Source organism: Mycetocola sp. BIGb0189 (assembly GCF_024810155.1).
Classification (GTDB): domain Bacteria; phylum Actinomycetota; class Actinomycetes; order Actinomycetales; family Microbacteriaceae; genus Mycetocola; species Mycetocola lacteus.
On sequence record NZ_JANUED010000012.1, the window covers coordinates 1 to 47726 of the forward strand.

A 47726-nucleotide genomic window follows, 5' to 3' on the forward strand; every position below is an offset into this window, starting at 1 on the left:
AAGCGGATGAGTTTCAATCCTGCCACACAACCAAGCACAGAACAAGTCCGGCGTGTTGAAGTGTGGGGATGATCCCGCTTGAGGCCGGCCGCTTCTCGCTTGCCGCACCTTTGGGGTGATGAGTATTACTTTACGCAGGTTCCAGGGTTCCGGCAAATCGAGCCCGAATAGTGGCGTGTCGTGAAGGCACTCCCCCGGAAACATGCGGATCCCCTCGTGTCGCCCGCGCGCGGGGAAAACGAGGGGATCCGAAGATGGAGCGGACTAGTGCGTGAGCGTGACCTTGTTCAGGCCGGCCGGGGAATCCGGATCCAGTCGACGCTGGAGCGCAAGCTCGAGGGCGAGCGACTGCAGCGGAATGGTCTCCAGGATCGGGACGCCACCCATCGGAACCTGCGGCAGGGTGATGTGCGCATCGGCAAACTCGATGACGCCCGGGCCCACCTCCAGCACGTCGGCACCCAGCGCGTGAGCCTTCTCGGCAAACTCGATCACCGAGTCCCGTCCCAGTGCGGTCCCGGTCAGCACCACCGCAACCGTTCCCGGGGTCACCTGGCCGAGCGGTCCGTGGATCGCATCGGCGGCGCTCCATCCCGAGGCGGCGATCGCGTTGGTCTCCATGAGCTTGAGCGCGCCCTCCCGAGCCGAGGACATCGAGACCCCGCGGCCCACCACCACGATGCGCTCCCGCCCCGAGAGTAGGGCAAGCGCCTCGGCCGATGCCGAAGGGTCCGCTAGGAAGGCCTCGGCGCTATCGGCGAGCCGATCAACCCGCGGCAGGATCGCGTCCCACTCCTCCCCCGCCGCACGCAGCACCAGCAGCACGATGGCCAGCAGCGAGGCGGTGTAGGTCTTGGTCGCGGCCACCGAGAGCTCGGGGCCCGCGGACAGGTCCACCGCGACGTCCGCGAGGTCGGCCAGCGGGCTGTCAGCGTTATTGGTGAGGCTGAGCACCGGGGTACCGCCCGCGCGGATCGACTCCACGGTGGCGATCAGGTCCGGGGAGCGTCCCGACTGAGAGATCGCGATGGCCAGCGCATTGGGGTAGCGCAGCTGCGGGGCATTCGGGTGCACGCTGGCCGGGGTGGCCAGCGCAACCGGGATCCCCAGCACCGCGTGAATCAGATACTGCGCGTAGTTGGCGGCGTGATCGCTCGAGCCGCGGGCCACCATCACGATCAGCTCGGGCTTACCCTCGGTGATCAGCGCGGCCGCCGCATCAATCTGTGCGCGGGATTCGCGCACCAGCTCGCGCCAGCGCACGGGTTGTTCGGCGATCTCCGCACGCATCAGCGCACCGGGCACACGCACGTCTTTGTTCGGGGCATCCAGGTTGTTCTCGGTCGACATGGCTCCCAGGCTATAGTCTGCGCCGGGCTTCGTGGGGAATTCTTTTTCGCTCATGAGGTGAGCCCGGTGATCATCGCGATCAGCTCGTTGTGGGTGACCTCGTCGATGCGCTTGGTCGCCACCTGGGTCCCGCGGCGCAGGACCGTCACCCGATCGGCCACCCGGAAGACCTGTTCCATGTTGTGGCTGACGATCAGGACCCCGGCTCCACGCTCGCGCAGGCGCATGATGATCTGCTCCACCCGGGCGGTCTCGGCCACACCGAGGGCCGCGGTGGGCTCATCCATCAGCACCAGGCTGCTCGCCCAGTTAGTGGCCCGAGCGATGGCGATGCCCTGCCGCTGACCACCGGAGAGGTCGCTTAGCGGCGCCTTGGCCGAAGGGATGCGTACGTCCAGCTCGTCCACCAGCGCCTGGGTCTGCGCGGCCATCTCACGACGGTCCAGGGTCCCAAAGGGCTTCTTGCGCAGCTCGCGCCCCAGGAACATGTTCATGTAGACGGGCTGCAGGTCCACCAGGGCCAGGTCCTGATAGACCACCTCGACACCCTTGGTGCGGGCATCCGAGGGGTCGCGGAAGTTGGTGGGGGTGCCGTTCAACCGAATCTCGCCGGCGGTGGGCTGGTACATCCCCGAGATGATCTTGACCAGGGTGGATTTGCCCGCTCCGTTATCGCCGACCAGGGCGACGATCTCACCGGGTTTGATCTGCAGGTCGAAGTGCTTGATCGCGACGATGCCACCAAAGTGCTTGGTGATCCCGTCCAGCTGAAGGGCAAAGGTGTTGGTACTGGTGCTGGTGCTCATGAGTTGCTCCCGGCGTTGTGGGCTGCGGCGTGGGTACCCGACGTACCGGTGGCGAAACCATCGGCGGCGTGGGTGAGGGGTGCCGAACCATCGGCGGACCAGATGCCCGCGAGGACCGGGTTTCCGGTGGAGAGGCCGGAGATACCCGCGGTCAAACCGCGGGTGACAAACACCTGGGGGCGGAATCCGAAGATGACGGTATCCCCCGGGCAGGCCCGGTGCGCGCCCGCTCCCGGGATGGTGGCGTAGTAGTCGATGGCCGAAGCGTCGGGCATATCTACCTGCTGCGGGACCGCCGTAGCCGGGTCGTCCTGGGCACCGAGCACCAGCGCCTCGGTGCGTGCCGAACCCAGGACCGGGTCCACGTAGAGTCCGCCGCCAAACACATAGGCGCGGTCGTTCCACAGGTGCGAGACCTCGGAGACGTAGGCGATGGCGGGGTCCTCGGCGAGGTCCTGGACCGCGTGCAGCGGGGTGGTCCCGGTGAGCCCGTGTCCGGGCTCCACCTGGGTCGCCCCAGCTTCGGCGAGCGCGGGGAAGATCGCCGTCGAGGTGGTGCCGGGGGCATTCACCACGATGTTGTGCCGGCCCGCCCACTCCAGCTCGTGCAGCGCCTCGGTCAGGGTCCCCAGGTTCGGGGTGGGCTTAGCGGTGCCGGATTCGGGATCGAACAGGGTCGCCGGGAAGGTGGTAATCCCGGCGAAACGCACCCCGGGGATCGCGTCCAGGCGGTCGGCCACCCGGGCAATCTGGTCGGCCTCGAAGCCACCCTCGTGGCTCGGGTAGAAGCGGTCTCCGGGGGCGAAGATGCGGGCGAGCACGTCCTGCTCTCGCCCCAGCTCCAGCGCCGCGGCACCGGCCTCGCGGGCCTTCTGCTCGGAGAACACGGTCCAGTACAGCGGGTTCAGCGCGGCGGCGGTCGCCGCGCTGTGCCGCGGGATCTGGACCAGGTGTCCGAGGTGTCCGGTGGCCAGTCCGCCCGAGGCCGCGGCCACCGCACACTCGAGGTCCACCCCCACCGCGTGGGTGATTCCCCCGGCACGGATCGCGGCCGAGGCATCGGGGTTGCGGCCGATCTGCTTGGTCATCGCAAACGGGGTGAACCCAAAGCGGGCGGCCTCGGTCGCGATGTAACCGGCATTGCGGGTGACCGCATCCAGGTCGATTACATAGGTGTTCGGCGGGATCAATCCGTCGCGGTGGAACTGGGCGGCAACCCGCAGGAGTTCGGGGTTGCGGCGGCGCAGGAGATCAAGAAACATGACGGGTCCTAACTGCTCTTCTTGGCGCGGAGGGAGAGGGAGACGGCGATCAGGATGATCACGCCACGCACGATCATCTGCTGGGCCACGGTGAGGCCGCCGAGCAGCAGGCCGTAGTTGATCATGCTCATGAACAGACTGCCCACCAGGGCGCCGATCATCGAGGCCTTACCACCGGTGAGAGCGGTGCCGCCGACGATGACCGCCGCCAGCACACTCATCAGGTCCGATCCACCCAGGGTGTAGGTTGCACCGGCCAGACGGCCCGAGTAGAGCAGACCCGCGAGGCCCGCGGTCACCCCGCTCAGGGCAAACACGATGAGCTTGACCCGGTTCACCCGGATCCCGCTGACCGAGGCGGCGGCCGCGCGGTTACCCACCGCAAGCACGTGGGCACCGAAGCGGCGCTGACGCAGCACATGCCAGCCCAGGGCCACCACCACGATGCTCCAGACCACCAGGATCGGCATCCCGGCGATGTCTCCGGCACCGAAGATCCAGCTGAAGACCGGCTCGGTCACCGGAACCGACTGCAGGTTGGTGAGCTGCTGGGCGAGCCCGGCGACCAGCCCCATCGTGGCCAAGGTGACCAGGAAGGAGGGCAGGCGCACCAGGGTGACAAACAGTCCGTTGACCAGACCCACCACCGCGCCGATCGCCAATCCGGCGAGCGCCGCGAGCCACCACTGTCCGGTGGCCTGGAGGGAGACCGCGGCCACCAGGGCCGAGAGCGCAACCGTGGAGCCGATCGACAGGTCGATCTCGCCGAGGCTCAGCATGAACACCGTGCCCACCGCCATCACGGTGATCGGGGTCGCCTGAGTGATGATGGTCACCAGGGTGGTGGGGTTCACAAAGTTCGCCCCCTGGGTTGCGGCGAAGTAGATAAATACAACGATAAATCCGATGTAGACGACGTACTGCCGCCAGTTCACCCGGCGGAAACGACCGCCGACGGTGAGTGTTCCGTCTGCCTGGGTCACGGTCATGATGCTTCACTTTCTCTGGGGAGGGAGGAGGGGGTGATCGCCGCGGCGAGCGCGAGGTGGACGGCACCGTGCAGCGGGGCGTCATCGCCCAGTTCGCTGCTGCGGACACGCAGTCCCGGGCGTCCCAGACGCGCCAGCCAGCGATCAAGAGGGGCGAGGAGTTCGGGTCTGGACCCGATTCCCCCGCCGAGAATGTAGAGGCCCGGATCCACCACCGCGTCGATGGCGAGCAGGGTGTGGGCGAGCCAGCGCGCCTGGGTGTCCAGGGCCCGGATCGCGAGCGGATCCCCCGCCTCGGCCGCGGCGAAAACCTCCCGGGCGGTGAGCGGCGGTTCCCCGGCGGGCTGCGGGAGGCGCTGGGCCAGCACGTTGCCGGCCACAACCTCCTCGAGGGCACCGCGGCGCTGATTGCGGGGATCCAGGGGATCGCTGCCAAACGGAAGATATCCAACCTCCCCGGCGGCACCGCTGACCCCCGGCCAGATGGATCCCGCGAGCACCAGGCCCACGCCGATCCCGGTGCCCACCGAGACAAAGGCGAAGCTCTCGCTCTCGCGGCCGGCACCGGCGTGCAGCTCGCCGAGGGCGGCGATGTTGACGTCGTTCTCGATCACCACCGGGTGGCCCAGCCGGTGCCGCAGCTCGGCAACCAGTGAGACCTCACCCAACTCGCCGAGATTCGGTGCCTGGGTGAAGCCGCTCCCATCGGGCAGTGGAACCCCGGCACCGCCGATAGCCGTGCCCACCACCGGCGCATCCGGGGCCAGGGCCGAAAGCCGGGTGACGATATCGGTGAGCTGGGCGATCAGCGCGATTCCCGGACGGGTGGGCTCGGTGAGCCGGTGCAGGAGCCTGCCCCGGGTATCGGCCAGGGCCGCGCGCACCTTGGTGCCACCCAGGTCGATGCCCACCACCACGGCGGGGTGTGTGGCGGCGCTCACAGTCCCAACACCTCCCCGGGACCGGTGGCCAGCAGGAGTTCAAGATTGGCCTCGGAGACTCCGCGCTCGATCAACATCGGCACAAACACCTCACCCAGATAGGAGTAGCCGTACTGGCCGTGGGTGTCGGGGTTCAGCCACACCTCGGCACCGGTGAGATCCTGGGCCAGCAGGATGCGGCCGGCCAGACCCTCGGCGGCGAGCGCGGCCACCAGGTCGGCGCGGCCCCGATCGGAGCGGTGGAATGCGCGCTTGGGATATTCCCCCTCGCCGCGCTCCCCCGCGGGGGCCGGGCCCAAGAAGAAGTCCCAGTCCTGCTTGCCGATGGTGTCGATCGCGATTCGGGCACCGGTGTCGAGGATCCGGCGGGGCAGGTTGGGGTCGAGCTGGGTATCGAGGTGGCCGATGACCACCCGGTCCAGTTCCACCCCCTCCGCGCGCAGCAGGGCGATCTGCTCCAGCGCCATCGAACCGTGGGTTGTGTGGGTCATGATCGACAACCCGGTCTCCCGGTGTGCGCGGGCGATGGCCCGCAGACACTTCTCCTCATGGGCGGAGATCACATCCAGTCCGGTGGCCTGCTCGCCAAAGACGCCGGCGCGTACCCCGGAGGATCCGATCCCCTCGGTGGCGTCGCGCACCAGGCGAGTGACCGGCTCATCGAGGCTGGCCTCGCGGGCCCACCCGGGCGAATACGACTCCAGGTACAGTGCGGTGCCCGAGATGATGTGCAGTCCGCTGCGCCGGGAAATCTCGCGCAGCAGGGCCGCGTTGTCCCCCTGAGCATCGCGACCCACAACCCCGTAGGGGCTGAGATCCACCACGGTGAAGAAGCCGAGTTCGGGGAGCCGGGACAAGGCATCCACCGCGAGATCCACCGCGTTCGCGGCGGCCGCCTCGCTGCCGGGGCCACCCACCTGCCAGGGGCCGGGGGTGAGGGAGAGCAGGTGCTCGTGGGGCATGATCCGCCCCAGTTCCGAAACCGGAACCGGACCGAGAACGGTCATTGCCTGGGTCATGATGTGCTCCTAGATCACACCCGACGGTGCGGGGAGAGGGGATGACGGGGAGGAAATGATGGGTGGCCGCGCGGGGGAACACGACCACCCATCGGTCTTTGGGGGCGTGTTACTTGCCCACGCTCGCGGGGAGGTCGGAGCCGTAGTCGGCCTTCCAGGCGTCCTTGAGGTTGTCGCCGGTGACCGAGGTCGGGTCCGAGGCCACCAGGGCCGGGGCCGGCTTGTTCAGGACACCGAAGGCACCGGCGAGGGCCAGGCCCTGCCCGATTCCCAGCGAGCCATTGCCCACCAGGCCGGCGACCGGACCGTTCCCCACCATGGCCGCGGCCAGGGTCGTGTCGAGGTCGTTGGTGACCACCTTGATGTCGGTGCGTCCGGCGGCCCGAATGGCGGCCACCACACCCTGAGCCGCGGTGGCCCAGGAGACGTAGATCGCCTTCATGTTCGGGTGCTTGGCGATCATCGCGGCGGCGATGGTCTGGGTCGCGGTCTCGTCGGCGAAACCCTCGCTGTCGACGATCTGCATCTTCGGGTAGGAGTAGCCCAGCCAGTCCTTGAAGGCCTGGTCGCGCTGGTTGGTGAACCAGAAGTTGGCGTTGTAGGAGAGGTAGCCAACCTCACCCTCACCCTTCATCTCCTTGCCGATGATGTCAGCGTTGGCCTTGCCGGCCTTGCTGAGGTCCTCGGTGACGATCGAGACGAAGTCCTTGCCCGCCTTATATCCGGCCGGCGGGGTGGTCATGATCACGAGCTTGGTGCCCGAGTCCACCACCGGCTGGAACGCCTTGGCGGCGGAGGTGGGGTCCACGGCGATACCCACCACGATCGAGGGGTGCAGGGCGAGCACGGTCTGGACGTTATTGGCCTGGGTGGCCGCGTTGAAGCCGGCCTGGGTGCTGGCAACCACCTTGATGCCGAGTTTTTCGAACTCCTCGCGGGCACCCTTTTCTACGGCGGTCACGAAGTCGGAGGAGGTGTGCCAGACGAAGGCGGCGGTGAAGTTACCGGCCTTAACCTTGGCGATCTCGTCGGCGGTGAGCGAGAGCGCGCTGAGGGCGTCGGGCTTTTCGCCGTTGGGGCCGGCGAAGGTCAGGGTGGGCTGGGTGGCACTGCTGGTCGGCGTGGAGGCCGGACCGGAGGTGGCGGCACAGCCGCTGAGGGTGAGCGAGAGCGCGATGGCTCCGGCAATGGCGATGCGGGCGCCGAAGCGTCGGCCGGGGCGGGTGATGTGCATGGGGTGACCTTCCAGGTGCGACTGCTGATTGAGAGGGATATCGCGATCGGTTTTGCCCCCGAATTACCTGCCCACCATCGCGAACTCGATTCTGGTTTTATTTTCATCGAGCAATCAAATCTAAACTCGCGAATATGTCGGGCGTGTTTCCAGGCCGTAAAAACCGCGATACGCCCGCCGAGAACCCGAACATGCGGTACTTTTAGATTCAGGCTGAGCACAAAAGGGAGCACCATGGTCCAGGACACTCGAGAACTCAATCGCAGCGCCGTGCTCACCACCCTGCTGCTGGAGCGACCGGCCAGCCGCAAAAAACTCGCCACCGCCGCCGGGATCTCCGCCGCCACCGTGACCCGCACCGTGGAACAGCTGATCGGCGAGGATCTGATTACCGAGACCCAGGAGATCGTCTCCGAGCAGCGCGGACGCCGGGCGGTGCAGCTCGACCTACGTGCAGACCTGGGCATCGTGGCCGGGGTGGATCTGGGTGCCAGCAAAACCCGGATCGTGATCGGCCATATCCACGGAACCCCGCTGGCCGTGCGCGAGCTGGCCACCCCCGGCACACTTGACCTCCCGGCGCTGATCGACTGGCTCGCCGGGGTCATCCTCGACCTCTCGGCCGGATTCGCCGCCCCCCTGCGCCAGGTCGCCCTCGGGGTCCCCGGCTCGCTGGAGATCCCCGAGCAGCGCATTTCCCACGCCCCCAACCTGCCGCAGATCGAGGGCACCGAATTCCTCGCCGCCCTGCGCACGGCACTGCCCTGCGCGGTCGTCTGCGATAACGACGCCAACTTTGCCCTGCTGGGCGAGCTGCACTTTGGTGCCGCCGCCCACTCCCCCAATGCCGCCCTGCTCAGCCTCGGGTTTGGACTGGGAAGCGCGCTGGCGATGGACGGTAGGGTTTTGCGTGGAACCCGCGGCCTGGTGGGTGAGTTCGGCCAGCTTCCGATCGGTCCGATGGGTGCCCGGCTTGAACACCTGGTCACCGGCGGCGGAATCCTGCGCCAGGCGGAGCTCGCGGGGATTGCCCTGGAGAGCCCGGCCGATCTCTTCGTGAGCGATCCGGCCCCGCGCATCGCCGCACTCCGTCAGCAGTTTGAACAGGGACTGATGGTGGCCCTCACCGCGGTGTCGGTGTCCTGCGACCCGGATACGGTGGTGCTCAGCGGCGGCCTCTCCCGCGCCCTCGCCCCCGAGCTGGCGCGCTATCAGGAGCTCCTTGGTGGCCACCTCCGGCTCGCACCGCGCCTGGAGCTGGCAACCCTGGACGACTTCTCCGGCGCCGTGGGGGCGATGGTGTCGGCCCTGCAGCACTGCTACCGCGAGCTGGGCGCACTCCCCGAGGCGCTCCCTCGACTGCCCCGCGGAGTGCACGTCGATCGTGCACGCCTGGCAGCCCTGAAATCGGTTGAGCCGGTGGTGCCGGTCGGATAAGCGATTCGGTGTGGTGGGAATAGATTCACCCGGATCCGGTTATTGTATGCAAATGCATCGAAATCGGTCGACCCTAGGAGAGCCATCATGACCAGACCCCTCGAGCTTGGACTCGACACCTTCGGCGATGCCACCGTCGACGCCACCGGCACGCGTCTGAGCGACGCCGAGGTTATCCGCAACGTGGTTGCCCAGGGCGTCCTGGCCGACCGGGTGGGCGTGGACTTCTTTGGCATCGGCGAGCACCACCGCGACGACTTCTCGGTTAGCGCCCCCGACATGATCCTGGCCTCGCTGGCCGGTCAGACCTCGCGGATCAAGCTCGGCACCGCGGTGACCGTGCTCAGCAGCGACGACCCGATCCGCGTCTATGAGCGCTTCGCAACCCTCGACGCCCTCTCCAACGGGCGCGCCGAGGTCATCCTCGGCCGCGGCTCCTTCACCGAGTCTTTCCCGCTGTTCGGCTACGACCTCGCCGACTATGAGACCCTCTTCAGCGAGAAGCTGGACCTGTTTGCCACCCTGCGCAGCGAGGGTCCGGTGACCTGGTCGGGCACCATTCGCCCGCCGCTGAAGGACCAGCGTGTGTACCCGCGCACCGAGAAGGGCGCGGTGACCGCCTGGATCGGCGTGGGCGGTTCCCCCGAATCCGTGGTGCGCTCGGTCGAGTACGGCATCCCGATGACCCTGGCGATCATCGGCGGCGACCCCGCACGCTTTGTGCCCTACGTGGACCTCTACCGCCGCGCGCAGGAGCAGGTCGGGTCCACCGGCATGCCGCTCGGCGTGCACTCCCCCGGACACATCGCCGCCACCGACGCCCAGGCCCGCGAGGAGCTGTGGCCGCACCAGCTGGTGATGCGCAACCGCATCGGTGCCGAGCGCGGCTGGCCGGCGATGACCGAGCAGGAGTACGTGGACGAGATCGAGCACGGCTCGCTGTACGTGGGTTCCCCGGACACCGTGGCCACCAAGATCGCCCGGACCGTGAAGCTGCTGGGAACCGACCGGTTCGACCTCAAGTACGCCACCGGAACCATGCCGCATGATCAGCTGCTCTCGAGCATCGAGCTGTATGGGACCGAGGTGATCCCGCGGGTGCGGGCGATCCTGGAACGCGACTAGCCTTACGCAGAGCGGCCCCGGCCGGGAGAGATCCCGGTCGGGGCCGTTGCCGTGTGTGGAGCTAGAGCTCGGTTTCGGATTCCTCGAGGCGACGACGACGCAGGACAAACCATCCCACGGCGAGCGCGCCGAGGAGCAGGGCGCTGCTGGCCAACAGGGCAAGCGGCATCAGGTTTTCGGCCTCGAGACCGGTGGACGCCAGCGCCCCCGCGGCCGCCGGGCGGGCCGAAGGCTTCGCGGAGGACGGACCGGTAGCTGCCGGATCAGTGGACGCCGTGTTGGTCGGTGCCGCGCTGGTCGGTGCCGGAGACGCCGTCGGAACCGCGGTCGGGTCCGGAGCCGAGGTCGGGTCCGGGCTCGCGGTCGGGTCCACGGGCGCGGCGGCGATCCGCGGATCCTCGATCCGCTCGGCTCCGTTCAGGCAGTGCTTGAGCTCCGAGACCTTGTACCAGGTCGAGCCGGCGGCCACCGGAACACACGCATCGGTGAAGCCGATCTCCCGCTCGTTGTAGAGCATCCGCACCAGCGGAGTAAACGCCCGGCCGGTGGCCGGATCGGTGCCCACCCGGCCGGATACGTCCCACTGCACGTTGGCGGCCATCGGGGTCACGGACTCCCCGCGCCACGGGTTGTTGGTGTAGTCAAACACGTCGTTCAGCGACTGCGGATGCGCGTTATCCGGGGCCTGCCGAGTGGATCCCGGGAGCTTGAGCAGCGCGGCAAACGGGATGATCGTCTCGGCGTGGGCGAAGCGGAAGGTTGCGGCCACGTTATCCCCGGCCATCCGGTCATCGATGGTTGCGAAGAAGTCATCCAGCAGCGGCTGAGCCACCCGATAGGTATCGTCGTGCCCCGCGAGCCCCGGACCCTTCTCGTAGAAGTCCTCGGCGTCCAGCAGCGAGGCGAACCACTCCAGGTCGGCATCACGCCCGTTGAGATAGGAACCGAAATCGAAGGTGTGGTCACCGGTGTTCTCGGCGGTCATGTCCGCACCGATGATGTAGAGGTTGTAGAGCGTCATGGCCGCATCCACCGGGGTCGCGATGACCTTCTTGGGGCTCCCGCAGGCCGACTTATCCTTGGCCGGATCGGCGCCGGGCGCACAACTCACAGCGCCCTTCTTGGTGCCATCCACGGTGTTGTACCAGACGTGACCAGGAGTCCCGATCTTGGCGATGAAGTCCGGAGTGAAGATGCCCGAGAGCACATCGTCGGCGGCGCTTACCGAGCGTGGCAGCGCGTTGATGTAGTCGAGGGCCGCGGAAATGGTCCCGCCCGGGGCCGTCTGCGCGGCCACATAGGCCTCATAGGCCTGGGCACGCGCAAGCTCCGGTGAGCCGGCGGGCTTGGTGGTGCCGTCGGGGTTTTGTGATTTATGGAAGTAGAGCAGATCGGGGCGCGGTTCCGGGGTGATCCCCCGGGTCAGCGCGCCGGCACCGGCCTTCGTCACCCCGGCCAGAAAGTTGGTGCCCGACTCGGTGGCGCGGGCTTCCCCCGAGGTTTCGGCGATGATCCGGTCGCCGTCCTTTTCGGCCTGGGCAAACAGGGCCGCGTTGCGGGCGACCGCCCGCTCCCCGAGACCCTGGTGCTGGGTGGCGCCCTGACCGGTCAGCTGGCCATAGCCGTTCTGCACGTTGGCGGCGGTGATCCCGCGCAGGTCGGCCAGGAACCGCTGCCCGATCTCGGGACTCACAAACCCGTTTTCGGCGAGCGCGGTCTCGGACAGTCGGGTCAGCAGCGCATCGTACTTATACTCGGACAGCCCCCGCGATCCGTGGCGGGCCACGGATTCGGTGAGCAGCGGGGTGTAACCATCCGGCGCGTGGGTGTATCCGGCCAGGGTCGCCGCGTCGGGCTCCCGATAGGGCTGCTTGGAGCTCAGGTGAGCGCCGGTCTCGGCACCGGCACCGGCGGCGACCGCGAGGGTCAGGGCAAATACTCCCGCGCCAAGCACGAGGCGTGCGGGGGTGGAACGAAGGGAAATCACGGATGTCCTAGACGGTGAGGTGTGCACGCCCGCGACATCACTCGCGGCGTGAGGGCCGCCTGCGACGCTATGTGTCGCGAATGAATGCCCGGTGTCTAGGCGGTAACATCCCCCGGACGGGGGTGCCGCTTACCGGCCCGCACCATCCGAATTTCCCGCGTATCGTACTCCCACGCCTGGGCGGCCCCATCGGGTACAAAGCCGTGCTTGCGATAGAAGCGTTGGGCACGCGGGTTGGGGTCGAGCACCCATAAGACCGCGAGGGAGTCCGGGTCAAGGACGGAATTCAGGAGGCGCGCGCCGAGACCCGTGCCGTGTTGTTCAGCAAGGACATAGAGGACTTTGAGCTCGCTCGCTCCCGGGACATCCGGCTCCTCGGCGGGCCCGGACATCGCGATGCCCACCACGGTTCCCTCGATCTCGGCCACGTTCAAGAAACGATCGGATCCGATCGGCCTCGACAGCATGTTTCCCCACATATCCGCGCGACGCCGAGGCTCCTCGGGATCATCCAGTACCGCATCCGGCACATCCCCCCGATACGTTTCCTGCCAGGCACGAGCGTGCACGGCACCGATGTCGGCGGCGTCCGAGGCCCGAGCGGGACGAATGAGGGCGATGGGGATCATCCCAGGAATCTAGCACCACGGGTGGGGAAACCGGGACGATCCGTGCCCGCACTCACCCACGAGCCCCCGTCACCCGGCCGGGTGACGGGGGCTCGGAAAAACCTAGCAGCCGACGCGGGTGATACTTGCGCTGGTGTTGACCTGCGAGCCGGCCGGAACCACCAGCACCGGGGACGAACCGTTGTATCCGAAGGCGGTTCCCGAGGAGCGGGCATTCGCCACCGACCGAACGGCGGAACCCAGCGGGGCCACCGAGTTCGCGGCGGTGCAGCTGGTGAAGGAGATCTTTGATCCGGCCCCGCCCGTGGACGTGTAGGCGCACATGCTGCCCGTGGCACAGTTACCAACGGCGAAGTTCGAGAGACTCCCCTCCAGCACAATATTCAGGATGGTCTCACCGCCATTCCAGGTGACCTCACCCGGTCCGGTCTGCACACCACCGGGGAACTCAACCAAAACCTGGTTGACCCGGTCTTGAACCTGGTCGGAACGGCTCGGGGTGGCCGCCTGGGCGGCGGTGGCGCCACCGATCAGCAGCGTGGCCAGGAGTGCGGCGGCGGGGAGGACGCGGGCGCTCAGTTTCATGTGATGTTTCCCTTTCTAGAACCAGGCGTTGTAGTCAATTACTGCGGGTGCCTGGAGATCAGATCGGTCGGTGCCCGTATACACGTTTTCGTATGCGATTACACCGCGTGTGGGGGTCACCACCAAAACATCGAGGGTGCGTCCCGGGTCGCGGGATTCGGTGCTGATGCTGACACCGGTACGTCCGAGCCGGTCGGTCACGGTGCCGTCCACCCGAATATCCGGCAGAGTCGCGAGGAACGCCAGCATTTCTGCCTGCTGCAGGGAGGTCAGGGCCCGCTCCACCAGGAGGTTTTTGACCGCGGTGAAGTAGTCGCCCGTGCTCGGGCTTGCCCCCAGTCCCCCGCCGGAGCGCAGGTAGGCGCCCCAGTCGGTGACCCCGTCGGGGCTGCTAAACAGATAGCCGTACTGGCCGGGCTGGTAGGTGTGTCGATCCAACAGGGTTCCGGGTGCGGGCTCGTCGGATCCGGAAAGCTGGTGTCCGGCGGAATCAAAGTTGCCCGCCGCACGGCGCTCGGACACCGTGGATCCATCGGGCAGGCTGATGATGTCAAAGCGCTGCGGCACGATCGACCGGGGTGGATCATCGGGGGTAAAAGCCAGCGCCCAGTTTTGGAAGCGCACGCGTTGGGCCGCGGGCTGATGAGCCCCCCGCAGCGACTCGCTCATCGACAGCAGCAGGGTTTCGGGCTGCTGGTTGTCTAGGGGAACCGCAACCAGCGGCTGGGGGGTCACCGCGCGGGCCAGCGGGGTCTGCCCGGGCCAGAGCGACATCGACGTGGCCGCCACCACAAGGATGGCGATGAGGGACGCAACAACCGCGAACGTGGGCACCCGGAACCGGCGAATGCGTGCAGCGCGGCCGTGGTTGGTGCCCCGGGATCGAAGACCCATGTGGCTGTGAATGTGTGCGCTCGTGCTCTGAACACGCTCAAGGAGCGCAAGTTCGCGTTCACCGAGTGCGGAGCCGAGAGGAGTCGTGGCCGGATCGATGCCGGACATGAGCCTCGCGAGCGCGTCATTCCCCGTATTCATTTGCGTCCCCCATCGGTCATTCCAGCAACAAACGGCTCGCCCATCAGGACACGGAGTTTCTTCCGTGCCCGGCTGAGAATCGCCCAGGCCGACGCCACGGAACAGGAGAGAGCCACCGCAACTTCTGCGGCCCCAAGGCCCTCCCAATAGGTCAGCAGGATTGCTTCCCGTTCCCTGTCCGTGAGCTTCAACAGCGAGCGGCCGAGTGCGATCTTCTCCAGCGTGTCCGCGCCCTCCTCCTGCTCCGACAGCACGCGTTCGAGGGTCTCTTCGACGGCTCGTTTACGTTCTGCGGATCGGAAGTGGTCGTTGATCTTGTTGGATGCGACCCGATACAGCCAGGGCAACTCGATCGAGTCTCCCTGTTGGTATCGGACCCAGGCGGCCGTAAACGTCTCGGCCGCGATGTCTTCGGCGAGCGCCGCGCTTGGTACGCGCCGCTCCGCATAGCGTCGAACAAGTACGTAGTTCGCATGGAACACGTGCTCGAACACCGCCGATTGCTGCCTAGTCATCCACTCAGTTTTCTTGCTTGCGTTGTTGCCTCCCACCCTGTCTATCGACGCAGCGGAGGATTCCTGACATTCAACCCGAAAAAATCTTTGAACGGTTAATATGTCTCGACTGTTTCGTCCCGGATCATCAGGTGCTGGGTGGCGAGCTCCTGGACGTCGGTCAGGGACTGGGTGGCCACCACAATCGTGGTCCCCGCCGCATGCAGGTCGCGCAGGATCCGGATGACACGCTCTCGGTTGTCTGGATCCAGGTCCGAGAAGGGCTCATCCAAAATCAGGACCCGCGGATCCTCCATCAGGGCCTGAGCCAGTGCGAGCTGCTGAACCATGGCGGGTGAGTATCCGCGAACCCGGTGTGGGTTATCGGGCTCAAGGCCCACCCGGCGCATGGTGGCAACGATGTGTTCCTCGCTCACCACCCCGGCGATGGCCGCCAGTGTGCGCAGGTTTTCCAGGCCGGTGCGTCCGGGGATAAACCGCGGACGATCGATGGTGATCCCAAAGCGTTCGGGGAAGGTCCGCCCGTAGGGAAGGTAGGCCGGGTCGATGCGCACGCTCCCGCTATCGGGGGTGGTGAACCCGCACAGCATTCGCAGCAGCATCGATTTTCCGGTGCAGTGCGAACCGGTGATCACGGTGAAAGATCCCTCGAGGATGTCAAAACTCACGTCGCGATAGAGCGTGTTTCCGCGCACACACTTCCCCACCGCGGACACCGCAATCACCGGCACGGCCGGTGTTCCCGGGCGCTGCCGGGGCACCGAGTTGAGGGTGAACACTAGAGCAGACCGTCGGCGTTCTTGGCGGAGGAGCGCCACAGGGCCGCGGCGGTGAAGATGCTGGCGGCCACCAGGGCTCCGGCCGGGGCAAAGATCGGGGCGCCCACGCTGGCGCCGTCGTGCAGGGCGCTGTACGGGGCCACAATGTTGAGCCAGCCGATATCGGCGGGGATCAGGTAGCCGAGCACGGCAGCTACCAGCATCGTGATACCCCAGGCGAGGACAACCTTCCGGGTGGACCAGACCAGCAGGGTTGCCAGCGCACAAAAGACCAGCAGTGAGGCAAAGAGCCCCAGCAATCCCAGGTGGAACACCGCGGATTCGGCGACAAACATCGGCATCTGGTGTTCGAGCATCGCGGATCCGGTGACCAGCACGACCCCCACGCCGATCGTGAATGCGGCGGCGTGCGGAATCTCACGCATCAGGATCGCCGCGCTCCAGCGTCGATAGCTCCCGTGACGCAGGGCGGCATAGAGTCTCAGGCCCCCATCGGCATCCTCGCTGCGCGCCAAAAACGCGCTGGCGTATCCGAGGGTGAGCAGGAGGGTCATGATGTAGTTCGGAATGTCTCCGTAGGCACCGGCAAAAAAGGCTTCGGTGATCCCGATTCCTCGGGCATCGGCCCCGAGGTGCGCGGTGGCCACCGAGAGCGCGGCAATCCCCAGCAGGATGACGGTGGATCCCAGCCGACTGCTCAGCATCGAGAACAGGGCGTGACGAATGGCGGCGCCGTTCAGGCGCCGCGTCACCCCCGGAACACCGGCATCGGGTACCCCGACTCCGAGGATTGATCCCACACTCTCTGCCACCGCTGATTCCCCTGTCCGCCGGTTTCGCCCCCTGGCAAAACCTCAGGTCCACAGACCCGCATCTACCTACTTAACGTCCCAGCGGGGAAATCCTGACAAAAGATTTTTAACGTTAGTTATGTGACAACGATGGGGTCCTCGATAACGATGCTCGAGCGGGGTGCCCACGCACAAAGTATCCGGAAACGACGAAAGGCTCCCCAGCTGGGGAGCCTTTCGATCAATTGTGCGCGAGGGGGGACTTGAACCCCCACGCCCTTACGGGCACTGGCACCTGAAGCCAGCGCGTCTGCCATTCCGCCACTCGCGCAATTGACACACTTTCGTGTATTCGTTCCTCACTTCCGTGCGGACTTCATGAGATTATCACAGCCCTCATTTGGATCCCTAATCGAGGGGCATTCTTCGGCACCGATGGGCGTGTCGCCCCGGTATTGCCCGGATTTTTTCGGCGCGAGTCCCGCCCGAAAACCTCCGGGAACCGGAAAAGATTTGAACAAATTCCAGGACCGAGCGCGCGTTCTGAGATGCCAGGTTCAGCCTCGCCGACTAACATGGGCCTAGCCGATCGGCACCTCAACCAACACCCCGGGGAGATCTGTGGGCATTCTGGACAGTTTCGAGAAGGGTCTCGAGCGCGCCGTTAATGGTGCGTTCGCGAAGACCTTCCGCTCGGGATTGCAGCCGGTGGAAATCTCCTCGGCTCTTAAGCGTGAACTGGACACCACGGCCGCCGTGGTGAGCCGAGATCGCATCCTGGCCGCCAACAGCTTTGCCGTGTACCTGGCCCCCACCGACTTCGAACGCATGTCGAAGATGGGCAGTGCTCTGGTGGATGAGCTGGTGGCGATCGTCAAGAAGTATGGTCGAGCCCAGGGATACACCTTCGCCGGCGCCGTGAGCGTCTCGCTGCGCCCGGATCAGGGACTCAGCGAGGGCATCATGCGGGTCGACACCGAGGACCCGCAGACCGACGTGGTGTGGCTTCCCGCGCTGGATATTGCCGGCCAGCGTTATCCGCTGGCCCGAGCCCGCACCGTGATCGGACGCGGATCCGACGCCGATATCACCATTGCCGACCCCGGAACCTCCCGGAAACACGTGGAGATCCTCTGGGATGGCAAGCGCGCCCAGGTCCACGACCTCGGTTCCACCAACGGCTCCGAGCTCAACGGACAACGCGTCACCCAGGCCCTGCTTGAGGACGGTTCGGTCATCCAGATCGGCCGCACCCAGATCACCTATCGCCTCCTGGCTCAGTCGGCACCCAAACCCGCAGAGAAAAACAACGACGGATTCTGGGGGAACCCCGTATGAGTGATCTCACCCTCCTCGTGCTTCGACTCGGATTCCTGATCCTGCTCTGGCTCTTTGTTTTTGGCGTGGTCTATTCGCTGCGAGCCGACCTGTTTGGTCGCTCAGCCCGCAAGGTCAAACCCCGGGTGGCCGCCGCGGCTCCCGCACCCAAACCGGTGCCGGTCGCGGTTCCGCCCGCACCGGCGCCGCGTCCGGCGGCCCCGGCCCCGGTCTCCTCGGCTACCAGCCGCACCCGCGCCAACACTCACACCTGCGACCGTCTGGTGATCCTCTCCGGCCCGCGCGCCGGTCAGGACCGTCCGCTCGGCACCGGCCCGATCAGCATCGGCCGCTCCTCGGATTCCAATGTGATCCTCAAGGATGACTACACCTCGACCCACCACGCACGTCTGCTGCTCTGGGGTGAGGACTGGATGCTCCAGGATCTCGACTCCACCAACGGCACGTTCCTGGATGGCAAGCGAATTTCGGCTCCCACCCCGATCCATCTGGGTGACGTGATCAAGGTGGGGGCAACCACCTTCGAGCTGCGGTGATCGCATGACCGTCGGCGGTAAGAGCGCGGCACTCTCCCATGTGGGACGGGTGCGCAGCAACAATCAGGATTCCGGGTACGCCGGGAACTCGCTCTTTGTTGTCGCCGACGGCATGGGAGGGCACGCGGGTGGCGATGTGGCCAGCGCCGTGGCCCTGCGCCGCATCATCGAGGCGGATATCGACTATCCCACCGCTCAGGATGCTGCCGCCGCCCTGCAAACCGCGATTATCGCGGCCAACGGCCAGCTGACCGAGGCCGTCTTTGAACACCCGGAGCTTACCGGTATGGGCACCACGGTGGACGCCCTGGTCCGCGTGGGTGATGAGGTCGCGATCGCCCATATTGGCGACTCACGCATCTACCTGCTGCGCGATGGCGAGCTCAGCCAGATCACCACCGATCACACCTTCGTCCAGCGTCTGGTGGATGCCGGCCGGATCACCGAGGAGGAGGCCCTGGTACACCCGCGGCGCTCGGTGCTGATGCGCGTTCTGGGTGATGTGGATCAGTCCCCCGAGGTGGATACCATCGTCCTGGGAACCCAGCCCGGGGATCGCTGGCTGCTGTGCTCGGATGGCCTCTCCGGTGTGGTGGATCGCGAACTACTGCGGGCCACGCTGATGGCCGACCTCTCCCCTGCCGAGGTGGCCGACCGCCTGGTGCGCTACACCCTGGATCGTGGCGCCCCGGACAATGTCACCGTGGTGATCTACGACGTTTCCACCGAGAGCGTGGAGGGCGACGTACAGACCGTTGGTTCCGCCGCGAAGCCCCTGGCCTTTGAGATCTCGGCGCCGCGCCGTACCAGCATCCTGCCGGCCCTGCGTCTGCCCGGAACCCGCGCTACCGCCGCAGCCACCCAGCTTCCGCCGGTTCCGGCCGGTGTGGAATCCGACGAGTTCTATGGCGAGCTTCTGGAGGAGGACGCCCGTCGTATCCGGCGCCGCCGCCTCACCTGGGGTGTGGGAGCAATGGTTGTGCTGCTCGCGCTGCTGCTGGCAGCGGTCATCGGCTACTCCTGGACCCAGTCGCGCTACTTTGTGGGCCAGAGCCCCGACCGCAGCACGGTCACCATCTATCAGGGTGTGCCGCAGGATCTCGGTTTCATCTCGCTCTCGCACGAGTACCGCGATACCGATATCAAGCTCAGCAAGCTCCCGGAGTATGACCGTAACCTGGTCCGACAGAACGTCCCGGCCGACTCCCTCGATGATGCCGACGCGATCGTGAACCGACTCCGTCAGCTCAGCAAGGAGGGCGACCAGTGAGCACCGATGCGCTGAACACGCGTGCGCCCGCGGCCGGTGGTGACGCCCTGCAGGCCGACACCGGCGTGATCCGGACGATGCGAAAACTACGGATGCCCAAGACGCACCGTAACCGCGAGCTCGCGCTGCTGATTTTTGCCTGCGTGGTCAACGCCGGTGCCCTGGTTGGTGTGCAACTGGGTGCGCTGGGGCAGATCGAACCCGAGATTCTGGCGCTGTGTGGTGCCCTGGCCTCGCTGGTATTCGGCCTGCACATCTGCCTGCGCTTTGTCGCCCGCGATGCCGACCCGATCATCCTGCCGGTGGCCACGGTGCTCAACGGCCTGGGCCTGGCGATGATCTACCGGATCGATTTGGCTCGCAATGTGTCGGGCTGGTCGGCCGCCTCGACCCGGCAGATCGTATGGAGTTCGATCGCAATCATCGCGGCGATCATCGTGATCCTTCTGATCCGCAACCACCGCGTGCTCTTCCGCTACACCTACCTCTTTGGGCTCGGCGCCTTCATCCTGCTCCTTCTTCCCCTGGTTCCCGGCCTCGGCCGTACCGTGGGTGGCGCGACCGTGTGGATCGGCATCGGCGACGTGGTCAACTTCCAGCCCGGTGAGATCGCCAAGATTTTCCTGGCGATCTTCTTCGCCGGTTATCTGGTGCGCACCCGCGACACCCTGGCCCTGGTGGGCAAGAAGTTCCTGGGCATCCGGTTCCCCCGGCTGCGAGACCTCGGGCCGATCTTTGTGGTCTGGCTGATGTCGATGGGCATCATCGTGTTCCAGCACGATATGGGTACCGCACTGCTGTACTTCGGCATGTTCACGATCATGATCTACGTGGCCACCGGACGCCTGAGCTGGGTGCTGCTGGGCATGGCCCTGTTCCTCGGGGGCGCGTACTTTGCCAGTCAGCGACTCTCCTATGTGAGTGGCCGGTTTGATGCCTGGCTGGATCCGTTCTCGCAGGCAAACTACGACAAGGTTGGCGGCAGCTGGCAGCTCGTGCAGGGCATCTTCGGCCTCGCCCACGGTGGATTCACCGGGACCGGGCTGGGCCAGGGACGCCCGAACCTCACCCCGCTGGCCGAGAGTGACTTCATCGTGACCAGCCTCGGCGAAGAGCTGGGGCTCGCCGGCCTGTTCGCGATCCTCGCGCTGTTCCTGATCCTGGTCGCCCGCGGCCTGCGGATCGGTTTCAGCACGCGTGATGATTTTGGCAAGCTCCTGGCCATCGGCCTGGCGTTCACGATCGCCCTGCAGGTGTTCATCATGGTGGGCGGGGTGACCCGGGTGATCCCGCTGACAGGTTTGGCGACGCCATTCCTGGCCGCCGGCGGTTCGGCCCTGGTGGCCAACTGGATCATCGTGGCGCTGCTGCTCAAGCTCAGCGACGGTGCCAAGCCCGAACTCGAGGAGTCCCGCGATGCATAAGGAACTCCGCCGGGTCGGCGCGGTTGTGGTGCTGATGTTTGCCGCGCTGTTTGTGTCCTCCACCGTGATTCAGGGTGTGCAGAGCGACGCGCTGGGCAAGGACCCCCGCAACACGCGAACCCGCTATGACAGTTACCAGGTGGAGCGCGGCCCGATCGTGCTCGCCGACGGCACGATCATTGCGCAGTCGGTGCCCTCCAACGACGAGTTCCGCTACCAGCGCGAGTACCCGCAGGGGCCGCTCTACGCGGGCGTAACCGGCTACTTCAACCCGATTCAGGGTGCCACCGGTATTGAGCAGTCCATGAACGACTACCTCACCGGCACCTCGAGCGATCAGTTCCTCGCGGACCTGGCCCGGATCGTCAACGGCCAGCCCGCTCGCGGCGCCCGGGTTGAGCTTTCGATCGAGTCCAAGGTGCAGCAGGCGGCCTCCGAAGCCCTCGGCAATCGTCGCGGCGCCGTGGTGGCCATCGAGCCCAAAACCGGCAAGATCCTGGCGATGGTGACCAACCCCACCTTCGATCCCAACGGCATGGCCTCGCATAACTCCGATGCCGTGACCGCGCTCTATAAGGATCTGCTGGCCAACCCGTTGGATCCGCTGATCAACCGGGCGATCGGTGGAAACCTCAACCCGCCGGGATCAAGCTTCAAGGTGGTTGTGGCCGCCGCAGCCCTGGCCTCGGGCGAGTACACCGCCGAGAGCGAGTTCCCCAACCCGCAGTTCATCGAGCTGCCCGGGACCAGCACCAAGGTGTACAACTTCACCCGTGAGGCCTGTGGCCCGGGCGAGACCGTCACCCTGGCCGAGGCGATCCGGCAGAGCTGTAACGTGCCGATGGCCGAGCTGGGTATTCGTCTGGGGGCGGACAAGATCCGCGAGCAGGCCGAGAAGTTTGGGTTCAATACCCCGCTGGATGTGCCGCTGCGGGTCGAGCCGAGCGTTTACCCCAAGGGGGGCGACGTGCCCAGCACCGCGCTCTCGGCATTTGGCCAGTGGGATGTACGCGCCTCGCCGATGCAGATGGCGATGGTTTCGGCCGGAATCGCCAACGGGGGCGTCATGATGAAACCCAACATGGTCAATCGGGTGATCGCTCCGAACCTGGATGTGGTCAAATCGTTCGACCCGGAGAAACTCCGCACCGTGGTCACGCCCGATCAGGCGTCGGAGCTCACCAAAATGATGATCGCCGCGGTCGCTACCGGGCAGTCCAATAATGCAAGAATAGAGGGGGTCGACGTGGCCGGAAAAACGGGCACCGCTCAAAACGGTGTCGATGATCCGTATACGCTCTGGTTTACCGGGTTTGCGCCCGCGCAAAACCCCGAAGTTGCGGTAGCGGTCGTGGTGGAAAACGACGGTGACCTGGGACACCATTCCTCGGGAAATATTGTTTCTTCTCCGATTGCAAAGAAAGTTATAGAGGCGGTGCTGAATAAATGAGACCCACGGCAGGACTGACCTTCGGGGGACGCTACGAGCTGGTTTCGCGAATCGCTATCGGCGGTATGGGCGAGGTCTGGCAGGCGACCGACTCGGTGATCGGACGTACCGTCGCGATCAAGATCCTCAAGGATGAGTACCTCGGCGACCCGAGCTTCCTCGAGCGGTTCCGCTCTGAGGCACGCCACGCGGCCCTGGTCAACCATGAGGGCATCGCCAACGTCTATGACTACGGTGAGGAGGAGGGCAGCGCGTTCCTCGTCATGGAGCTGGTGCCCGGTGAGGCACTCTCCACCGTGCTTGAGCGCGAGCGTGTGCTCCCCTCGGATCGTGTGCTCGACATCGTCGCGCAGACCGCCCTGGCCCTCCAGGCCGCCCACTCGGCCGGCCTGGTCCACCGCGACATCAAGCCCGGCAACCTGCTGATCACCCCGGACCACCGGGTCAAGATCACCGATTTCGGTATCGCCCGGATCGCCGACCAGGTGCCGCTGACGGCCACCGGTCAGGTCATGGGGACCGTGCAGTACCTCTCCCCGGAGCAGGCGTCCGGTCACCCGGCATCGCCGTCCACCGACATCTACTCGCTGGGCATCGTTGCCTACGAGGCTCTCGCCGGGAAGCGTCCGTTCACCGGTGAGTCCCAGGTGGCCATCGCCATGGCGCAGATTAACGAGGCGCCGCCGGAGCTTCCGGCGACCGTCGCCGAACCCGTGCGCAACCTGGTCTTCTCGATGCTCGCGAAGAACCCGGCCGACCGCCCGGCTTCCTCGGTACATGTGGCCCGTGCCGCCCAGGCACTGCGCCGCGGAGACGTGGCCGCGGCCACCGCCGCGGTACCCTCGATCGCCGATGGTGTCGCGATCACCGGTGCCACCCAGCTGATCGGTTCCTCCGAGGCCGCCACGACCCTGCTCAACACCTCGGCTACCCAGCGCCAGCAGCTTTTCGGGCTGGAGCCCGAGGCTGCAGACGCCGCCGACGGTGCCGCAGACGAGGAAAAGAAGAAGCGGAGCCCGTGGACCTGGCCGCTGATCGCGCTGATCACGATCCTGGCCATCGTGCTGGGCTTCACGATCTTTGCACTGGTCAAGCCCGGTGACGGTGGAGACGGGGCCACCAGCACCCCGTCCAATACCGTGAGTTCCGACCCGTCGGATACCCCGTCCACGACGCCCTCACCCACCGAAACCACGGTGCTGGTGGACCCCAATGCGTATGTGGGAAAGAACGGCGATGAGGTTGTCAGCGCCCTGTCGGGACTGGGCCTAAAGCCCACCCTCTCGACCGGGAATGCCGCCACCTCCTCCGCACAGGTCAACACCGTGAGCAAGCTCTCCAAGAGTGGCAACATTCCGGTGGGGAGCGACATCGTGGTGACCGTCTACGGTCCGATGGCCACGATTCCCGCCCCGGGCAGCGCGCCCGCCGTGGCCTGTGGGCCCAACGGCTGCGTGGAAAACTCCAAGGCCACCGTGACCTGGGCTCGCTATGACCAGTGCCCGGCCGGCCTGCAGCTTGAGGGCTACCGCATCACCGTGAACGGTGCCACGCTCTCGGGTTCGGGTACCGTGCCGCGCGACCAGACCTCGGTGGAGATCACCCTGGGCGGGTTCCCCGGACCGGCAACCATCTCGTATGTGGCCCTGTGTGGGGAAAACAACGAGTCGCCCGCATCGCCCACCACCTCGGTGCCGATCATTCAGGTGAGTGTTCCTACCAGTTCCCCGACCGCAACCACGGGCGGCAACTAGTACCAGCGGGTGGCGTAAATCGTCGCCCACAGCACGGCCCCCGGCGCAAATGTCGGGGGCCGTGTCATGATAGAAGCGATAGTGTCGCACGGGGAATCTGGAGAATGTGGTGGCTGAGCAAGAGCGTCGGTTAGCGGACCGATACATCGTCGGAGCGCTGATTGGACGCGGCGGCATGGCCGACGTTTACCAGGCCACCGACACCAAGCTCGGCCGCACGGTCGCGCTCAAGATTCTCAAGGCCGATCTGGCGAGCGATCCGGCATTCCGACTGCGGTTCCGCCAGGAGGCACAGGCCGCCTCGCGGATGGCCGATCCCACCATCGTTCGCGTGTATGACGCCGGCGAAGACGAGAGCCTCGACGCCTCGGGACACCGTATCCTGCAGCCCTTCATCGTCATGGAGTATGTCCCCGGGCGCACGCTGCGCCAGGTGATCGCCGACCAGGGGGCGCTGTCCCCCGAGCGCGCCGTCCACATTGCCAGCAAGATTCTGACGGCCCTGGAGTATTCGCACCGGGCCGGAGTGGTTCACCGCGATATTAAGCCCGGCAACATCATGCTGGGGGCCGATGACGCGGTCAAGGTCATGGACTTTGGTATCGCCCGAGCGGTCTCGGACACCTCGGCTACCGTCGCGCAGACCACCGCGATCCTCGGCACCGCGTCCTATTTCTCCCCGGAGCAGGCCAAGGGCGAGACCGTGGATGCCCGCACCGACCTGTATTCGACCGGCGTGGTCCTGTTTGAAATGCTCACCGGTCGCGCCCCCTTCCGCGGGGAAACCGCGGTGGCGGTGGCCTACCAGCACGTGAGCGAGGCGCCGATGCGCCCCTCGGAGCTCAACCCCGGAGTCTCGACGGCCCTGGATATGGTGGTGGCCCGGGCACTCAGCAAGAACCGCGATGACCGCTATCAGTCGGCCGCCGAGTTCCGTGAGGAACTCATCGCCGCCGGCCAGGGTCAGGCACCCGCCGCGCGTCCCGAACCCGAATCGGCCACGATGCTGTTTGGCACGATGGGTGCCACAACCTCCAACGCCGAGCAGGCGCTGCGCCAGCTCACCGATGCCTCGGTGCAGACCAAGACCCAGCGTCGCCCCCCGGTGGTGTGGATCTGGGCCGGTGCCGCGGTGGTCGCGGTGATCCTGATCGCGATCCTGGTGTGGGTGCTCTCGCTCTCAAACACCGCGGACAACACGACCAAGCAGACCCTGCCGGATCTTGTCTCGATGAGTCAGCAGAACGCCGTGGACACCCTGCATGGGCTGAACCTGGTGGATAGCGTCTTCGAGGAAAACAGCGACACCGTCGCCGCGGGTACCGTGATTCGGACCGATCCCGAGTCCGGCAGCGAGGTGGCCCCGGGCAGCGTGGTGAAGCTCTACGTTTCGCTGGGTGCCAAGACCGTGGCCGTGCCCGAGGTGCAGAACCTGAGCCAGGCCGATGCGACCGCAAAGCTCGCCGAGGCGGGACTCGAGGTGGGCACGATCAACTCGCAGAGCTCGCCCTCGGTTGCCAAGGACACCGTCATCTCCAGCACCCCGGCCGCCGGCGCCGCGGTCTCACCCGGCTCGCGGATCGATCTGACCGTCTCGGATGGCACCGTTCAGGTGAGCGATGTCCGCGGCAACAAGCTGGATGTGGCCACCTCAATGCTCGAAGCACTGGGCCTGAACGTGGTACCGCGCCCGGACCCCACCTGCCCCGCGCAGCAGGACTCGATCGTGAACTCGCAGTCGGTAGCCCCGGGCTCGGCGCCGCAGGGCACCGAGGTTCAGCTGGGGTATTGCACCGGCACCACGGCGCCGCCGAGTACCGATCCCACGGATCCTCCGGCCGGCGGCTAGACGCCCCATAAAGAACCTCCCGCACACCGAGTGTGCGGGAGGTTTTTTGTGAATCGCCTAGCGGCCGCTCGGCGTTGTCGCCAGCAGCGGGCTCAGGGTGCGCGCACGCTCGGGCGCCTCGGCCAAACCGGCCACCTCGAGCCAGTTGGCAATCATCTGGTAGCCACCCTCGGTGAGCACGCTCTCCGGGTGGAACTGGACTCCAAAGATGGGTGAGCTCGCATGCCGCAGGCCCATGATGACGCCACCCGCGGTACGCGAGGTCACCACGAGTTCGTCGGGCACCGTGTCATCAACCACCGCGAGCGAGTGATAGCGGGTCGCGGTAAAGGGCTGCGGGACCCCACGGTAGAAGGTGCTCTCATCGTGGGTCACGGCGGAGGTCTTGCCGTGCATGAGCTCCTCGGCCACGGTCACCGTGGCACCGAAAGCCTCGGCGATGGCCTGGTGTCCCAGGCATACACCGATCAGGGGCACCTGGTGGGCGTGAGCGGCCCGAACCATGGCAATGGACGCTCCGGCGTCGCCGGGCGTTCCCGGGCCGGGAGAAACCAGAATAGCGTCGTACTCGTTTACCAGCCGGTCGGCCTCGGACGCGTCAAACGCATCGTTGCGAACAACCTCGGTCTCGGCGCCCAGCTGCTGCAGGTAGCCATTGAGGGTGTATACAAAGCTGTCGTAGTTATCAATGACTAAAACGCGGGTCATGGCCTTCACTTACTGTTCAATGGTGACTTCTTGATTATCTACGATCGACTGGACCCAGGGAAAGCCCCAGGTGACCAGCGCGTACACGGCGGCGCCGATCAGTACCAGGAGCAGGATCAGTCGGAGCCAGACCGGGCCGGGCAGGATGCGCCAGAGTGCTGCGTACATGTTAGCCCTCCACGGGGTTCAGCGATTTGGGCGCCCCATCGGCGCGCGGGGTAAAGGATTCAAACAGTCCGTAGGCGATGATTCGCTCGGCCGTCGACATGATCGGGTTACAGCTGGTGAGGGTGATCACCGACTGGGTGGCGGCCACCGAGTCCTCACGCGGAACCGCATTGAGCACATCCACCGCGGTGGGCGGCACGTACTCGGAGTTGCGGTAGCGGTAGGTGAACCAGCCCTCGGGTGTTTCGATCACGATCGCATCACCCACGCGAAGGTTAGCGACCTGGTTAAGCGGGGCGCCGTGGGTATTGCGGTGACCGGCCAGCGCGAAGTTTCCGGGCTGCCCGGGGAGCTGGGTGTCGGAGTAGTGACCGATACCCGCCTTATCGAGGGTCTTAGCCTTGGACACACCACCGGCCAGCGGAGCACCGTAGGACTCACCGAAGCGCGGAATACGCAGGTTCGCGAAGGTCTCCCCGTCTACCGGAGTGGGAATCACCGGTGCCGCACCGTCAAAGGCGGGGGCGGGGTTTTCCTTGGCATCCTTGTCCCACTGCTGGGAGAGCGAGGCCGCGGCACCGTCCTGCTGGCCGCGTTCAACCATGTCGTTGTACCAGAGCTGCCACACCAGATAGAGCAGCATCAGGACGCCGGCGGTGAGCAGAATCTCCCCGAACGCTCCGATCACGCTGAAGCCCTCGAACGGGCGCTTGCGGCGCCGCTTTCCCGATCCCGCACCGGCCGAGGCCACGGGTGCCGCGGGCATGGCGACGGTCTGCGACTCATCATGACGTGAGGTTTCGAGTGCATCCGACGCGGACTGCGCGGCGGCGGGATCGGTCAACCCAAACAGGGTCTCGATCGAGGGTGTGGTCTCGCCGTGCGCCGGGGTCGGGACTGCGGCTACTTCCGTCACGCTCTGGGGCACGGCGGGTTCCGGCACCGCGCCCGGTTCCTGTGCCACGACCGGCTCAGCCATCGCGGAAAACTCCGGCTGCTCGGGCACTCGGGCGGTGTCGCCGGCATCGAGAGGCACGGCTGTCGACTCCGGCTCGGCGGGCGTCGCGGAAGGCACGGCGGGCTGGCGGGCGGCGAGGGCGTCGCGCTCAGCCGACTGTTCGGCGGCCCGTTCGGCGGCGCGGCGCGCAGCGCGGGTGGGCGGAATCGAGCCGTCGGAATCGGAAGACATGGCCGTAATTCTATCCGCAGAGGGTGAAGTTTCGGCTGGCATTCGTCGCAGAGCCTGCGATCGCTGTCGCGGCTCGGCTACAATCGGGGACATGGCACGTGCAAAATCCAAGAAAACTCAGCCCGCGCAGGGCACCGAAACCAGCGGCGAGCCGGTACCCAACGCGGTCTGGTTCAAGCCGGTGATGTTCGGCTTCATGCTCCTCGGACTCGTCTGGATCATCGTCTTTTATGTGAGCCAGGGTGTGCTCCCGGTCCCGGCACTGGGCTCCTGGAACATTCTGGTCGGCTTCGGAATCGCGTTCATCGGATTCCTGATGACCACCCAGTGGCGATAATTACACTCACGTAATTCCATCCACAGCGTCCTCCACAGTGTGGACAATTACACCGATGTAACTATCCCCAGGCTGTGGATAACCCTGGGGGTAACCCTGTGAATCCGTGTGGACAAGCACGTGGATAACCCGCCACACGCCCACAATGCTCAAGAAAAACGCCGGCCCGGCATCCTCAAGGGGATGCCGGGCCGGCGTTTTTGCTTCCCGGAACGCTAGGCGTAGGTGGGCACAAACAGGCGGAATAGCGAGAGCAGAATCATCACCGCACCCAAGCCACCAACCAGGAGCCAGAACTTTCGGTTCTTTCCCTGGCCGCGGCACTCATAGCAGATCCATCCGAAGATGGCGCCGCCGACCAGGCCGCCCAGGTGCGCCTGCCAGGAGATCCCGGCGTTCGGCAAGAACCCGATCACCAGGTTGATTCCCACCAGAACCAGCAGGCTGCGCATCTCGTTACCGAGGCGCCGCTGGATCACGATAAAGGCACCCATCAGACCGAAGATGGCGCCGGATGCCCCGACCACCGCCTGGTTGATCGGAGCGAGGAACATCACACCGAGCGAGCCGGCAAACCCGGCCATCAGATACAGGGTGAGGAATCTTCCGCGGCCCAGCTGCTGCTCGAGGGCCCGGCCGAAGATCCACAGCGTGTACATGTTCAGCAGGATGTGCAGAATGAAGCCGGTGGAGTGCAGGAACACGGCCGTCAGCATCCGCCAGGGCTCAAAAGCCTGTGGCTCGGAGAACAACGGGGCGTACCAGAACGTCCGAGTGAAGCCGGGAATCACCCACTGCAGGATGAAGGCAACCACCGTGACCGCAATAATGACGTTGGTGACGCTGGCAAATCGCGGGGCGACTCCCCCGCGGGCACCCCAGCGCGATGCGCGCTTCTGAGCGGTAGACATTGCGCCGCGCTGCTCACGCAGACACTCGGGGCAAATCACCCCCACCGCGGCCGGCGTCTGGCATTCTCCACAGATCGTGCGGCCGCAACGCTGGCAGAGCACAAAGCTCTGCCGGTCGGGATGGCGATAGCAGACATCGCTGGCCCGGGCCCCAAAATTTGAACTCATATTGTGACCCGGGCGCGCAGACTAGACTGCGGCGATGTCGATGCCCTCGATGACCACGTCATCGATCGGACGGTCACGGGCGTCGGTCGGAACCGCTGCCAGCTTGTCAACGATTGCGCGGCTGGCCTCATCCTCGACGGCGCCGAAGATGGTGTGCTTGCCGTGCAGCCAGGTGGTGGGGGCGACGGTGATGAAGAACTGCGAACCGTTGGTACCACGGCCACCGATCTTGCCCGCGTTGGCCATGGCCAGGATGTAGGGCGAGTCGAAGGTCAGGTCATCAACGATCTCGTCGTCGAACTTGTAGCCGGGGCCGCCGGTTCCGTTACCGAGCGGGTCGCCGCCCTGGATCATGAAGCCGGGGATGATGCGGTGGAAAACGGTGCCCTTGTAGAGGGGGGTGTTGCGCTTTTCACCGGTGCGCTCATCGGCCCACTCCTGCTCGCCGGTGGCGAGACCTACGAAGTTGTTTACCGTCTTCGGCGCGTGGTTGCCGTAGAGGTTCACGATGATGTCACCGTAGTTGGTGTGGATGGTTGCGACAGCGGTGTGCTTTGACATGGGTCAATTCTCGCATACTTGTTTTGTCAATCACCGTCCCGTTCCAAGGATTCGGTGGCAAGATGGTTAACCGACACGTCCAAAACGAGCAATGGAGGTCCAGAGTGAATCTGTCGCGTCAGCGCAAGAAAGAAATCAAGCGCCTCAAGGGAGATGCCAGCGCCCTCTGGGCCGCCCAGCAGGAACTGCTGGAGCACGCAAACGGGGTAGCACGTGAGGCCGGCCGTCAGGTCGGTAATTATGGGCGCGAGCAGGTTGTGCCCTCCGTGGTGCAGTCCTATGAGAGCCACGTCCAGCCGGTGGTTGACCGTGGTGTTTCGATTACCCGTGACGTGGTGGATGCCGCCAAGCACGGCATCGATCACAAGGTAGTCCCCGCCCTCGGCGCCGCCGTCGGTACGGTTCTGTCCATCGGCGATGTGGCACGCGATAAGCGTGTGCAGAGCGCCCTGGCACGGGTCAACCCCAAGGCCGCCGCCAAGCGCGCCCTGGTTGTTGCCGCCCCGCAGAAGAAGAAGCGTGGCGTGGGCAGCGTCCTGGCCATCGGGGCCGGTGTACTGGCCGCCGCCGGGGTCGCCTACGCACTGTGGCAGACCTTCCGGGCCGATGACGAGCTCTGGGTCTCCGAAGACGAGCCGGCACAGTCCGACAGCTAATCGTCCCAGAGACGTCGAGGGGCCCCGAGCACACCGCTCGGGGCCCCTCGCTGTCTCCTAGGCCTCCTGGGACCGCCAGAGCGCCAGGGCGGCGGGGACCAGGCTCACCGTACCCAGGTTTTCGACCTCATCCAGTTCATGCCAGGCCGCCCAGTCGGTTGACCCGTTCTCCTCATAGCGCAGCTCTCCCCCGGTGATCTTCGCCCGATAGACGATACGCAGGTTGTGCAGCGGGACACGCCGGGTGGGATCCAGTCGCCGGTGTGCGGGGGTCACCAGCGAGTCGATGCCGATCAGTCCGGTGACCTCGGCCTGGAATCCGGTTTCCTCAAAGATCTCACGGATCACCGCATCGGCCGGATCCTCCCCCGGATCAATCCCGCCTCCGGGCAGCGTCCAGCCCGAATGCCCCCGCTCGTTCCAGTGCGCAAGCAGAATCTGGGAGCCATCGGTGATGATGCCGTACGCGGCGACGCGGATATCCATTCCCCCAAACTACAGCCGTGCGGTGCCAGGCAACAGCAAACCGAATGCACGTTCGTCGCAGATTCCGGGCAAAACAAAACCGCCCCGTCTTGCGACGAGGCGGTTTTTGTCCTGTGGAGCCTAGGAGAATCGAACTCCTGACCTCCTGCTTGCAAAGCAGGCGCTCTACCAATTGAGCTAAGGCCCCATTTTTTCGAAGGAAGTGAAACTTCCTCAGAGTGGGGCTACCAGGACTTGAACCTGGGACCTCTTCGTTATCAGCGAAGCGCTCTAACCGCCTGAGCTATAGCCCCCTGTGGACATCAATCAGAATACCGGAGGTATGAATGAATTCTCAAATCGAGCCCGCCGGGCGGCGTGTTCCGCGCAATTCCGGGCTTTGACGCGGGTGAGATTACCCGGTTAAACGCCGGTGTCGCTGCCCCAAAGGAGGCAGCGACACCGAGCATATGACTAGTTGTTGGTGAAGCCCACCAGCACACCGCCGGTGACCTTCACGGCGAGGTTGTACAGCGCGGCCGAGATGGCTCCCAGCGCGGTCACCACCACGAGGTTCAGGATCGCCAGAACGGCGGCGAAGCCCATGATCCGGCCGAGGTCGAAGATCGCGGTCAGGTCGTTCCCGTCCTGCGCCTCCTTGCCGGCGACGGTCTTGAACAGGTTGTTAATCTGCTCAAACACGCCGGTCTGCTGGAGCACCGTGTACACCAGGAAGAAGAACACAACGGTGATGATCGCGATCGCCACGGCCGCCAGGAAGGAGAGCTTCAGGGCCGACCAGAAGTCGATGTAGACCAGCTTCAGCCGCACCTGCTTGGTGTTCTGACGCTTATTCGATTTCTTTGCGAGCTTTTCGGCAACGCTAGTACTCATGCTTATTCTTCCTTCTCGGACGATTCCGTTACCGTCGGTGCGTCGGTCTCGTCTTCCCCGTTTTGTCCGTCAAGATTGCGGTCGCTGTTACGCGCAAGCGCAATAATACGGTCATTATCTGCGAACCGGGCGAAGACAACACCCATGGTGTCGCGACCCTTGGCCGGAACTTCGGCCACGGCAGAGCGTACCACCTTGCCGCTGGCCAGCACCACGAGGACCTCGTCCTCGTCGCCCACCACCAGGGCACCGGCGAGTTCGCCGCGGTCCTCGCTGAGCTTGGCAACCTTGATTCCGAGCCCGCCACGACCCTGGACGCGGTACTGTTCCACGTCCGTTCGCTTGGCAAATCCGCCCTCGGTCACCACAAAAACAAAGCCCTCTTCGCCGGCCGGCGGGAGTACCGAGGCCGAGAGCAGGTTGTCGTCGCCACGGAACTTCATGCCGGTCACACCCGAGGTCGATCGACCCATCGGACGCAGCGCCTCATTATCCGCTGTGAATCTAATGGACATTCCCTGGCGGGACACCAGCATCAGGTCGCTGTCCTGTTCCACGAGCATCGCCGAGACCAGTTCGTCACCCTCGCGCAGGTTGATCGCGATGATGCCACCGGTACGGTTGGTGTCGTACTCGGACAGCGAGGTCTTCTTGACCAGACCGCCGCGGGTGGCCAGCACCAGGAACTCGGCGGCCGCGTAGTCGCGGATGTCGAGGATCTGAGCGATCTCCTCCCCCGGCTGCAGCGCGAGCAGGTTCGCCACGTGCTGACCCTTGGCGTCACGACCGGCCTCGATGACCTCATAGGCCTTGGCACGGTACACGCGTCCGGTGTTGGTGAAGAACAGCAGCCAGTGGTGGGTGGTGGTCACAAAGAAGTGCTCCACCACGTCATCGGCGCGCAGCTGGGCACCCTTGACGCCCTTGCCGCCGCGGTGCTGCGAGCGGTAGTTGTCGCTGCGGGTGCGCTTGATGTATCCGCCGCGGGTGACGGTCAGAACCATCTCCTCCTCGGGGATCAGGTCTTCGATGTTCATGTCGCCATCGAAGCCGTACATGATCTCGGTGCGACGGTCATCGCCGTAGCGGTCGACGATCTCGGTCAGCTCCTCGCTGACGATCTCGCGCTGACGCACGGGGCTGTCCAGGATCGCCTTGTATTCGGCGATTTCGCGCTCGAGCTCGGCGGCCCGGTCGATGATCTTCTGACGCTCCAGGGCGGCCAGACGACGCAGCTGCATCGCCAGGATCGCATCGGCCTGCAACTGGTCTACCTTCAGCAGCTCCATCAGGCCGGTGCGGGCCTTGTCCACGTCCGGCGAGCGACGGATCAGCGCGATGACCTCGTCCAGGGCATCCAGGGCCGCCAGGTAGCCGCGCTGGATGTGCGCGTCGGCCTCGGCCTTGCGCAGACGGAACTGGGTGCGACGCACGATCACGTCGACCTGGTGGGCGGTCCAGGCGGTGATGAAGCCGTCCAGGGACAGGGTGCGCGGCACTCCGTCCACGATCGCCAGCATGTTGGCACCGAAGTTTTCCTGCAGCTGGGTGTGCTTGTACAGGTTGTTCAGCACAACCTTCGCCACGGCATCGCGCTTGAGCACGATGACCAGACGCTGACCGGTACGACCCGAGGTCTCATCGCGAATGTCGGCGATGCCCGCGAGCTTGCCGTCCTTGACCAGGTCGGCGATGCGAATGGCCAGGTTATCCGGGTTGACCTGGTAGGGCAGCTCGGTGACCACGAGGCAGGTACGACCCTGAATCTCCTCGACGTTGACCACCGCGCGCATCGTGATCGAGCCACGGCCGGTGCGGTAGGCGTCCTTGATGCCGTTGACACCGAGGATCTGGGCGCCGGTCGGGAAGTCCGGTCCCTTGATGCGCTCCATCAGCGCCTCGAGGACCTCTTCCCGCGGAGCCTCGGGGTTGGCCAGGTGCCACAGGGCACCGGCGGCCACCTCGCGCAGGTTGTGCGGCGGGATGTTGGTGGCCATACCCACGGCGATACCGACCGAGCCGTTGACCAGCAGGTTCGGGAATCGAGCCGGCAGAACCGCGGGTTCCTGGGTGCGACCGTCGTAGTTGTCCTGGAAGTCGACGGTGTCCTCGTCGATGTCGCGGACCATTTCCATGGCCAGCGGGGCCATCTTGGTTTCGGTGTACCGCGGGGCCGCGGCGCCGTCGTTACCCGGGGAACCGAAGTTTCCCTGGCCGAGGGCCAGCGGGTAGCGCAGCGACCAGGGCTGCACCAGACGAACCAGGGCGTCGTAGATCGCCGAATCACCGTGCGGGTGGAACTGACCCATCACGTCACCAACCACGCGGGCGCACTTGGAGAACGCCTTCTCGGGGCGGTAACCACCGTCATACATCGCGTAGATCACGCGGCGGTGCACGGGCTTCAGACCATCGCGCACCTCGGGCAGCGCACGACCCACGATCACGCTCATTGCGTAGTCGAGGTAGCTGCGCTGCATCTCCAGGCGCAGATCAACCTGGTCGATCTTGCCGTGCACGCCGTGGTCGATCTGCTCGGCGTTTTCTTCGGAGTTAGTTTCGTCGCTCATCGTGTCCTTCGTTACCTCTCGGCGCGGGAACCGGCCGGGTTCCGGAAGTGAAAATCGGGCTGCGGATTGGCCGCACTCACGCTAGATGTCAAGGAAGCGCACGTCCTTGGCGTTCTGCTGGATGAAGGTGCGTCGAGCCTCGACGTCCTCCCCCATCAGGGTCGAGAAGATCTCGTCCGCGGCGGCGCCGTCATCCATGGTGACCTGACGCAGGGTGCGGGTCTCGGGTGCCATCGTGGTTTCCCACAGCTCGCGGTAGTCCATCTCACCCAGACCCTTGTAGCGCTGGATGCCGTTGTCCTTGGGGATCCGCTTTCCGGCGGCCACACCCTTGGCCAGCAGATCGTCGCGCTCCTCATCCGAGAAGACGTACTCGTGGGCGGAGTTTGACCACTTCAGGCGGTACAGCGGCGGCATCGCCAGGTACACGTAGCCCTGGTCGATCAGCGGGCGCATGTAGCGGAACAGCAGGGTCAGCAGCAGCGTGGTGATGTGCTGGCCGTCCACATCGGCATCGGCCATCAGCACGATCTTGTGGTACCGAGCCTTCTCGGGGTTGAAGTCCTCGCCGATGCCCGCACCGAATGCGGTGATCATGGCCTGCACCTCGGCGTTACCCAGGGCGCGGTCCAGGCGAGCCTTCTCGACGTTCAGAATCTTGCCGCGCAGCGGGAGGATCGCCTGGGTCTCGGGGTTACGACCCTGCACGGCGCTACCGCCGGCAGAGTCACCCTCGACGATGAAGATCTCGGAGACCGAGGGGTCCTTGGACTGGCAGTCCTTGAGCTTTCCGGGCATTCCGCCACCCTCGAGCAGACCCTTACGGCGCGCGGTTTCGCGTGCCTTCCGGGCGGCCAGACGAGCGGTTGCTGCCGACAGTGCCTTGGTGATGATCGCCTTGGCGATGATCGGGTTGCGCTCGAACCAGTCGGAGAGCTGATCGCCCACAACCTTCTGCACGAAAGCCTTGGCCTCGGTGTTACCCAGCTTGGTCTTGGTCTGGCCCTCGAACTGCGGCTCACCCAGCTTGATCGAGATGACGGCGGTCAGGCCCTCACGCACGTCGTCACCGGAGAGGTTGTCATCCTTGTCCTTGAGGATGTTCTTCTCGCGGGCGTAGCGGTTGACCAGGGTGGTCAGCGCGGCGCGGAAGCCCTCTTCATGGGTTCCACCCTCGTGGGTGTTGATGGTGTTGGCGTAGGTGTGGACACTCTCGGAGTACGAGGTGGTCCACTGCATCGCGATTTCCAGCGCGATCTTGCGCTCGGTGTCCTCCTGCTCAAACGAGATGATCTCGTCGTTGACCAGTTCGGAACGCTTGGCCCGGTTGAGGTGCTCCACGTAGTCCACCAGGCCGCGCTCGTAGTGGAACACGTTGTGCTTCTTGGTGGGAACGGCTGCCTCTTCGCCCTCTGCGGGCTCCTCGATCTCGTCCACACGCTCATCGATCAGCTCGATGCGCAGTCCCTTGTTCAGGAACGCCATCTGCTGGAAGCGGGTGCGCAGGGTGTCGTAGTCGAACTCGACGGTTTCGAAGATCTCGGCGTTGGGCCAGAACGTGATGGTGGTTCCGGTCTCCTCGGTGGCCTCATCCTTGGACAGCGGCGCATCGGCGACACCGTTGTGGAAGGTCGCGCGGTAGGCATTACCCTGGCGCTTCACCTCGACGTCCAGACGGGTCGAGAGTGCGTTCACCACCGAGCTACCCACACCGTGCAGACCACCGGAAACGGCGTATCCGCCGCCGCCGAACTTACCACCGGCGTGCAGGATGGTGAGCACCACCTCGACGGTGGACTTGCCCTCTACCGGGTGGATATCCACCGGGATTCCGCGGCCGTTGTCGACAACGCGCACGGCGCCGTCCTCGAGGATGGTAACGATGATGTTGTCGCAGTAGCCGGCCAATGCCTCATCTACCGAGTTGTCAACAATCTCGTAGACGAGGTGGTGCAGACCGCGAGGTCCCGTGGATCCGATGTACATACCGGGCCGCTTGCGGACCGCCTCGAGACCCTCAAGAACCTGAATCTGACTTGCGCCGTAGTCGCCTGACTGTGCCGACATATTCGGTTCTGATGACATATGAAATTGGGCTCCAAACCGTCGTGAATTCGACCTTCTCAGTCTACCAAGAATTGCCGCATTTGGGCGGCTATTTTGGCTTCTACGGCGGGTTTTTTGGCCGGTCGACCACTTTTGTTGGGTCACCCGTAGGTGTCGCGCACACCACGGCCCTGAACGGATCGTGGACCACGTTTGAAGGAAGGGACGTTCGGTCCGACAAAGCGGATGCCCTCGATGCCCGCCTCGGGATAGCGCAGGGCGATCTGCTTGAGGATCTCCAACCGCATCAAACGCAGCTGAGTGGCCCAAGCCGTGGACTCACACTGCACACTCAGCGTGCCGTTTTCCACGGCGATCGGACTCGAGTGTTTGGCGGTCTCCTCCCCCGCCAGCGCGATCCAGTTCGCCATCAGCTCGGCCTGGGACAGGTTCGAGTCCCACCCCAGCTGAACCGTCAGCGCGCTCATCACGTCTCCGAGCCCGCGGGGCTCACGACCCGGGCTAAACGGCAAGCTTTGCCCGGAATCCCGCGGATCCTGGCGCTTTTTGCGCGATCTGGGCCGGGTCCCGGTGAACAAAAACTTGAAGTGCTCGTACACCGCCATCGCCTCGGCCGGGCGATTATCCTTCGGCGAAGGCATCGATCACCTCCGGATCCACCACCGTGCCCGAGCGGATATGCACGATGTGCGCGGTGAGTTCCTCGGGGATATCCTCAAGCACCGCGGCGGTAATAAACACCTGCTCGTAGCGCGAGATGATGGTTGCCAGGCGGGCGCGGCGCCGCTGATCCAGCTCGGCAAACACGTCGTCAAGGATCAGCACCGGGTCTCCCAGCAGCGAATCCCGCCGCAGAATCTCCGCCGAGGCGATCTTCAGCGCCAGCGCAAACGACCAGGATTCGCCGTGGCTGGCATAGCCCTTTACCGGCAGCCCGTTGAGATCAAAACGCACATCATCGCGGTGCGCGCCCACCAGGGTCACGCCACGATCAAGCTCAGAGCGCCGTTTTTCAGCCAGGGCGGCCCGGAAAGTCGCGATAATCTGCCCGCGGTCGGCGCCGCCGGAGGGATCCCACACCACGTTTTCGGGATCATCGGTCTCGGTATCGTTGCCCAGAATCGACAGCACGGGCACCAGGCCGGGCCGGTGATCGGCGCCAACAACCTCGGAGTACGCGGTGCGAATGGGCACCTGCAGGTCCGAAATCAGCGCGAGTCGCTCGGCAATAATCTCGCTGCCCAGCGCAACCAGCTTGTCATCCCAGATTTCCAGGGTGGTCAGCTGAGATTCCTTGACGCCGGTGGCACGAGCGGATTTCAGCAGCGTATTGCGCTGACGCAGCACGCGCTCATAGTCGGCCAGTACACCGGCCAGCCGCGGGGTGCGCAGCACAAGCAGCTGATCCAGGAAGCGGCGCCGCGCAGATGGATCGCCCCGGATGATTCCGAGGTCTTCGGGGGCAAACAGCACACTCGAGAAGTAGCGCGGCAACTCACGCGGCTTAATCTGGCCGCGGTTGATCTGCGCCCGATTGGCAGCGCCCCGGTTGATCTGTACTTCGGCCAACAGATCGCGGCCATTGTGGTGCAGTTTTGCGCGGATAACCGCCGAATTCTGACCCGCACGGATCATCGGCGCGTCCCCGGAGACCCGGTGCGAACCGAGTGTGGACAGATAGCCCAGAGCCTCAACCAAATTGGTTTTACCCTGGCCATTCTTGCCCACAAACAGGTTCGCACCCGGGCTCACGGCGACATCCGCACTCGCGTAATTACGAAAATCCGCGAGATTCAGATGCGTCACGATCATGTCATCACCCCGTTAGTGGCGTGGCGGCACGAGTCGTGCCGCGGGTTATTACTCCGCGGACTTGACCGAGTGTCCACCGAACTGGTTGCGCAGTGCGGCGACGGCCTTCATCGCGGGGGAGTCTTCCTGACGCGACACGAAGCGCGCGAAGATCGACGCGGCAATGGTCGGCACGGCGACGGCGTTGTTGATGGCCTCTTCGATGGTCCAACGGCCCTCGCCGGAGTCCTCCACGTAGCCCTCGATCTCGGCCAGGGTCGGGTCTTCCTTGAGTGCCAGAACCAGCAGGTCCAGCAGCCACGAGCGCACAACGGTGCCGCGCTGCCATGCCTCGAAGGTTCCGGGAACGTCCTTGATCAGGTCCTTGCGAGCCTCAAGCAGCTCGAAGCCCTCGGCGAACGCCTGCATCATGGCGTACTCGATACCGTTGTGAACCATCTTGGCGTAGTGACCGGCACCGATTTCACCGACGTGCACGAAGCCCTCTTCGCGGGGACCCTCGGGACGCAGTGCGTCGAAGACGGGCATGACGCGCTCAACCTGCTCGGCCGAGCCACCAACCATGAGGCCGTAACCGTTCTCGACACCCCAGACACCACCGGAAACACCGGCGTCCACGTAGTCGATGCCCTTTTCGCCGAGTTCCTTGGCGTGCTCGAAGTCATCGGAGAAGCGGCTGTTACCACCGTCGATGACCAGGTCACCGGGCTCAAGCAGGCCACCCAGCTCGGTGATGACCGAGTCGGTGATCTTGCCGGCGGGAACCATGACCCACACGGTGCGAGGGGCGGGCAGAGCCGCGACCATCTCGGCCACCGAAGCAGCGTCGGAAACCTCGGGATTGCGGTCGTAACCGGTTACCTCGATGCCTCCAGCACGCAGGCGGGTGCGCATGTTTCCACCCATTTTGCCCAGGCCGATCAGTCCAATGTGCATTTCTTCTTCTTCCATCTGTGAGTCTCGGGGGAGGACTCGGGTTAGCGCAGCAGCAGGTTGGGCTGCAGCAGGTACTTGTAGCTGTCAGCACCGGGCTGGTCCTTGGAGGACTGCGCGGTGATGAGCATCGGTCCCGGCTTGTTCGTGTTCTCCGACTTGGTGAACGAGAATCGAACAAATTCGCTCCGAACGGCGTTTAGGCCGTCGATCAGGAACGCGGGCTTCAGCGACAGCACGATGTCCTCGCCGGTCAGCAGCGCATCGATCTTCTCGGATGCCTGTGCCTGCTCGGAACCTACTGCCTCCATCACGAGACCTTCGATCGTGAACGTGAACCGCAGCGCCGCTTCGCGCTCCAGTACCAGCGACACACGTCGGACGGCTTCGATGAGTTCTCCGGTGTTGATCACCGCGTAGTTCTCGGTGGTCTCGGGGAAGAGGCGACGCACCGGGGGGAAGGTGCCCTTGATCAGCAGCGAGGTCACGGTCTTGTTGTCCGCGGAGAACGCGATCAGCTCGCGGTCATCCTTGCTGGTGAAGGCCACCGAGATGTTTCCCGAGTGACCGAAGGTCTTTCCGACCTCCTGGAGGGTTCGTGCGGGAACCAGTGCGGTGATGGGATCGCCACCACCGATTTCACCGGAATCCCAGTCGATCTCACGAACCGCAACGCGATAGCGGTCGGTGGCAACCAGGCCGAGGTGGTTTTCGGCAACCTCAAGCTGCACGCCGGTGATGACCGGGGTGACATCGTCTCGCGAGGCGGCCACGGCAACCTGTGCCACGGCGGCGGAGAACTCGTCGGCGGGAACAAGCCCGGACTGACCCGAGATTTCGGGAATGCTCGGGTATTCTTCAACCGGCATCGAGAGCAGCGTGAAGCTAGCCGAGCCACAGGTCACCAGAATGCGGTTGTCCTCGGTGGCAAACTGCACCGGAGCATTGGGCAAACGGCTGGCAATGTCCGCCAGAAGGCGCCCGGAAACAAGAATCGACCCTGATTCTTCGATCTCGGCAACGATCTTCGTCTGCGCGGACACCTCGTAGTCAAAACTCGAGAGAGTCAGCCCGGTGTCGTTGGTTTCAATCAGCACACCACTCAGGATCGGCAGCGTGGTTCGCTGCGGGAGCAGTTTTACCGCGAATGAGACGGCTTCGCTGAAGACATCGCGATTGACGCTAAATCGCACTTTGAGTTCCCCTGTCGTTTAGAAGCTCTGGAAACACCATGTTAGCCGTGCTTGCTGAGTTTTTGTGTTTCACGGGTAGCTACCCGTGCTTGATCACGCTCGATTTGAGCCCGGCCGAGCCGCAAAGGTTGTTGGGCCAGTAATTTCATTTAAGAATCTTTAATCGTGTTAACCGTTGTGGAAACTGTGGATAAGTCTGTTAATCCCGGGAATCCGTTGGCGAAGCGGGGCGCCGAGCCTGTGTGCGGTTTGTGTGATTCGCTGTGAGACCCGTGATCGCCAACCGCGTGATTTAAGGGATTTTTCACAAGGCGCCGCCTTAAGTGAACAGGTTTCCCCGAATCTGTCCACAGGTTTCCACACAGTTATCCACATTGTGCACTTGGGGACGATCCCCCAAAATCTGTGGATAAGTGGCGTTAGGCAGCCCCTCTCCGGGGACAAAAATTTCTTAATGGGACGCCTCGTACGACCACATTTTGGGCGCGTCACATCCCAAAACAGCCTCAAAGATCGCCCAAGCGCAATGTTTTGGGTGCGCTTAAAAACGTTCTCAGAGGCTGTTTTTTCGCAAAAACCCCCGATACGGATCTCGGAGGGATCCGTATCGGGGGTCAAAAAGTGGATTTAGCCGTTAAAACGGTGTCCCTGCTTGATTCTGCTGGTGAGCTCCGTGACCTGGTTGTAGATCGAACGGCGCTCCTGCATCAGGTCGCCAATCTTCTTATTCGCGTACATCACGGTGGTGTGATCCCGTCCGCCGAAGAGCTGACCGATCTTGGGCAGTGAGAGGTTGGTGAGCTCTCGGCACAGGTACATGGCGATCTGGCGTGAGGTGGCGATGGCCTGCGAACGGCTGGAACCGTAGAGGTCATCCACGCTGAGCTTGAAGTAGGCGGCGGTGGTGTTGATGATGTCCACCGGGGAGATCACGTTGTCCTCGTCGAGGGTGATGACATCCTTCAGCACCGTCTGCACCAGGTTCATATCCACCGGGGTGCGGTTCAGGCTCGCGAACGCGGTCACCCGAATCAGGGTTCCCTCAAGCTCACGGATGTTCGAGGACACCTTGGACGCGATGAACTCCAGCACCTCATCCGGGATCAGCAGCTTCTCGCTCAGCGCCTTCTTCCGCAGAATCGCGATTCGCGTCTCCAGGTCGGGTGCCTGGACATCGGTAATCAGACCCCATTCGAAGCGCGAGCGCATCCGATCCTCGAAACCGGTCAGGGCCTTGGGGGGCAGGTCGGAGGTGATCACGACCTGCTTGTTGTGGTCGTGCAGGGTGTTGAAGGTGTGGAAGAACGCCTCCTGGGTTTCCGCCTTACCCTGCAGGAACTGAATGTCGTCGATCATCAGGATGTCGATGTCGCGGTAGCGCGCCTGGAAGGCAGAGCCGCGGTTGTTGGCGATCGAGTTGATGAAGTCGTTGGTGAATTCTTCGCTGGAGACATAGCGGACACGGATGCCCGGGTACAGGCTCATCGCATAGTGCCCGATCGCGTGCATCAGGTGGGTCTTACCCAGACCCGATTCACCGTAGACAAAGAGCGGGTTGTACGCCTTGGCCGGTGCCTCCGCCACGGCGACGGTTGCCGCATGGGCGAAACGGTTGGACTGTCCGATCACAAAGTTGTCAAACGAGTACTTCGGGTTCAGCCGGGTGTCATTCTGTCGTGCGGGGTGGATCTGCTCCCCCACCGGGCTCGGAATCGGCGCCGCTGTTTCGGGGGTGTAGATCCCGGCTTCGGGATCGGTGGCCGGGAGCTCCACCTCGGGTTCGTGGTCAATCATCTCGGGATTGACCACCACCGCGAAGGTTTTGGCACCGTGGGTCTGCTCGGTCTGACCGAGTGCCTGGATCAGCGGCGCCTTCATTCGGGTGTTCAGTTGTCCGGCGGTGAACTCATTGGGCACCTCCAGATAGAAGGTTCCGGCCATCACACCCTTGGGGATTACCAGGTTGAGGAAGCCGTGCAGCGGCGGAGTGACGCGGGAATCCTGCGACATTGCGTCGAGCACAAGCTGCCAGGATTGCTGGGTCTCGTCGAGCTGATTGGACATATCTCCCCAAAAGTTATTCACAGGCTTATCCACGGAATTCGTCGAAATCGCGTATCTACCGGGATTCAGGCCCCCGTATCTGGGGATAACTGACTCACTCACGCTAACCGCTTATGCACCGATCGGCCAAATCTAGCGGAAAAATCACCCCCGCGTTAGTCTGGCGCGAAGCTGTGTATCTGTGGATAATTGATGTTTTGAGCAACTTCGGTTTGACCCCGCGCGTGTTAGGCCGTAGTTTTAATTGGTTGACGTAGCCTTCGGGCACCCAGTTTTTCTCTGCCTTTACGAACCGGGCAGTGAATGTCCTACCCAAGAGTGAGTGATTATGAGCAAGAGAACTTTCCAGCCGAACAACCGTCGTCGCGCCAAGGTGCACGGCTTCCGTCTGCGTATGCGCACCCGTGCGGGTCGCGCAATCCTGTCGGCGCGCCGCCGCAAGGGGCGCACCGAGCTCTCGGCCTAATAGCGCCGAAGCCCCAAGCGAAACGCACATCACCGTGCTAGCCTCCGAACTCCGTATCACCACGGGCGCCGATTACAAGCGTCTGGTGCGTCGGGGACGTCGGAACGTTGGCGCGGTGACTGTTGCATATATGCACATGAACCCGAATGGCGGTCCTCCGCGATTCGGGTTCATTGTTGCAAAGAACGTGGGTAATGCCGTCACCCGGAATCGAGTGCGGCGGCGCCTCAAAGCGGCGAGTTTTGAGCTCCGCGAGAGCTTTCCACCCGGCGCCGAAATTGTCTATCGGGCCTTCCCCTCGGCGGCCACCGCCGAGTTCGATGCGTTCCGGTCCGATGTTGAATCATCCTCGTCCAGGCTTGCGCCAAAATGATTGTGGTTGACACGCTTCTGCTGGTCCCACGCAATATTGGCTTGGCGATCCTGATGCTTTACCGCCGGTTGATCTCCCCTCTGTATGGGGATGTCTGCCGGTACTATCCCTCGTGTTCGGCCTACACCCTGGGCTCGATTCAGCAGCGCGGCCTGCTTCTCGGGTCCCTGCGTGGGGGTATTCGAATTCTGCGGTGCAACCCCTGGGCCGCCGGCGGCATCGATGATGTCCCGCCGAAGAAACATTTCCGCTACACCACTACGACGCGCGGCTTTGTCGTGGCTTCGACCCAGAGAAAGGGCTGACCCAAGCGATGGACTTCCTAGGAACTATTCTGTGGCCACTGAAATGGGTGGTCGAGCTCCTGCTGGTCTCCTGGCACTGGCTGCTGACCTTCTTCGGCATGGACTCTGCCGCCGGCATCACCTGGGTGCTGTCGATCGTGGGCCTCGTGCTCGTGGTGCGTACCGCCCTGATTCCGCTGTTTGTGAAGCAGATCAAGAACCAGCGTCGGATGATGGAGGTTGCTCCTCAGCTGAAGAAGATTCAGGACAAGTACAAGGGCAAGCGCGACCAGCTTTCTCGTGAGGCTATGAGCCGCGAGACCATGGCCCTGTACAAGAACACCGGTACGAACCCGCTGGGTTCCTGCCTGCCGCTGCTTGTGCAGATGCCGATCTTCTTCTCGCTGTTCTCCGTGTTGAACGGTGCGCAGAACTCGAAGGCCGGTGTGGGACCGCTGAACGCGACCCTCGCCAAGGAGTTTGGTGAGGCCCGCCTGTTCGGTGGCGCACCGCTGCACTCGAGCTTCCAGTCGGCCATGAACGACCCGGCAGGCCCCCAGGTTCTGGTGATGGTTATCGCCGCGATCATGGTTGTGGTGATGACCGCATCGCAGTTCATCACTCAGCTGCAGATCGTCTCCAAGAACATGTCGGATGAGACCAAGGCCTCGCCGATGTTCAAGCAGCAGCGCATCCTGCTCTACATCCTGCCCTTCGTCTTCCTGTTCTCCGGATTCGCCTTCCCGCTGGGCGTGATGTTCTACTGGCTGACCACGAACATCTGGACCATGGTTCAGCAGTTCATCATCATCCGCAACATGCCGATGCCGGGCTCCGAGGCCGCGCGTGAGCGTGAGGCCCGCCTGGCCCGCAAGGGCAAGCTGGAGCCGAAGGCCGATGCTGCCACCATCGTTGTGGAGGAGCGTAAGCCCGTGCAGCGTCAGCAGCCGATGGGCAAGAACCGCGCCAAGAAGGCCGGCGGAAACCCGCAGCAGAACGGCGCTGCTTCGCAGCAGCCCAAGAAGAATGACGACGGCTCCGGCTCGTCGAACAACACCCCGAGGAAGTGACCGAGATGACCGAACTGTCCCACTCCCCCGTCGCTCGCGAGGCTCGCGATCAGGAACCCACCCTGGCCGAGCTCGAGGAAGAGGGTGAAATTGCCGCTGATTACATCGAAGAATTCCTCGATATCGCAGACGTTGATGGCGACATCAATATCGACGTACGCAATGGTCGGGCCTACCTTGCGGTGACCGAGAGCGACGAGGCCGATTCCAACCTTTCGGTCCTTTCCCACACCGAGACCGTCAACGCACTCCAGGAGCTCACTCGCCTGGCCGTGCAGAGCAAGACCGGTGCGTTCTCCCGCCTGATCCTCGATATTGGGGGTTCTCGTGCGGCTCGCGAGGCGGAGCTTTCCCGTCTCGTGGACCGCGCCGCCGAGCAGCTGGAGGCCGGCGCTACGTCGGCCGCGCTGCCCCCGATGTCGAGCTACGAGCGCAAGCTCGTTCACGACCTGGTGGCCGCCCGTGGATTCGTGTCCAACTCCTCCGGCGAGGGCCGCGACCGGCACACGGTTATCACTCGCTCCTAGCGTTTATCGGCACCTTTTTGGGGCCGTCCGCACACCTTTTCGGGCCCCGTGTTTCACGTGAAACACGGGGCCTTTTAACCATCAAAGGGACATCATGACCATCGAAAACCTCGAGGCCGAGCCGGCCGAAGCCGGCGTTATTCTGGGCGAGCAGCTTCCAGTGGCGCGGGCCTTCACCGAAAACCTGGCCCGCCGTGGCGAGGAGCTGGGACTCATTGGACCGCTCGAGCTTCCTCGTCTGTGGAGTCGGCATATCCTAAACTCGGCGCTTGTCGCTCCCCTGCTTCGTCCGGGTCGCGTCGGTGATATTGGCACGGGGGCAGGTCTGCCCGGACTGGTGCTGGCGATCGCCCGCCCCGACGTGAATTTTGTGTTGATCGAGCCGATGGAGCGCCGGGTTGCATGGCTCAACAGTCAGGTCGATGAACTTGGACTCACCAACACCACCGTCATTCGTGCGCGCGCCGAGGAGGTTTCCCTGGACGCCCCTCTTGATCAGGTCACTGCTCGGGCGGTGAGTGCGTTCCGTAAGCTTCTCCCGCTGACCGCTCCCCTGCTTCGCGATGGTGGCGAACTGGTTCTGATGAAGGGTATCAACGCCGAAGCCGAGGTTGCCGCCGCAGCCAAGGAGATCCGCCGGTTCAAGGTTTCCGATATTCGCGTGGACGTGCTGGGTGAGGGTGTGACCTCGGAGGTCACCCGCGTGGTGCGAGGTTTTGTTCGCGCCTAGTCTCTGGGATCAAATTGCCCCTGCCGAGCCTCTCGGCAGGGGCAATTTTGCTTTCGGCCAAAAAATTTCACTTCTACGAAAAGTGGAGCGTTCCTGCCTTGTCGTTGAAAATTCGTGTTTTGATGTCAAAAAGTTGTGTGTCCAGATCGATTCTCCTGGAAAGTGCCGTCTTCTTGGCCGAGCTTTTGGATGTAACACCCCGCAAAATACGTTTTTCGTTTGCGGCCAAGTAAATACCAGGTCAGAGTCTATTTTGATTCCACCCTCTTGTGCGGGGCTGCCGTTTTTCACAAATTGGCGGGCGAAGCATGCTCAGCGCGATGATTGACGCCTTTCAGCGGGATTGCCTCGTGTTGCCTCTCATGTCGCGCTCCCAATGCCCGCTCCCTCGGTTCTATATCCACCTCCGACCGGAGCTCGGAGGGCGCTCGGAGCTCCGGTTGCTGTCTCGACGGACCACTCACCTCGGTCAGTATTTGGACTCAAACGGATGCCTCGGCACTGAGATGTTGGATGCTCTTAGTCGCGAGGGTGCGGAATCAGTTGCACTGGCTAGACACCTTTGTTCCCCCAGCACTGTCGTTTCTCGCACGCAATCACTGCGTGTTTCACGTGAAACATTGCTCCAACGATTGGGCGCTAGGAAGGCATTCTGAGTTCCTTCGTGGCCCGTTTGATTACCGCGTGGCCCATTTCAGAAGGTCAGCGGCCCATCTAGTCACCGCGATTGGGCCTCGCAGACGAACGCGACATACTGGCCAAACTCGGCACGGTTGCCACCACTACGACGTTCTCCCCTACCTAGACGTGGCAGGCGAGGCACTTCTGCGGACACTGGTCACCGGGGCGATAACAACTGAGCATTTTGGACAACCCTATATCGATCCTCGGCGCTCTGGATGTCCATTAGTCCGAGGGAAAGCCCTTGTACTCGGGATCCGAGAGACTGCGCTGTCGCTGTGCATGTGCCGAAACTAGAGTCCAATTCGACCGATTTATGTCCTCTGATGCCTTGATCTGTCGTGCTGCTTCTGTCGTGCCTTTGCCATCACATTGTCAGTGAGGGCAGTCCCAGAGGTGTTCGAAAGGACACTCTGCTTTGCAAGATCACGTCGCAATCTCAAGTCTCGACTGGCCTCCTCATTGCCTGGTGCGTGGGGCGTTGACTGGGTGTTCCTCAAAATGGCCCATTTGGGGAATAGCGCGCTCGTTGTGTACCGCCCATGCTCGAACTGGAGACACTTCGTGGCCCGCTGCGCCGATGTTTCACGTGAAACACTCACTAAAGCCTGCGGGCGTCGACCGTGAATCTGCGATGATGCTACTGCCTACTGCCTACTGCCTACTGCCTACTGCCTACTGCCTACTGCCTACTGCCTACTGCCTGCTGCCTGCTGCCTGCTGCCTGCTGCCTGCTGCCTGCTGCCTGCTGCCTGCTGCCTGCTGCCTGCTGCCTGCTGCCTGCTGCCTGCTGC

The 47726-nt window shown here is 64.2% G+C and carries 45 protein-coding genes and 3 tRNA genes; 17 read left to right on the forward strand and 31 right to left on the reverse strand.

Annotation, left to right across the window (positions count from 1 at the left end; genetic code table 11):
* Positions 1-264: 264 nt before the first annotated feature.
* The 7 genes from M2390_RS15605 to M2390_RS15635 all read right to left on the reverse strand — a co-directional run bounded on the left by M2390_RS15605 (position 265) and on the right by M2390_RS15635 (position 7601).
* Entirely contained in the window at positions 265-1350 is a 1086-nt protein-coding gene (locus M2390_RS15605; RefSeq protein ID WP_259180102.1) for an SIS domain-containing protein, read from the reverse strand.
* A 50-nt stretch (positions 1351-1400) separates the two neighbouring features.
* On the reverse strand, positions 1401-2156 hold the full coding sequence (locus M2390_RS15610) for an ATP-binding cassette domain-containing protein (RefSeq protein WP_259180104.1): 756 nt from the start codon (positions 2154-2156) through the stop codon (positions 1401-1403).
* Positions 2153-3418: an alanine racemase gene (locus M2390_RS15615; protein WP_259180105.1), complete on the reverse strand. Its 1266-nt coding sequence runs from the start codon at positions 3416-3418 to the stop codon at positions 2153-2155. Before M2390_RS15615 ends, M2390_RS15610 begins: the two co-directional genes overlap by 4 nt.
* A gap of 8 nt (positions 3419-3426) precedes the next feature.
* On the reverse strand, positions 3427-4407 hold the full coding sequence (locus tag M2390_RS15620) for an ABC transporter permease (protein WP_259180106.1): 981 nt from the start codon (positions 4405-4407) through the stop codon (positions 3427-3429).
* Positions 4404-5348 (reverse strand): ROK family protein, encoded by a 945-nt coding sequence (locus tag M2390_RS15625; RefSeq protein ID WP_259180108.1) that lies wholly within the window; start codon positions 5346-5348, stop codon positions 4404-4406. Before M2390_RS15625 ends, M2390_RS15620 begins: the two co-directional genes overlap by 4 nt.
* Positions 5345-6367 (reverse strand): phosphotriesterase, encoded by a 1023-nt coding sequence (locus tag M2390_RS15630; protein ID WP_259180110.1) that lies wholly within the window; start codon positions 6365-6367, stop codon positions 5345-5347. Before M2390_RS15630 ends, M2390_RS15625 begins: the two co-directional genes overlap by 4 nt.
* Before the next feature lie 109 nt (positions 6368-6476).
* Complete coding sequence (locus tag M2390_RS15635; RefSeq protein ID WP_030147546.1) at positions 6477-7601, reverse strand: substrate-binding domain-containing protein; 1125 nt, start codon at positions 7599-7601, stop codon at positions 6477-6479.
* Positions 7602-7835: 234 nt separating this feature from the next.
* On the opposite strand from M2390_RS15635, the gene M2390_RS15640 reads away from it, so the two are divergent.
* Both M2390_RS15640 and M2390_RS15645 read left to right on the forward strand, forming a co-directional pair.
* The gene (locus M2390_RS15640) at positions 7836-9038 is read left to right on the forward strand and encodes an ROK family transcriptional regulator (RefSeq protein ID WP_259180112.1); all 1203 of its coding nucleotides are present in this window, start codon (positions 7836-7838) and stop codon (positions 9036-9038) included.
* Positions 9039-9125: 87 nt separating this feature from the next.
* Complete coding sequence (locus tag M2390_RS15645) at positions 9126-10163, forward strand: LLM class flavin-dependent oxidoreductase (RefSeq protein ID WP_259180114.1); 1038 nt, start codon at positions 9126-9128, stop codon at positions 10161-10163.
* A gap of 61 nt (positions 10164-10224) precedes the next feature.
* On the opposite strand, the gene M2390_RS15650 is transcribed toward M2390_RS15645, so the two are convergent.
* The 8 genes from M2390_RS15650 to M2390_RS15685 all read right to left on the reverse strand — a co-directional run bounded on the left by M2390_RS15650 (position 10225) and on the right by M2390_RS15685 (position 16815).
* On the reverse strand, positions 10225-12150 hold the full coding sequence (locus M2390_RS15650; RefSeq protein WP_259180116.1) for a histidine acid phosphatase: 1926 nt from the start codon (positions 12148-12150) through the stop codon (positions 10225-10227).
* 95 nt (positions 12151-12245) lie between these two features.
* Positions 12246-12779, reverse strand: coding sequence for a GNAT family N-acetyltransferase (locus tag M2390_RS15655; protein ID WP_259180118.1), 534 nt, complete (start codon positions 12777-12779; stop codon positions 12246-12248).
* A 102-nt stretch (positions 12780-12881) separates the two neighbouring features.
* Positions 12882-13364, reverse strand: a complete 483-nt coding sequence (locus M2390_RS15660; RefSeq protein ID WP_259180119.1) for a hypothetical protein — start codon at positions 13362-13364, stop codon at positions 12882-12884.
* Positions 13365-13379: 15 nt separating this feature from the next.
* The gene (locus M2390_RS15665; protein WP_259180120.1) at positions 13380-14399 is read right to left on the reverse strand and encodes a hypothetical protein; all 1020 of its coding nucleotides are present in this window, start codon (positions 14397-14399) and stop codon (positions 13380-13382) included.
* Complete coding sequence (locus tag M2390_RS15670) at positions 14396-14914, reverse strand: RNA polymerase sigma factor (protein WP_121687881.1); 519 nt, start codon at positions 14912-14914, stop codon at positions 14396-14398. The genes M2390_RS15665 and M2390_RS15670 overlap by 4 nt, the downstream gene beginning before the upstream one ends.
* A 95-nt stretch (positions 14915-15009) precedes the next feature.
* A complete protein-coding gene (locus M2390_RS15675; protein WP_259180123.1) occupies positions 15010-15693 on the reverse strand; it encodes an ATP-binding cassette domain-containing protein in 684 nt (227 codons plus the stop codon).
* Positions 15693-16505 (reverse strand): hypothetical protein, encoded by an 813-nt coding sequence (locus tag M2390_RS15680; RefSeq protein WP_259180125.1) that lies wholly within the window; start codon positions 16503-16505, stop codon positions 15693-15695. Before M2390_RS15680 ends, M2390_RS15675 begins: the two co-directional genes overlap by 1 nt.
* A 227-nt stretch (positions 16506-16732) precedes the next feature.
* Positions 16733-16815: transfer RNA gene (locus tag M2390_RS15685), tRNA-Leu, on the reverse strand.
* 290 nt (positions 16816-17105) lie between these two features.
* Here M2390_RS15685 and M2390_RS15690 point away from each other — a divergent pair.
* The 7 genes from M2390_RS15690 (at position 17106) to pknB (ending at position 26105) form a co-directional block, all read left to right on the forward strand.
* Positions 17106-17822 (forward strand): DUF3662 and FHA domain-containing protein, encoded by a 717-nt coding sequence (locus M2390_RS15690; RefSeq protein ID WP_259180126.1) that lies wholly within the window; start codon positions 17106-17108, stop codon positions 17820-17822.
* Positions 17819-18358: an FHA domain-containing protein gene (locus M2390_RS15695; RefSeq protein ID WP_121687878.1), complete on the forward strand. Its 540-nt coding sequence runs from the start codon at positions 17819-17821 to the stop codon at positions 18356-18358. Before M2390_RS15690 ends, M2390_RS15695 begins: the two co-directional genes overlap by 4 nt.
* A 4-nt stretch (positions 18359-18362) precedes the next feature.
* A complete protein-coding gene (locus tag M2390_RS15700; RefSeq protein WP_121687877.1) occupies positions 18363-19628 on the forward strand; it encodes a PP2C family serine/threonine-protein phosphatase in 1266 nt (421 codons plus the stop codon).
* 77 nt (positions 19629-19705) lie between these two features.
* The gene (locus tag M2390_RS15705) at positions 19706-21052 is read left to right on the forward strand and encodes an FtsW/RodA/SpoVE family cell cycle protein (RefSeq protein WP_259180162.1); all 1347 of its coding nucleotides are present in this window, start codon (positions 19706-19708) and stop codon (positions 21050-21052) included.
* Positions 21045-22502 (forward strand): penicillin-binding protein 2, encoded by a 1458-nt coding sequence (locus M2390_RS15710; protein WP_259180129.1) that lies wholly within the window; start codon positions 21045-21047, stop codon positions 22500-22502. The genes M2390_RS15705 and M2390_RS15710 overlap by 8 nt, the downstream gene beginning before the upstream one ends.
* Complete coding sequence (locus M2390_RS15715; protein ID WP_259180131.1) at positions 22499-24256, forward strand: protein kinase domain-containing protein; 1758 nt, start codon at positions 22499-22501, stop codon at positions 24254-24256. The genes M2390_RS15710 and M2390_RS15715 overlap by 4 nt, the downstream gene beginning before the upstream one ends.
* A gap of 109 nt (positions 24257-24365) precedes the next feature.
* Entirely contained in the window at positions 24366-26105 is a 1740-nt protein-coding gene (pknB, locus tag M2390_RS15720; RefSeq protein WP_259180132.1) for a Stk1 family PASTA domain-containing Ser/Thr kinase, read from the forward strand.
* A gap of 57 nt (positions 26106-26162) precedes the next feature.
* Here pknB and M2390_RS15725 read toward each other — a convergent pair whose 3' ends face one another.
* From M2390_RS15725 to M2390_RS15735, 3 genes are read right to left on the reverse strand one after another with little or no spacing between them, the layout of a single operon-like run.
* On the reverse strand, positions 26163-26813 hold the full coding sequence (locus M2390_RS15725; protein WP_259180134.1) for an aminodeoxychorismate/anthranilate synthase component II: 651 nt from the start codon (positions 26811-26813) through the stop codon (positions 26163-26165).
* 9 nt (positions 26814-26822) lie between these two features.
* Positions 26823-26981 carry a hypothetical protein gene (locus M2390_RS15730; protein ID WP_183091863.1) on the reverse strand — a complete coding sequence of 53 codons (159 nt, stop codon included), beginning with the start codon at positions 26979-26981 and terminating at the stop codon, positions 26823-26825.
* Position 26982: 1 nt separating this feature from the next.
* The gene (locus tag M2390_RS15735; protein ID WP_259180137.1) at positions 26983-28170 is read right to left on the reverse strand and encodes a class E sortase; all 1188 of its coding nucleotides are present in this window, start codon (positions 28168-28170) and stop codon (positions 26983-26985) included.
* A 91-nt stretch (positions 28171-28261) separates the two neighbouring features.
* Between M2390_RS15735 and M2390_RS15740 the strand changes: the two genes are divergently transcribed.
* Entirely contained in the window at positions 28262-28507 is a 246-nt protein-coding gene (locus tag M2390_RS15740; RefSeq protein WP_030147564.1) for a cell division protein CrgA, read from the forward strand.
* A 215-nt stretch (positions 28508-28722) separates the two neighbouring features.
* On the opposite strand, the gene M2390_RS15745 is transcribed toward M2390_RS15740, so the two are convergent.
* Together M2390_RS15745 and M2390_RS15750 are read right to left on the reverse strand one after the other, a co-directional pair.
* Positions 28723-29418 (reverse strand): rhomboid family intramembrane serine protease, encoded by a 696-nt coding sequence (locus M2390_RS15745; protein ID WP_259180139.1) that lies wholly within the window; start codon positions 29416-29418, stop codon positions 28723-28725.
* 189 nt (positions 29419-29607) lie between these two features.
* Positions 29608-30147: a peptidylprolyl isomerase gene (locus tag M2390_RS15750; RefSeq protein ID WP_030147566.1), complete on the reverse strand. Its 540-nt coding sequence runs from the start codon at positions 30145-30147 to the stop codon at positions 29608-29610.
* A 104-nt stretch (positions 30148-30251) separates the two neighbouring features.
* Between M2390_RS15750 and M2390_RS15755 the strand changes: the two genes are divergently transcribed.
* Complete coding sequence (locus M2390_RS15755) at positions 30252-30803, forward strand: hypothetical protein (RefSeq protein ID WP_030147567.1); 552 nt, start codon at positions 30252-30254, stop codon at positions 30801-30803.
* Positions 30804-30860: 57 nt separating this feature from the next.
* On the opposite strand, the gene M2390_RS15760 is transcribed toward M2390_RS15755, so the two are convergent.
* From M2390_RS15760 to dnaA, 11 genes are all read right to left on the reverse strand, one after another.
* Complete coding sequence (locus tag M2390_RS15760) at positions 30861-31289, reverse strand: NUDIX hydrolase (protein ID WP_259180143.1); 429 nt, start codon at positions 31287-31289, stop codon at positions 30861-30863.
* Positions 31290-31403: 114 nt separating this feature from the next.
* Positions 31404-31476: transfer RNA gene (locus tag M2390_RS15765), tRNA-Ala, on the reverse strand.
* 32 nt (positions 31477-31508) lie between these two features.
* Positions 31509-31582: transfer RNA gene (locus M2390_RS15770), tRNA-Ile, on the reverse strand.
* Between the two features lie 160 nt (positions 31583-31742).
* Positions 31743-32162, reverse strand: coding sequence for a DUF3566 domain-containing protein (locus M2390_RS15775; RefSeq protein WP_121687870.1), 420 nt, complete (start codon positions 32160-32162; stop codon positions 31743-31745).
* A 2-nt stretch (positions 32163-32164) separates the two neighbouring features.
* Complete coding sequence (gene gyrA, locus M2390_RS15780) at positions 32165-34732, reverse strand: DNA gyrase subunit A (RefSeq protein ID WP_121687869.1); 2568 nt, start codon at positions 34730-34732, stop codon at positions 32165-32167.
* Between the two features lie 81 nt (positions 34733-34813).
* Positions 34814-36817 (reverse strand): DNA topoisomerase (ATP-hydrolyzing) subunit B, encoded by a 2004-nt coding sequence (gyrB, locus tag M2390_RS15785; protein WP_259180146.1) that lies wholly within the window; start codon positions 36815-36817, stop codon positions 34814-34816.
* Positions 36818-36939: 122 nt separating this feature from the next.
* On the reverse strand, positions 36940-37440 hold the full coding sequence (locus M2390_RS15790; RefSeq protein WP_030147572.1) for a DUF721 domain-containing protein: 501 nt from the start codon (positions 37438-37440) through the stop codon (positions 36940-36942).
* A complete protein-coding gene (recF, locus tag M2390_RS15795) occupies positions 37421-38611 on the reverse strand; it encodes a DNA replication/repair protein RecF (RefSeq protein WP_121687867.1) in 1191 nt (396 codons plus the stop codon). Before recF ends, M2390_RS15790 begins: the two co-directional genes overlap by 20 nt.
* Positions 38612-38659: 48 nt before the next feature.
* A complete protein-coding gene (gnd, locus tag M2390_RS15800) occupies positions 38660-39562 on the reverse strand; it encodes a phosphogluconate dehydrogenase (NAD(+)-dependent, decarboxylating) (RefSeq protein WP_259180149.1) in 903 nt (300 codons plus the stop codon).
* Positions 39563-39588: 26 nt separating this feature from the next.
* Entirely contained in the window at positions 39589-40737 is a 1149-nt protein-coding gene (dnaN, locus tag M2390_RS15805; protein WP_259180151.1) for a DNA polymerase III subunit beta, read from the reverse strand.
* A gap of 627 nt (positions 40738-41364) precedes the next feature.
* Positions 41365-42801 carry a chromosomal replication initiator protein DnaA gene (dnaA, locus tag M2390_RS15810; protein WP_259180152.1) on the reverse strand — a complete coding sequence of 479 codons (1437 nt, stop codon included), beginning with the start codon at positions 42799-42801 and terminating at the stop codon, positions 41365-41367.
* A 328-nt stretch (positions 42802-43129) separates the two neighbouring features.
* On the opposite strand from dnaA, the gene rpmH reads away from it, so the two are divergent.
* From rpmH to rsmG, 6 genes are all read left to right on the forward strand, one after another.
* Entirely contained in the window at positions 43130-43267 is a 138-nt protein-coding gene (gene rpmH, locus M2390_RS15815) for a 50S ribosomal protein L34 (RefSeq protein WP_022895130.1), read from the forward strand.
* A gap of 34 nt (positions 43268-43301) precedes the next feature.
* Positions 43302-43640 carry a ribonuclease P protein component gene (rnpA, locus tag M2390_RS15820; RefSeq protein WP_030147577.1) on the forward strand — a complete coding sequence of 113 codons (339 nt, stop codon included), beginning with the start codon at positions 43302-43304 and terminating at the stop codon, positions 43638-43640.
* Positions 43637-43945, forward strand: coding sequence for a membrane protein insertion efficiency factor YidD (yidD, locus tag M2390_RS15825; protein WP_259180159.1), 309 nt, complete (start codon positions 43637-43639; stop codon positions 43943-43945). The genes rnpA and yidD overlap by 4 nt, the downstream gene beginning before the upstream one ends.
* 8 nt (positions 43946-43953) lie before the next feature.
* Entirely contained in the window at positions 43954-44994 is a 1041-nt protein-coding gene (gene yidC, locus M2390_RS15830) for a membrane protein insertase YidC (protein ID WP_259180160.1), read from the forward strand.
* Positions 44995-44999: 5 nt separating this feature from the next.
* Positions 45000-45521, forward strand: a complete 522-nt coding sequence (locus M2390_RS15835; protein ID WP_030147580.1) for a R3H domain-containing nucleic acid-binding protein — start codon at positions 45000-45002, stop codon at positions 45519-45521.
* Between the two features lie 94 nt (positions 45522-45615).
* A complete protein-coding gene (rsmG, locus tag M2390_RS15840; RefSeq protein ID WP_259180161.1) occupies positions 45616-46251 on the forward strand; it encodes a 16S rRNA (guanine(527)-N(7))-methyltransferase RsmG in 636 nt (211 codons plus the stop codon).
* Positions 46252-47726: the final 1475 nt, after the last annotated feature.

Coding starts and splice junctions, on each gene's coding strand:
- M2390_RS15605 (WP_259180102.1), bottom strand. CDS start 1,350: ATGTCGACCGAGAACAACCTGGATGCCCCGAACAAAGACGTGCGTGTG.
- M2390_RS15610 (WP_259180104.1), bottom strand. CDS start 2,156: ATGAGCACCAGCACCAGTACCAACACCTTTGCCCTTCAGCTGGACGGG.
- M2390_RS15615 (WP_259180105.1), bottom strand. CDS start 3,418: ATGTTTCTTGATCTCCTGCGCCGCCGCAACCCCGAACTCCTGCGGGTT.
- M2390_RS15620 (WP_259180106.1), bottom strand. CDS start 4,407: ATGACCGTGACCCAGGCAGACGGAACACTCACCGTCGGCGGTCGTTTC.
- M2390_RS15630 (WP_259180110.1), bottom strand. CDS start 6,367: ATGACCCAGGCAATGACCGTTCTCGGTCCGGTTCCGGTTTCGGAACTG.
- M2390_RS15635 (WP_030147546.1), bottom strand. CDS start 7,601: ATGCACATCACCCGCCCCGGCCGACGCTTCGGCGCCCGCATCGCCATT.
- M2390_RS15640 (WP_259180112.1), top strand. CDS start 7,836: ATGGTCCAGGACACTCGAGAACTCAATCGCAGCGCCGTGCTCACCACC.
- M2390_RS15645 (WP_259180114.1), top strand. CDS start 9,126: ATGACCAGACCCCTCGAGCTTGGACTCGACACCTTCGGCGATGCCACC.
- M2390_RS15655 (WP_259180118.1), bottom strand. CDS start 12,779: ATGATCCCCATCGCCCTCATTCGTCCCGCTCGGGCCTCGGACGCCGCC.
- M2390_RS15660 (WP_259180119.1), bottom strand. CDS start 13,364: ATGAAACTGAGCGCCCGCGTCCTCCCCGCCGCCGCACTCCTGGCCACG.
- M2390_RS15665 (WP_259180120.1), bottom strand. CDS start 14,399: ATGAATACGGGGAATGACGCGCTCGCGAGGCTCATGTCCGGCATCGAT.
- M2390_RS15670 (WP_121687881.1), bottom strand. CDS start 14,914: ATGACTAGGCAGCAATCGGCGGTGTTCGAGCACGTGTTCCATGCGAAC.
- M2390_RS15695 (WP_121687878.1), top strand. CDS start 17,819: ATGAGTGATCTCACCCTCCTCGTGCTTCGACTCGGATTCCTGATCCTG.
- M2390_RS15700 (WP_121687877.1), top strand. CDS start 18,363: ATGACCGTCGGCGGTAAGAGCGCGGCACTCTCCCATGTGGGACGGGTG.
- M2390_RS15705 (WP_259180162.1), top strand. CDS start 19,706: ATGCGAAAACTACGGATGCCCAAGACGCACCGTAACCGCGAGCTCGCG.
- M2390_RS15710 (WP_259180129.1), top strand. CDS start 21,045: ATGCATAAGGAACTCCGCCGGGTCGGCGCGGTTGTGGTGCTGATGTTT.
- M2390_RS15715 (WP_259180131.1), top strand. CDS start 22,499: ATGAGACCCACGGCAGGACTGACCTTCGGGGGACGCTACGAGCTGGTT.
- M2390_RS15725 (WP_259180134.1), bottom strand. CDS start 26,813: ATGACCCGCGTTTTAGTCATTGATAACTACGACAGCTTTGTATACACC.
- M2390_RS15730 (WP_183091863.1), bottom strand. CDS start 26,981: ATGTACGCAGCACTCTGGCGCATCCTGCCCGGCCCGGTCTGGCTCCGA.
- M2390_RS15735 (WP_259180137.1), bottom strand. CDS start 28,170: ATGTCTTCCGATTCCGACGGCTCGATTCCGCCCACCCGCGCTGCGCGC.
- M2390_RS15740 (WP_030147564.1), top strand. CDS start 28,262: ATGGCACGTGCAAAATCCAAGAAAACTCAGCCCGCGCAGGGCACCGAA.
- M2390_RS15745 (WP_259180139.1), bottom strand. CDS start 29,418: ATGTCTACCGCTCAGAAGCGCGCATCGCGCTGGGGTGCCCGCGGGGGA.
- M2390_RS15750 (WP_030147566.1), bottom strand. CDS start 30,147: ATGTCAAAGCACACCGCTGTCGCAACCATCCACACCAACTACGGTGAC.
- M2390_RS15760 (WP_259180143.1), bottom strand. CDS start 31,289: ATGGATATCCGCGTCGCCGCGTACGGCATCATCACCGATGGCTCCCAG.
- M2390_RS15775 (WP_121687870.1), bottom strand. CDS start 32,162: ATGAGTACTAGCGTTGCCGAAAAGCTCGCAAAGAAATCGAATAAGCGT.
- gyrA (WP_121687869.1), bottom strand. CDS start 34,732: ATGAGCGACGAAACTAACTCCGAAGAAAACGCCGAGCAGATCGACCAC.
- gyrB (WP_259180146.1), bottom strand. CDS start 36,817: ATGTCATCAGAACCGAATATGTCGGCACAGTCAGGCGACTACGGCGCA.
- M2390_RS15790 (WP_030147572.1), bottom strand. CDS start 37,440: ATGCCTTCGCCGAAGGATAATCGCCCGGCCGAGGCGATGGCGGTGTAC.
- recF (WP_121687867.1), bottom strand. CDS start 38,611: ATGATCGTGACGCATCTGAATCTCGCGGATTTTCGTAATTACGCGAGT.
- gnd (WP_259180149.1), bottom strand. CDS start 39,562: ATGGAAGAAGAAGAAATGCACATTGGACTGATCGGCCTGGGCAAAATG.
- dnaA (WP_259180152.1), bottom strand. CDS start 42,801: ATGTCCAATCAGCTCGACGAGACCCAGCAATCCTGGCAGCTTGTGCTC.
- rpmH (WP_022895130.1), top strand. CDS start 43,130: ATGAGCAAGAGAACTTTCCAGCCGAACAACCGTCGTCGCGCCAAGGTG.
- yidD (WP_259180159.1), top strand. CDS start 43,637: ATGATTGTGGTTGACACGCTTCTGCTGGTCCCACGCAATATTGGCTTG.
- yidC (WP_259180160.1), top strand. CDS start 43,954: ATGGACTTCCTAGGAACTATTCTGTGGCCACTGAAATGGGTGGTCGAG.
- M2390_RS15835 (WP_030147580.1), top strand. CDS start 45,000: ATGACCGAACTGTCCCACTCCCCCGTCGCTCGCGAGGCTCGCGATCAG.
- rsmG (WP_259180161.1), top strand. CDS start 45,616: ATGACCATCGAAAACCTCGAGGCCGAGCCGGCCGAAGCCGGCGTTATT.